Source organism: Methanobacterium sp. CWC-01, from assembly GCF_030323845.1.
GTDB lineage: Archaea > Methanobacteriota > Methanobacteria > Methanobacteriales > Methanobacteriaceae > Methanobacterium > Methanobacterium aridiramus.
This window is the reverse complement of the sequence record NZ_CP040735.1, coordinates 1,433,747-1,490,673: the sequence shown is the minus strand read 5'-3', so window position 1 is coordinate 1,490,673 and position 56,927 is coordinate 1,433,747. Positions and strand designations below refer to the sequence as shown.

Genomic DNA, 56,927 nt, shown 5'->3' with positions numbered 1-56,927 from the left:
GAAGTGGTTAGAAGCCGTGAAGTGCCCGGCGGACCAGCCCCCATCATGGTGCAGGAGTGTATCCAGAACCTTAAAAACTGGATGAAAAATAAGTAACCATATCTGAATTATTTTCTTTTTAATCTGCTTAATTGACTTTCTTTTGACTATCGGCCTCTAATGAGTTTATTTTGAAGTTTATCCATCTTCCTGGCTTGTTTGACCTGTTTTTCCAGATCACCATCTTCGATGACCACTGATCCTCGGTATCCGCATTTAGAACAGCGCCACAGCGACATCTGAGGATCGATCCACTTGATGTTCCGGGAACCGCACTGGGGGCAGGAATGCTTTTTTACCATGCTGATTCCTCGGCTTCCTTTTCAAGAAATTTTTTCCGGATCTCAACGGCCAGTTCTTCGTCCTCGATGATCACCGCCCCGTGATAGCCGCAGTCCATACAGTCCCAGATGGATCCCATCTGGGGTATCAACCATTTTATATTATTCGAACCACAGCGGGGACAGTATTTACCATGTCTTCTCAAATCTATCACTTTTTTGACTACTTTCATCCATATGGTGCAGCTATCTTCATCATATGGTGCCTTAATAAATACTCTTCAACAACCTATATAGTGCTCTTTTTACAAAAATATAGGCATGGAGAAAGAAAATATTCGTCAGATAATAGGCATCGCCGCCATTATAATCGGGATCCTCCTTTTCATATATCCCCAGCTGGTGGGTTACTTGGTGGGAGTGTTCCTCCTGGCCTATGGTATAGTGGAGCTTATTAAATAAGGCGCATGATCATATCCAGAGCCTCTCCCGGCTCCAGAACTCCGGCCCGGGTTTCCCTTTCAATACGCTGGATGGAGTAACGGCGCATGGAGGGATGTTTCTTTTGCACTTCTTTGAGTAAGGGGCAGCCATAGCCATTCTTCTTCTCCACCCCCCAACTGCGGGCTATACCTTTAACTTCGCCCTTAGTAGCGGATAAGAGGGCGGGAAGATTTATTCGGAGAATATTATCCTCCCAGATGAGGGAGTCGGCTCCGGTGGATAACAGGTCCCCGTAGAATAAAAACTGGGCTTCCATCTTTTGGGCGTAGCTTAACACCGTTTTTTCGATTAACTTGGAACACCGACCGCAGGGATGGAAGCGACCCTGCAGGGACTCCTGGATCACTTCCTCCATGGATAGTGGCAGATACTCATGTGGCACCTGGAGCTTCTGGGTTAGGTGCTCCACACTAGTTTTAAAGTACCCGGGCAGGATGATGCTCCCGGGGTCCACGGTAACCGCCCGGGGCTGAAAACCCAGGATATCAGCCATTATCAGGGAGAAGCTACTATCCACACCACCGGAGAGGGCTACCACCGACGGGGGAGAGTCTGCCTGGACTTCATGGTTTTCCAGCAGGGATGCCAGGGCGTAGGGCATTTCGATACGTTCCTCCAGCAAATGTACCAGGCTGTTGAGGGCCGGGCTGTGGAGAGTTGATCTGATTTGATTCAGCCGTTCCCGGGCCAGTTCCATGCGGTACCGGCGTACCATGAGGTCGGTGTAGGCCTCCACATGGACTCCACTGATTTTTAATTCTTCTTTAAGACGTCCAGCCACCCAGCCACCCTTCCCTATGACGGTGGATTTGCCCGGTCGGTCGCTGGTTATTATCACCAGTTCCCGGGACTTCTCATTCCACACCACATCCCTGATATCCGGTTCAACATCCTTATGGCCAATATCATATCGGATGCGGGATATGAGCTGTTTTATACGGTCCTTATCTAGGTATTGATCCATATTCATTTTCCTTAAATTTATTCTCTAACCGGTATTATATCCTGCGGTAGAGGGCCACCATCTGGAAACTGGCCACCCGCTGGTATCCGGGTAGGTCTGGTTTGGGATTGCTGAGGCTGTCCACGTAGTAATCCACGTCCTGTGACTGCAGGTAACCGGCGAAGTCCTCCGGTGTCCTGTAAAGTCGGGGAAAGGCCCCTTTAACGTCTTTTTTAAGGTACCAGGACATGGCACTGGAGTAATCCGAGGCGATAACCTTATCCCGGTACTGGGGGTCCTGTTGGGTTATCCAGTCACTGGCATCCTCCAGGTAGACCACAAACACCTTCTGGGGGGTGTGCCCGACGAAGGTTATGGTGGTGGAGCCCAGAAAGACCAGGACCAGGGCCAAATAAATCCATTTAGATTTTAAAACGGGTTTCCTGGTACTGAGGGTGGTTAGAAGTTCACTCACGCCCAGGATCAGGAAGTAGGCCAGGGCCGGGGCCATGGTAATGAAGTAGCGGTCCACCTTAATGGGCAGAATGCTGTGGAAGATGAGGTAGGACAGAAACCAGGACAGGAACAAAAAATCCAGGGCCAGATGTTCACTTTCTTCAGCCTGAAGGGATATGCAGGCCAGGTAACACAACAAGAACACCAGAACCACACTTATCAGGTAGCTGACTTGTTTGAAGCTTAATACCAGGACGACCAGGAGCAGGATAAAGCTGAGGGATCGAAGTACCAGTCCACGGGTAACTGTTAATCCGGTGACGCTGGACTTCAGTATACGGTATGAGTACAGGAAGAGGCCGGATCCTCCTAAGAGCAGGGCCAGGTAGGCCAGGGGGGAGGGGTAACCCCGGGAGGGGTTTAGTAGAGTGGAGTAGGTGCCCTGGAAGGGTGTCAGGGAGATGTAGTTAGGCACGTTCTGCAGGTAAAACCACAGGTTGGGATTGTAGGCCACATCATCTGCCGCTGCAGGGGAGGTGGTGGCGGTGGATACCAGGAGGTTCCAGATCACATCCAGACTGCCCATATGAGTGTAGAAATACCATAACAGGGGGAAGGTCAGGACCAGGGTCACCAGCAGGCCGGTGGATAGGCTCTTCAGATTTCGCCGGTGCTGGTCCTTCACCAGGAAGTAGAGAAGGAGAGGTACCACCATCAATCCCGCGGTGTAACGGGTTAAAACCGCCAGAACTAGGGTAGGGGCCACCAAGTACAGGAGCCTGGGCCGGTCCTCACTGCCCTTCACCAGGAAGTACACCGACCAGATGGAGATGGACACCGCCGGGACATCAATACCCCCGGAGGCGGTCCAGGGTAAAAGCACCGCCAGGGACAGGTACAACACGCAGCCGGCGAAGCTGACCAGTTCACTGAACCGGGTTTTGAAGAGGTAGAAGAGGCCCATTACTCCGGCTACAAATAGCACAGCGTCCAGGGCCATGATCACCGTGGAAGATAGCAGTCCCAGCCGGAAGAATAGGGAGGTTAAAAAGGGTAAGACGGGTGAGAGGGAGATGGTCCCGGCTCCGGGTCCTTCCAGGCCAGCAAAATATAAGGCGTTGTTTAGGTAGTTAAACACATCCCAGTAGGGGACCCCGATGCGTACCTGGACGCTTAAGACGTAGAGGGTAACTGCCAGGGTGAGGAGCATCAACCAGAAACTGTACTGTCCGGATAAGGCCCTTAAATTCTCCTGGTAACTGTGGTTCACAAGCCATCACACTCAAATTTGGTTATTAAAGATAAGAATTTCTATTCCCGGAAGTAGATTCCCACCAGCTGTCCCTGGTCTAAAAGGTGTCTATCCATGGCCTTAAGTAGTTCTTGATGTTTGGAACCGGCCGGCAGGTCCAGCATGGTGTCCAGGAGGTAGATTTTGAAAAAGTAGCGATGCATTCCACGAGAAGGGCAGGGACCCCGGTAACCAATGGCACCCCAACTATTAACACCCTGCAGTGCCCCGTTTTCCAGTTCTTCCCTTCCCATTATATGTTCCGGGAGGCTGGGGGTCTGGGGGGGAAGGTTGAAAATAATCCAATGGGTCCAGATACCAGTAGGGGCGTCGGGGTCATCACAGATAATGGCCCAGCTTTCTCCTTCCCGGGGAGATTTCCATTCCAGGGGGGGTGAAATATTAAGATCATCACAGGTATAACGGAGTGGTATAAGGCCCCCTTCTGAAAATGCAGAGCTTGTTATGGTTACAGCCATCTGAATCACCTTATATTCGTTTTGTTAGTAGGACTACTACATGTTATGTTGCTTTTGTTACTTATAAAGAGTTAAGAGTCAGATGCTTTCGGCATGGATTTTATAAAGTTACGTAGTCAGAGGCCATATTGGAGTGAAAAAATAAGCCCCAACCCCTATGGTGTAATGTGATTTTCAAGATGGACATGTTTGGATTAACCACGGATTAATAACCTAAAAAACAACATACTTAAATACTAGATGGTCCTAATAGAACAATGAGGTGGTTTTAATGACCGAAATACCAATTGCCCCTGTAGGAAGAATAATAAAAAATGCTGGCGCACAGAGAGTCAGTGACGAAGCCCGAGACGAATTAACCAAAGTATTGGAATCTCTTGGCGAAGATATTGCTTTTGAAGCCGTTAAACTGGCTAAACACGCAGGCAGAAAGACAGTGAAAGCATCAGACATTGAAATGGCTCTCAAAGTCTTGATGTAACTTTTTTCTTTTTTTATTTTAGTTTTTATTATTTTTTAACCGTTATTAATCCCCGGTTAGGGGGTGGATCTTATGGAGTCCAGGGATAAGCTTAAGTTGGTGGTGATAGCCGCCCTTATGGTGGCCGGAGTTGCCGTCGTGATCTACCTGGCCTACGGTCTCACCATCATCTGGCAGGGAATGGCCGCCGGAGTAACGGTGGGTTTCCTACTGGTACTCCTATTTATCGCGACCATACTGGTCATCTATTTCTGGATCAGAATCTTCCTACTCAGAAGGGAACTCCAGAAGTGCCAAACCCGGGTGGATGATTTAGAACACAGATTGAAGTCTAAAGAGACAGTTAAAAAGTCAGGAAAAGAATTTTAGGTTGATCATATACTGCGAGTTTTAGATTTTAACTCCCCAACTAATATTAGATGTAAGTTACAATCTTAATCTACATTTCCAATTACTCTAGGGGAATTAATATTCTCCTAATTCTCCTATTTAAGGGGGCCAAACACTCCCAAGAGAAGTTTAAGGTTTTGAAATTCATGACCCGCATAGCCATACTAGACCATGATCGCTGCCAGCCCAAGAAGTGCCACTATACCTGTATGGAGTACTGTCCCGGGGTGCGCATGGAAGAAGACACCATCACCATTGACCAGAAGACCAAAAAACCATTAATATCCGAGGAACTCTGTTCGGGTTGTGGTATCTGCACCAACCGCTGCCCCTTCGGCGCGGTGAGTATCATCAACCTTCCGGAGGCCCTGGATGAGCCTATCCACCGTTACGGGGCCAACCAATTCGAACTTTTCGGCCTGCCCCAGGTGAAGGAGGGATCGGTGGTGGGTATGCTGGGCCCCAATGGTATCGGTAAGTCCACCATACTACGCATCCTCTCCGGGGAGCTGAAGCCCAACCTGGGCAACTACCAGGAGGAAAGTTCCTGGGATGATATTATAAAGTTCTTCAAGGGCAGTCAGATGCAGAACTACTTCCAGAAACTGTCCCAGAATAAGATCGATGTGGTGCACAAGCCCCAGATGGTGGACATGCTCCCCCGCTTCGTGGAGGGACTGGTGCATGAACTCCTGGAGAGTGTGAACCAGCGACGTCGCCTGGAGGAGGTAGTGGAGGCCCTGCAACTGGACACGGTGATGAACCGGGAGATAGCCAACCTCAGTGGGGGAGAACTGCAACGGGTGGCCATCGCCGCGGCGGTGCTAAGGGATGCTGATTTTTACTACTTCGACGAACCCACCAGCTGGCTGGACGTTCGGCAACGTCTCAACGCGGTGCAGGTGGTGCGGCAGCTGGCCGAGGATGGTAAGTCGGTGCTGGTCATCGAACACGACCTGGCTGCCCTGGACGCCCTGTCCGACTACGTGCATCTGCTCTATGGTCAGCCTGGAGCCTACGGGGTGGTCTCCCATCTGCGGGGTGTGCGGGTGGGTATCAACGCCTACATCAATGGATTCCTCAAGGAGGAGAATGTGCGCTTCCGTAAGCAGCCCCTGGAATTCCAGGTACGGCCCCCCAGTGTGGGGGTTCAGGCCGAGGTCCTGGCCTCCTACACCAGTCTGAAAAAGTCCTATAAAGGGTTCTCCCTGGAGGTGGAGGAGGGAGAGGTGCAGCACGATGAGATCATCACCGCCTTCGGGCCCAACGGTATCGGGAAGACCACCTTCGCCAAGATGCTGGCCGGGGTGGTGAAGCCCGATACGGGTAAGATTAGAAAGAACGTGAAGATATCCTACAAGCCCCAGTACCTGGTCTCCGACTACAGTGGTACGGTTAAGGAGTTTCTCTACACCACGGTACCCAGCTTCGGCAGCAACATCTTCCGCACCGAGATCATGAAGCCCTTCCTCCTGGAGGATCTTCTGGAGAAGAAGATGGATGAACTGAGTGGAGGTGAGCTGCAGCGACTGTCCCTGGCCATTTCCCTATCCCAGGAGGCAGATGTGTACCTCTTCGACGAGCCCACAGCCCACCTGGATGTGGAGCAGCGTATCCGGGCCGCCAAGGCCATCCGCCGGGTTACGGAGAGTAAGAATGCCGCGGCCATCATCGTGGACCACGATATCGTGTTCATCGACTACATCAGCCAGCGGGCCATGGTCTTCTCCGGGGAGCCCGGAGTAGAGGGTTATGCCTCCACCCCCATGGACCTGCGCTCGGCCATGAACCGCTTCCTCTCCGAGGTGGGAATTACCTTCCGCCGGGATAAGGAGACCAAACGTCCCAGGGTGAACAAGCAGGATAGCTACCTGGACCGGGAGCAGAAGGAGAAGGGAGAGTACTACTATCTGAAGAGTTGATGGAAAAACCATACCTAAACTATTCCAAATACATCGGTGCACCACCCCGGGAGTTTAAATGTAACTTCCTTGAAATTAATGAGATGTTGATGGGATGGGTAGAAAGGTTGAAATGTTAAGTAAAGGCATCATAATCAGGCCCTTTGGTTTAGAAGATGTGAATTTCATAATAGCTGGTCAACTTGAATTATATGAAAGGGGTATGGCTTTACCTCCCACATCTGGAAAGAGTATTTAAAGGGTGGAGTACAGGATCTTGTAAATCAATTTGATGAGGAAAAAGATGGTATCTATATTCTTGAATATGATGGAGTTCCATCAGGATGTGCTGCTGTTAAGCACGTAGATGAAGTGACAGCTAAATTCAGATTCTTTTTTTTGAACTCGGAACTGAGAGGAGTAGGTGCCGGGCATAAACTTCTTGATATGGCCATTGATTTTTGTAAAGAAAAAGGGTATAAGCGGATATTTTTGTGGACGTTTAGTACCCTGGAAGCTGCAAGACATTTGTATAAAAGTAAAGGGTTTAAGATTACAGAGACTCAAGAAAATAATGAGTGGGGAACAACCATTTTAGAGGAACGATGGGAGATAAATTTATAAATAAGGCCCATTCATGTAAAAGGTAATTTTATAACAATCTATTAGTCTAAAGCCCATAGTAACTGTGAATACCTAGTTCTCTTAAAACACCAGCTGCGGAATCACCTAATTTATCAAACTCATTTTCTTCGTATATTTTTATAAGTAATTTTATGGCCTGGGAGTCACCTATCTTTCCCAGTGCACTGACCGCTGTTTCACGTAGGAGGTATTGTTCGTTTTTGTCTAATGCTACTGCTCCTAATGGTCCGTTTGCCCCTGGATCTCCAATATTTCCCAGGGCATAGGCGGCAAATTCACGTGTATCATCTCGGTAATTGCCCTGTAATATCTTCATCAGGGGGTCTGTGGCCTGGGGATCACCAATTTCTCCTAGATTAAGAATAGTAAGAATATCTTCAGGATCCCTTTCTAATGCTTTAATTAATTGCTCCAGTTTCTGTTCAGAACGACTTTTCACTTGGTTATGCCCCCTAAACATGGCAAAAGTTGATGATAATCCACATTTACATCTTAGTATTTAATATTTTTCCGGCCATGAGCGAAAACAGGGTTTTTTTCATTGTAGGGAGTCCAGTAACTGAACCATGAGGTGATCATCTTCTACATTGCCATACATATCATAGTAATTCCCATTTTTATAGAAGAGGTAAGTATAGAGAGTTATATTTCCATTGGTATGGATGTATTGATAATAGGACACCCCTCCCGAATTTTCTAACTCATATTCTAGTTGCCATTTGGACTCAGCTTCATCTTTAGCTTTGATATATTCGGATTTATCCATAACCTGGATGAAAATACCATAATTCTGTGGATCCACTGGATTAGCAGTGTTTATTTGTACACTATATGAATTATCGAGCTCGGTAACAGTTAAGTTGGGCGGGTACTGGAATGATAGGTGGGAATTGTTGAAGGTTTTATATCCTGCCGTGTCCTGACATACCGATGACGATGTTGTGTCTTCCTGGGATAGAATAAGTCCGATTCCAAAAAGAACAGCCATTAAGAGACCGAAGCCCAGAAGAATAGCTAAAAAATTAAATTTCATCACTTGAACCCGCTACTACCTTTACATACTGAATAGTTCAGAATCCCCAAAAAAATAGTGGGAAATTTATTCATTCCCGGTTAACTCATCCATCCCTTCCAGGAAGCAGTCCGCGAAGTATTCCACCTCGTGTTTGGGTATGGAAAAGCTCACCCGTAGGTAACGGTGTCCAAAGAGTTTACTGGTGTAGGAACCTTCCCTGGCGAATATTTTCTTTTCTAAGAGGTAATCCACCAGATCATGGGGTTTAACCCCGGCTTCATACATGTCGATGACCAGCATATTCCCATCGGAGGGGTAGACTGGTATGAAACAACCATCCACCAGGTCCACCGCTTCTTTAATGATGTCCTGGTTGGAGCGGGTGGTGTCCTTAATCCGGTCCAGCCATTCATATTTAGAGTTAACCGCAGCTATGGCGCCCTTCTGGGCCACCACGTTGGTACCCAGATCGTTGATGACGATGGTGCGCAGGGAGTCGATCATCTCTGGGGTGCCAAGGACTGCACCCACCCGCAGACCAGCCATGCCGTAGATCTTGGAAAAGCTGTACACGGTGATGGTATGTTCCGGGGCGTAGTTGGCCATGAGATGATGATTCCTTGCAAAATCACGATAGGTGATGTCATGTAACAGGTAGATATCATGATCCTCGGCCAGATCCGCGAAGTCCTTTAACTCCTCCTTGGTGTAGGATGATCCTAAGGGATTCAAAGGATCCACCAGGGATACCAACTTGGTATCTTGGTCCATGTTCTCCCTTACCAGCTGGGGAGTGAGCTTGTAGTGGCACTCCGGGTTGTAGATGGGGATGGACTTCACATGGTCCCCGAAGCGACTGGCGAAGTTATCGATGATAAGATATCCCGGGTCACAGGTGATGGTGTTGTTCTCGGGTTCCAGGATGTTGTTGGTGCATAGGTACAGGGATTCAGTCCCCCCGGCAGTGATGAGTATGTCAAAGCCATGGGTAAGTCCCAGATCCTCTTGTACCAGGTCCTTCAATTCCGGGAATCCCTCTGGTGGGGGATATTTACAGTAATCCTTCTTCTTGATACTTCCCAACATGGCCTCCATGATGCCATCTTCCTCATGGAGATGGTTGGTGTTCTGACCCATCCAGATCATGTCCTGGTCATTGTAAACGTAATTGAAAAACTCGTTGGCAGAATGAAATCCCTTTGGCAGTGCCTTGGCAGATTTAGCATATTTTTTTGGTGAAATCATGATCTCACATACATTAGATTTTGATCCGGGAAAAAATAGAGTTATCCCTCATTAAACCTCCCTTAGTGAGGTTAGTTAGAATTTTATCTTATTTCTAGTGGACAATCATTTAAAATTATCTATTGTAACCCGGAGTCCACGATCCGGAAACGGGTCTGCAGGCCCTCCGGCCGACTGCGGTGCCTTTTTAAAACAGCAAAACGTTCCCCGTTAAGGTCTCCCCGGGCCAATTCTACCATGATCTTGCTGCGATACTTGAGAATGGTACCTCCCACTGGTTCCACCATTCCATCCCCATCGAAGCGAGAGTAGACATGGTTGGTGATGACCACCGCCACATTAAAGCGCCGGGCGATCCTCAAAAGCAGGCCCATCTGCTTACCCAGTTCCTGGTTAAGACTGAAGGAATCCCCCTCCTTAACCCGGTACAGGGCCACCGCCGAATCCAGGACTAACAAGTCAGCCTTCTCACCGGACTGGAACATTTCCTCGATCCTTTTCAGGACCTGGTCCTGCTCGGAGAAGGTAGAAGGTTCGAAGACCAGGATCCGGCTGGCCACCTCCTGGAAGTCCGGGCCGGAGATCTGCTTCACCCGTTCAATGGACAGTCCCCCCTCGGTGTCCACGAAGATGCTTCTTTTACCATTCCGGGCACATTGTACGGCTAGATTAAGGACTATATTTGTTTTTCCTGAGCCGGGGGGTCCGTAGAACTGGGTGATGCAACCCTTCTCCACCCCACCCCCTAGTAGTCTGTCCAGGGGGGATGCGGTGGAGATCTTGTCGTTGGCAGAGATGTGGGATAGGTCCTTCAATATGATACCTCAGTATTATATGGTACGGGATTATTTATTATTTAACCCTAATCTATGGAACTATGGCCACGGCATCTATTTCAACCAACCAATCAGGATGGCCCAGTCCCGCTACAAATAAAACAGTTATGGTGGGATAGACTTGATTATCTCCCCATATTTGCTGGAAAACCTCGAATCCATCCTGGGGGTTTTGTCCCTGAACCAGGTAAATGTTGAATTTAACCACATTCTCCAGTTTGGCATCCGATTTTTCTAAAACTTTCAGGATGTTGGTTAAAACCTGCTTTGTCTGTTTTTTAAGACTATCCTTGCCTATTAGGTTTCCTTTTTCATCAATTGCGTTTTGTCCACCGATATAGATGGTGCGGTGACTTCCAGTGACGGATATGGCATGGGAATACCCGCGGGGTCGGGCCATGTTATGGGGGTTGATGTAATCTATTTTCACCATGTTAAAATCTCCTTTTCATTCCCAACTCTGGTACTTCTAGAGATTGAAGATCCTCTACTCCTGCGCCGGCACGGAGTATCTCCAGGGGCCAGGAGCTTAGATCGATAACTGTGGAGGGGGACCGGTTACCATCCCCCCCGTCCAGGTAGAGGTCCACCTCCTCCTGGAAGAGTTCTACTAGTTGATCCACCCGGATGGGGGGCTCCTCACCGGAGAGGTTGGCGCTGGTGGTGGTGATGGGAAACTCTAGGGCTAACTCCCGGCAGACCGGGCTGTCCGGGATGCGGACTCCGATCTTATCCGACCCCGCACTTAGTGAGTCCGGGATATGATCTTTCTTTTTCAGGATAAGGGTGTAGGGGCCGGGGAGGAGATTTTTGGCTAACTTAAGAGCATCACCTTCCAAGTAGGCCACCCTTTCTAGGTCCTCCACCCGGCCCAGGCAGATGGACAGGGGTTTATCCTGGGACCTTCTTTTGATCCTGTACACCCGTTTCACCGCTTCTTCCCGGAAGATATTGGCCCCCAGGCCGTACAGGGTGTCGGTGGGGTAGACCACCACCCCTCCCCTCCGGAGGATGTTCCGGGCCATTTGTATCTTCTCCGCTTCCGGGTGGGTGGGGTTTATTTTAATGCATTTCATAGTTTTCCCATTATTTTGAAAAATCAAATAGAATATTTATGGTTAACGATATATTAAGTCCAGGGATATACTTTCCAAATCCATACCCGGGGGTTTTGCCATTTTACGCGCCATAGAGATGCTCATTCCTGCAGGAAAGACTGAAGAGGCGGTTAAGATTTTGGAGGATCTGAAGGTGGTGGATTACGATTACTCCACCCTACCCCGAGAAAAAGTTCGTTTTAAAATCGTTATCCGGAAGGAGCGAAGCGACCAGATCCTAGAATCCCTGCACCAGAACTTCTCATCCCAGGATGGTTTCCGGATTATCATGACCTCCATAGAGGCCTATCTGCCCTATCCCGAGGAAGATGACAAGAAGAAGAGTTTTGATCTGAAACAGGAGATGATCACCCGGGAGGAGATTTACGTACAAGTGGAGGATATGGCCAGTCTCAACACCATCTACCTTTTGATGGTGGTACTCTCCAGTTTAATAGCCACAGTGGGGGTTATCAACAACAACGTGGCGGTGATCATCGCCGCCATGATCATCGCCCCCCTGATGGGGCCGGGGATCGGCCTGTCCTTCGGACTGACCATGGGGGATAAAAGATTAGTTTTCATGGCCCTGAAGACTAGTGCGGTGGGGATAGTGATCTCCTTCCTCATCTCGGTGATTATGGGCATATTTATGGAGGTAGATCCCACTGTACCGGCCATAATAACCCGCACCAACGTAGGGCAGGGAGGTTTCATCCTGGCCCTGGCCTCGGGCTTTGCCGGAGCCCTGGCCCTGACCACCCAGCTGTCCAGCACCCTGGTGGGGGTGATGATCGGAATTTCGTTGATGCCACCCCTGGTCACCTTCGGCTTACTTTTAGCCACCGGTGAGTACCTCCTGGCCTGGGGCGCCCTCCTGATCTTCCTGGTGAACCTGGTATCCATCTACCTGGCCGCTCTTTTAACCTTCTACGCCGAGAAGATCCAGCCCCTGGAGGAGGAAAAGGTTAAATCAGCCAGAAAAATGGCCAAAATCGGGATAATAATCTTCTTTGTCATCCTAATTCTCCTGTTTGTCGCCGATATCTTCCAGAGCATCCTGTGGTCCTTCTACATGATGCAATTTCCTGGCCTAATCCCCTGAGGTGAGAAAGATATGTTGGATGATGTCCTGGTCTGGCTTGGCCCCCTGATTGCAGTTACCCTCATCACTGGCGGAGTGATACTGGTGATTGTGATCCTCATATCCTGGGTGGATGCCTCCATTATCGAGAAGACTATGGACCTGGTTATTAGTTTTGTGGACAGTTTAATGGGTTTGAGCCCTAACCAAGTATGATAAAAACTGGTTTGATCTATCCCTATGCACCCAAACCAAGTTTGGGCTCTAGTCTTGTAGATAAAAACACTTTCAAGATTTTTTTATAGACTAAAAGAAGTTTATGCCGTGACTAGTTCAGTTTCAATACTGGGTATGCCAATATCGTTGGAAGTGAAGGTGTCCATCGATTGAACCTGTTTCTTATTATGAATAAGCACGTTAATGGCTAATTTGAGGTTTATCGATAATATTACCATATATAATATTACTTATTCAAATTTTAGTATTTCAGAGCTTCCAGCTTTCTTTCTAAAAGTTTTTTATCCCGTATAAGTTCCTTTATGCTTTTCTGAAGTTTTTCAAAGTCCTTAGCAGTTATTACCTTAACTTCCTGGTCCCTCTGGAAAGGATGGCCCTCGGGGAATCCGTCACTGACCCGGGCAGTTAAGACCATCATGTTAGAGTCCCAGGAGACACTGGGGAGTCTCCTTCTTTCTTATCTCGGGGAAGCTCTCAATCTCGGTCTGCACCTGGTACCGGTTCAGGCCGTCTAGTAGTTCCTCCATCCGCTCCAAGTAGTTCTGGGCGTATACGATGCCATCCTCCGGGGTGTAGCCTCGCTGTCCACTCTGCCCATACTCCAAGACGTTACTCACCAGCTGGCGCAGGTGTTTCAGGTCCTGGTAAAAGGCCTCGAACTCCCAGAAGGGAAACACCACCAGATCCTCATGCCTACGAAAGACACCAGTACGGTAGTACTGGGTCCGGTCCTCCTTGTTTATTATCACACTCATTCTCATCACGTTCACCAACCTTCTTGGAGTTGATCCTATAGGGGTGCACCCATTCACCCCTTGTGGTAGAGCGTGTGAGAAGTAAAAAATTATTACCAGATGAAGGTGGAGTATGAGAAAATGAGTAATCCAAAAAGAAGTCTTGGTTATAAAAGAGAGTAGGAAAGAGATTTTATTTTGAAAAAGGAGCTAAGACAGTACAAAAATAACAATGAGTGTGTCTTTGTTGGCTGTGGTGGTTTTAATTAGAAATGCTTGGTGTTAATTTTTTCCAATTGGTAAACCAGTACCAACAAGACACATTAATAGGAATGTCTTTATTAGTAATAAAGTATTCGTTTTTATCCTGAAGGATCATACTTTTATAATAGATCAATATTGGATCAGTATTGAGTAAACTGAGAAAAAGGGTTCAAAAATGACCAAAATAAATTGTTATCCTGGAACGTCAACAGCTTAACTAAGAGGGAGAAGAACGGGCAGTTAGACTGGTTTTATAATGAAAACTTTGATATTCTCTGCCTCCAGGAAACCAAATTAACGCCCCATAAGCGTCCCCCATCATCACAAGATCTTAATGGTTACTATCAATATCATTCGTTTTCTGAAAAAAGTCCAGGATACGCTGGAGTGGGAATATTCACCAGATTTATGCCTTTAAATATTGAAAATAGTTTTAATGGCAACTATGATAGATTTGGCAGGATCATGAAGGCCGATTATGAAGGTTTTACCCTGTTAAATGTGTATTTCCCCCATGAAGGAGCTCCTGATTGTAATCATTACCAGTTTTACCGTGATTTTTTGGATTATGTTAAGGATCTCAAACAAGAGGTCTTAATTTGTGGAGATTTAAACATAGCACACCACGAGAAGGATTTAGAAAATCCCCAGAAAGGTGAAATGGGCTTTAAAAGAGAACAAAGGGATTTTATCGACGAATTGGTAAGCTATGGATATCGGGATACCTTCAGAATCAACAATCTGGAGTCTGGACAATACTCCTGGTGGGGAAATGGTTTTAAATCCAGAGAAGGAAGAAGAGGATGGAGAATTGACTACTTCTTCGCCAGTGAAGGTTTAAAAGTTGCTGATGCATATATCCGAGACGATATTAAGGGTTCTTTAGAATGTGCTGGCTCGGATCACTGCCCCATAGGTGTGGAAATAGAACTCTAAAAGGACAAGATCATGAAATCAATAGCAGAAACCTTCGCCAACCGTTTTGCCCACTGGAACATCACCATACCCGAAGAAAACCTAAAAACCAGAGAAATCGGCTACATCCAGGAAGCAGGCTGGCTCATCCAGTACTGCTTTGGGAAAGATGAGCAGGGTGAATATCTAGATTATTATGCTGCCCACCGGATGACTGATGATTCCCATGTGCATATATACCAGGATGGCCAGGTTGAGCACCTCCCCGCTCTAGATAGTGTTCGTAAAGTCAGCAAGGACCCGGAAGAAGACCAGCGGCTGGAAGAGGAGTACTACAAGCACAATCAGCAGGTGGCCAGGGAGCTGGCCAAGAAGGGTTTCAACAAGTTCACCATTAATATGTTTCTTCATGCAGGGTTGGATAAAAAATGAGGTTTAATGGGATGAATTGATGATTTGAGGAAATTCAAGATATTCTGGAATTAACTTAAAAATAGTAATTTATAAAAAATCTGATGATTTCCTTTCGAATAATTCGCATCCCTGGATACTTCATCTTATATTCTTCTTCTTTCAGTTTTTGTGCTGCAATAAAACCCCAGATGGGTTGTTGCAAAGTTGTCTGGTGCTCGATAATACCTGATCAATCCCCGTAGAATAGAAGAAGTTAATAAATTATTGGAAGAACTGTCCCCTTAAAAAATATTCCTTCTGTAATTTTAACACTATTGACTAACAATACCCTATTCTGCACCAATTCAAACCAACCCTTTAATATACATCAAATTTTAATCACTAACCATAAACTCAAGGTTACCCATCATGCTCAACAAACTACGCCCCCATCTGAAGCGCTACATCGACCCGGTGGCCAAGAAGATAGCCATCAACCCTAACATCATCACCATCATCGGACTGTTGGTGAGTTTAATAGCGGCCTACCAGTTCTCCCAGCAGGATCTGCTGGGCGGAGCTCTCCTCATACTTTTAAGTGGATTTTTTGACGTGGCTGATGGGGCGGTGGCCCGAAATCATGGCCGGAGGACCAAGTTCGGAGGGATCCTGGACTCCACCGCGGACCGCTTTTCCGATGCCTTCATCATCATCGGAATCATACTAGGAGGATACGTGGACTTGATCTGGGGAGTTCTAGCTCTCCTGGCCTCTTTTAGTGTCAGCTACGTACGGGCCCGGGCCGAGGTGGATGGGGTTCCCTGTGATGTGGGAATAGCTGAAAGAGCCGAACGCCTGGTGATCCTGGTGTTGGGGGCCTTACTGGCCTACTTCCTCCAGACAGACTTCATCATGACCCTGGCTGTCTACGTGGTGCTGGTTCTGGGATACTTCACCGTGGCCCAGAGGTTGTATCACTCTTATAAGCAGCTTAACCCCTGATTTTCAATACCTCTTATTTTAAGAAGAAGCTTGGTGATGTGATTATGGATGCCCTGGAACGGATAGATAAGGACCTTAAACTTTTTGAAAAAAATATAAAAGAATTAGAGTCCATAAAGATGGGTGTAAAGGATGAAAAGATTGTGGACATGGCCCGGAGCTATGCCCAGGACACCACCTACTACTTGGAAAAAGAGGATTATTTAACTGCCTTCGGATGCATCACCTACGCCCACGGGCTCCTGGATGCAGTCCGATTGATTAAAGATCTCATCTAAAAGTTAATAGTCCCAGGGAGGATTATTTATGACGTTGTTTGGCCGTGAATCCCGGGTGGAGAAGCACTTCAGAGAACACGCCCAGCTGGTCTACGAATGTGTGCTGAAGCTTCAGGAGCTTATGCCTCTTTTTTATCAGGGTGACTTCGACTCTTTAGAGAAAAAAGTTGAAGAAATGTCCCGCTTAGAACGAGAAGCCGACGAGATCCGTCGGATAATGGAGATCGAATTTTTCAAGGGGGCCTTCCTGCCCTTCGACCGGGAGGACCGGATCATCCTGGCCGAACTGGTGGACTCCGTGGCGGATATCACCCAGGAGGCGGCCTACGGAATCTGCCTCAGCCGGGTGCAGTTTCCCAGCCAGTTCGAGGACGACTTCCGGGAACTGGTGGACTCCGTGTGCGAAACCGCCCGGGTCCTAAAGGAGAGTGTGGAGATGCTGGATGAGGACCTGGCCCAGGCCATAGCCAAGGCCCATGAGGTGGAATCCAAGGAGGAGGTCATGGACCGGGTGGAAAGGCGGATTATAAAGAAACTCTACAATGCCTACCGTAACGGGGACTTCGGCATCCTGAAACTCATCGAACTTAAAAACACCGCCATCCGCCTGGGTAATATTGGGGACCGGGCTGAGGACGCCTCGGACCGGGTGCTGATCATCGTGGCCAAGAGGAGGGGCTAGGTATCAGCCCTCTGAATGATGCGGAGATAGATTTAAGACACCTTCTCAACCGGGGCTACCCCCAGAAGGGTGCCCTTAACTTCGTAGCCGGACACTACCTTTTAGACCAGGACCAGAGAAACTACCTGGCCCGTAAGGTTTCCTCCGACCAGAAGGCCCTGGAAAGAAAGGTCAAAATTGTTGATTTTACTGATCTAAAAGACCAGACCCTCCTCATAGATGGTTACAACGTGCTCATCACCCTGGAGAATGTCCTTCACCACCCGGACACCATCTTGGAAAGTGATGACGGAGTATTAAGGGACACCAAGGCGGTTTTTGGCAAGTACCGACCCCACCCGGATACAGCGAGTACTTTAAACACCCTAATCAGCTTTTTAAGAGAGGCCCAGGTAAGGAGGGTGGACTTCTTCTACGACCGCCCGGTGAGTAAAAGCGGAGAGCTGGCAAAATTGACCAGGGAGATGATGGAAAGGAACCAGTTCCCGGGTAGTGCAACCACCAGTCCCTGTGTAGACCGGGAACTAGCCAAAAACAGTGCAGATACCGTGGTGGCCACCAGCGACGGCCCCCTCATGGATAAGGTGGAGAAAGTGGTGGATCTGCCGGGTTTAATCCGGAATGAACTAAAATAAGTATTTAATTATTTTTCTAAAAAATAAAAAGGAAGTAAAGGTATGGATTTTACTCCATATCTTCCATACGGTCTTCTAATTTTTCTAAGACACCAGGTAGGGTGGTGTACTCCATTTCATCGGCTGGTAGTCGGTGTGGCTCGAAGGGTCCGTGTCGGCGCATGTACTCGGCGATCTCAGAGGCCAGCACCCGGGACCGGTCATAGGCGGGGTCGTCGAACATGTCAGCTGGGCCCACCAATTTGCAGTCGGAGATCTGGAATCCCAGGGCCATGACCCGTGGTGGTCCGTCGAATCGTACTGGATAAGCGTTTTTCTGGGCTACGGGCATCAGTGGTCCGTTATGGGAGCCCCTCATCCAGCCACCCACCAGGTGGGGGAAGGCGAATGGTTCCACCACTTCACCGGCGGCGGGGAAGCCAGACTGGGATCTTACAATGGCCACTGGGTCGTCCTTACCCACGTACTTACCGGCCATGAGGTTCAGTCGTTCGGTACTCACCGAGGCGGCTATTTCGTTGTCACTTCTTCTCCGGATCCGTTTTATGACGTAGCGGCTGATGGTGCCCAGGAGGGCCACCAGGTCGTACATCTCGTCGGGGCAGGTCATTTTAACCTTCTTGTGCTCCATGACGTCGAATACTTCGAATTCAAATCCTCCGTGCAGGGAGGGGTCGATGACCAGGCCGGCGGTGGTGAAGGGGTCAGCGAACATTTTAAACAACGGCATGTTAAATGCGCCGGGTTCGGTCTTGTCACAGCAGAAGACCACTACCGGGTCGCTGGGCCGTTCTTTGAATTCCATCTCGGCACAGCCAGGTCCCATTCCCTTGATATTACCGGAGAATGTATCAGAAAGCAGGTCCTGTCCCGCACCATAGAGTTTAAGTTCCTTGGCCACGGCAGTGGCTTCGATAAAGGCATTCCAGGCCAGTTCGTGGACTTCCTCATTTTCTTCACCGTTACGGTGGGTCATGATGAGTTCGGTGTCGTCACCACAGTTGGTGACATAATAGTCTTCCAGGAGTCCTTCTTCCTTGGCTTTGCCCAGGATATCTTCACATTTTTTCAGTAAGGCGGGATGGGCCAGCCCGTGCCCGGCGATACTTCCAACATCTGCTTTTATTACACTAACGGTGGTTTTCATAGCACAATACCTCCAAATAAATTTGTAACATTTCTAAAACAGCATTAAAAAGCTGAAGGGTGGTCACCTTAGATTTATAATCTGTGAATTGGTTTTTTTAGTTTTTTTAAAGTAGGGGTGATTTTTAATTCATTAAATGACCCAAAGGCAGCTTTTAGCTGTGCTTTTTAACCCTTTAGTATGGTGAACTATATTGTGAGGTGCATATAAAATTTACTACTCACCAAATCCTCTGGTCAAACAGAGTCCAACTTACCCCGTACCTCCCGGGCCATCTCCAGGGTGGATGAACTTCCCCCCAGGTCCGGAGTGAGAACCCGTCCTTCCTCTAAGACCATTAGAAGGGCTTTTTCAAGTTTGGTGGCGGCATCTTCTTCTTTCAGGTGGCGCAGCATCATCACCACCGAGAGCAGCATGGCGGTGGGGTTGGCTACATTATGACCAGCGATGTCCGGAGCCGAACCATGCACCGGCTCAAACAGGCTATTCTTATCGCCAATATTAGCTGAGGGCACCATACCCAGCCCCCCCACCAGGCCCGCTCCCTCATCGGAGAGTATATCCCCGAAGAGGTTGGTGGTGACCAGTACCTGGAAGCGCTGGGGATTTTTAACCAGGAACATGGCCGCGGCGTCCACGTAGAGTTCCTCGGCCTCCACCTCCGGGTGATTCTCTGCCGCTTGGTAGAAGGCCTCCCGGAATATTCCATCGGTTTTCTTTAAAACGTTGGCTTTGTGTACCGCGGTGACCAGTTCAAACCCATTCTCTTGGGCCTGTCTGAAGGCAAATTCACATATGCGCCGGGAGGCTTTTCTGGTTACCACCCGCAGGGCCTGAGCCCCCTCCGGGGTGTATTGTTCCCGGCCGGCGTAGAGTCCCTCGGTGTTCTCCCTTACAATCAGAAAGTCCAGATCCGGATAGAGGGAGTCTATGCCGGGATAGGATTTAACCGGCCTTAGATTAGCGTACAGATCCAGCTCCTTTCTCAGGGTGAGGATGGCACTCTTCTGGCCAGGCACAGTAGTTACCGCCCCGAATAGGGTGGCGTCACTTTGCAGGGCCAGGTCGATGGTCTGGGAGGGTATGGTGGTTCCCAGTTTCTGGAAACAGGCGTTACCGGCCATGGCCGAAAAAAATTCCATATCCGGGCCCATTGCCTCTAAAACGAGTAAGGCCGCCTCCATCACCTCCGGCCCGACGCCGTCCCCGGGTATCACGCATATTCTATACATGGTAAACTTACTCCTCCTTGATTAAATTTTTTCCTCGCACAAACTATATTTTACAGAAAATACATAATAAAAGTTCCAACAGCCTAGTTATAAGATCAGAATTTATTTTTTAAACTGGATATTTGTTTAAATTTAGCCAAGGGGAGGCATGATCATGGAAGTGCAGAAGAATGTAGAGAGACTCATTCAGACCTTGAAAGACGAGGATGAACTGGTGCAGTTACAGTCCCTTTCACTTTTAGAAGAAATAGGTGGACCAGCGGTGGATCAACTTATTCAGGCCCTGGATGATGACAATAAAAACATACGGAAAGGAGCCGCCCGTGTGCTGGGAGAGATTGGTGATAACAGCGCCATAGAACCTTTGATCCATGCCCTCAGTGATGAGAACAAGTGGGTGAGGAGGGAGGCCTCCACCGCCCTGAGTAAGATGGGTGACCAAGCAGTGGATCCCCTGATCAGGATTTTAGAGGATGATGACTGGAGGATTAGAGGAGCAGCGGCTTGGGCCCTGGGAAACATTAGAAACCAGGCAGCCCTGCAGCCACTGATCAAGGCCATGCAGGATGACAGTGGCTTTGTGCGGGGGGGAGCGGCCTGGGCCCTGGGACAGTTAGGGGGAGAAGAGGCCGAAGCAGCCCTGGAAGCAGCCCTGGATGATAAAAGCGGCTACGTGCGTAAAGTAGCCCAGAACTACTTAAGTCGGGGATAAATTTGAAAGTCACAGTAATGGGTGGGTCTGGCCGGGTGGGTAAGGCAGCGGCCTTCTGTCTGGCCGAGGAGGACCTGGTGGATGAGATGGTTCTCATCTCCCGGGAGAATAGCCTGGACAAGATCAAGGGGGAGTCCCTGGATATGAACGACGCCCTGGCGGCCAAGGATATTCAGGTGAATATCATGGCCTCCTGTGATATGGAAGACATGCATGACTCCCGGGTGGTGGTGCTGGCCGCTGGAGTCCCCCGCCAGAATGGGATGTCACGCCAGGACCTGGCCGGGACCAACGCTCAAATCGTGGCCCATTACGCCCGGCAGATTGCCAAATACGCCCCTGACTCCATTATACTGGTGGTCACCAATCCGGTGGATGTCATGACCTACATCGCCCTTAAAGAGTCCGGATTTTCCAGGAATAAGGTCATGGGCCTGGGGAACCACCTGGACTCTCTGCGGCTTAAAAACCTCATGTCCAAACATTTCGACATACACGTCAGCGAGATACACACCCGTGTGATCGGGGAACATGGGGATAACATGGTGCCCCTCCTGACCTCCACCACCATCGGCGGTATCCCGGTGGAACGCTTCCGCAACTACGACAGTTTCGACATCAACCAGATTGTGGAGAAGGTTAAAAGTGCCGGGGAGTACGTCATCAGCATGAAGGGCTCCACCGAGTACGGCCCGGCCTTCGCCATTTCCAACATCGTCAACGTCATCTTGAAGGATGAGAAGAAGATCTTAACCGTCACCAGTTACCTGGATGGTGAGATTGAAGATGTACACGACGTGTGCCTGGGGGTGCCGGTTAAACTGGGAATCGAGGGTGTGGAGAAGATAGTTCCCATTAAAATGAGTCAGGACGAGAAAGAATCCTTTTTAGAGGCAGTGAAGGTTGTTAAAGCCACCACTCTGGAAGTTTTAACCAAATTTCAGGAAGAGGAATAGGCAGCGAGTCGTTGCGAAGAATAAATAATAAATATGTGGGTTTTGAAAAACCCTCTGAATCTTTTTTTAGGTTATGCCCAGGCTTTTTTTGTAATAGTTCACCCTGGCACGGTCCGTGTTGTTACTATCGTTACTGGTTGGTTTGGTCACGCTGCGGGTGTTGTTTACCCGGGTGGTGATGTTGGTGGAGTGATTACCACTGAAGTAGCTGGTGCTGAGGTTGGTGGTGTTCATGGTGATCTCACCGGAATTCATGGTGGCCACCAGGTAGCTGATGAATCCCACCATAAGGATGATCATAAAAATGAGTCCCAGGGTCAGCTTCTCCATATTAAATCACACATCAAGTTGAGATTCGTTGTTGTTAGTGTCATTTCCGTCTATTATTGGTTTGGTTTGATTGTCAGTGGGGGTTGTGGTGGGGGTGCTCTGAGTGGGGCTGGTAATAGTGCGGGTGGTGTTTATTTTGGTTACGGTGGTGTTATCTGTGGTGTTGTTAGTCAAGTTGAGGCCGAAATCACTGATATCCATGGTAATGGCCAGATAACTTAAGAAACCTCCCAGCAGTATGATCATGACGATGAGGCCCATGGTAAGCTTTTCCATTAATCAATCTCCTAGATTTTATCTTTTGTATTGGGTTGTACCAATTACTAAATAAAGATTGTGCCCTACAGAAAGATTTATATAAATGTTCAATTATATCATTCTTTATCCTTTGTATATTAAACATTGTATAAAAATTCTCTTTATGATGAATTATATTTCAGGGGCAGCCCTGGTCGGAAATTATTTTCCGGTAACTATATATGATACATTTTTCCAAATATATCCAGCCAACGCTCCTTAAGTTTTACATTAAAAGAAGGTATGGACATGATCAGGATAGGGATTCTAGACTTGCAGGGAGATGTTTCCGAACATCTGGAAATGACTACCCGGACCCTGGAGAAAATGGGGATAGAAGCAGAAGCCGTGAAGATAAAGTCCCCCTCCGAGGTGGCCGATTGTCAGGGGATCATCATCTCCGGTGGAGAGAGCACCATCATCGGCAAGCTCCTACAGGAAGAGGGAATTGACCAGGTCATCCGGGATAGGAAGATCCCGGTGATGGGAACCTGTGCCGGTATGGTGCTTTTGGCCAGTGCAACAGACTACCAGCAACCCCTGCTTAACCTGATTCCCATGAAAGTAAAAAGAAATGGCTTCGGACGCCAGAAGCTTTCATTCCAACAGGAGATAGAAATATTTGACCAGAAATATCCGGGAATATTCATCAGAGCCCCCTACGCCTATGAAGTTCCCCCTGAGGTGGAAGTCCTCTCTCAAATTCAAGATAAAGTGGTGGCAGTGAGGTACCAGAACAACCTGGCATTATCATTCCACCCGGAACTATCAGATGATACCAGGATGCATGAATACTTTATAAAGGAGGTAGCAAAGTGTGTGGAATAGCCGGAGTAGTATATAAAGATAAAAAACTTCACCCTGTAGGCAAAGTACTGACCAAGATGCTGGACGCCCTGCAGCACCGGGGCCCTGACTCAGCAGGGTTCGCTTTATACGGAGGTCTGGGACTGGAAGAGAATGAGTACCTCTTAAACATCGAGGTTAAAGAAAAACCCGGACTCCTGGAAAAGGTAAAAGATACGGTGAGCCTGGCCACCCCTATAAAAACCGAGGAAATCATTCCTTCCGTGGAGAACTACAACATCTACCGGTGCAAGATCTCTTTAAACTCTTTTTCGGAGTTAAAGCCCATGATCATGGATATCGATGCCATTGATGATGTGATAGTCCTCAACGGGGCTCATTCATTCGAGATGATCAAAGATGTGGGATTGGTGAAGGACATCGCCCAGCGATATGACACCTACTCCAAAATGGGAACCCATGCCATCGGCCACACCCGGTTCTCCACCGAGAGTATCGTGGACCGCTACCACGCCCACCCCTTCCAGAGCTACATCATTCCCGACATCACCGTAGTCCATAACGGCCAGATAACCAACTACTGGAAGATCAGAGACCCCCTGGAACGTAAGGGACATATATTTGAGACCACCAACGACACCGAGTGCATCGTGCACTACATCGCTGACAAACTATCCCAGGACTACCGCCTGGAGGAGGCCCTGGAACAGTCCGTGAAGGACATGGACGGACCCTTCTCCTACATCGTGGGAACCCCCAATGGAGTGGGAATCGCCAAGGACCAGCTGGGATTAAGACCAGGGGTTATGGCTGAAAACGATGAAGTGTTCGCCATCGCCTCGGAAGAGGTGTCCCTGAGGGAAGTAATGGACACCCGGGAGATAGACCAGATCGCCCCGGGAGAAGTGAGGGCCTACACCATTTGAGGTGACTATCATGCAGGAATTCACAATAGATGCCGGGGGAAAGCCACCCCGGGAAGTTAACCGTACACTTAAAGAGAAAGCCGCCGAATATAAACGGATCGTTATTGAAAACCCCAACGCCGCCCATTACCTGGTGGCGGGACTCACCGAAGCTGTGGAGGTGGAGATAGCTGGCTCGGCCGGTTACTTCGTAGCCACCATGATCCACGGAGCCCGGGTGCACATCCAGGGCAACGCCGGCTGGTTCCCCGCCGACAACATGACCGAGGGGGAAGTGGTAATCGAAGGATCCGCCGGTGATGGCGTGGGCCAGGGAATATACGGCGGCACGGTGGTGGTGAAAAGGGATGTTGGATCCCGTACCGGAGAGATAATGAAAAACGGGACCATCATCGTCGGTGGTAACTCGGGGTTCATGAGTGGACTGTTCATGATGGGAGGACGCATCATCGTCCTGGGGGATATAGCCCGGGATGCCGGTGAATCCATCATCCGGGGAGCCATCTACGTGGGTGGTGAAATAGAGAGCCTGGGCAAAAACGCCAAGGTGGAGGAACTGGAAGAGGAGGAACGGGAGGAACTAAAGAAACTCCTACCCACCTACGGATTCCGCTTAGAAGAGTCCCAGTACCAGAAATTCCGGAAGATTGTACCCCGGAGTAAAAGACCCTTCTACGGAAAGGAAACAGAGGAGGGATGAAGTATGAACCATCAGGATAACAAAGTGGCCATGGTAGGTACTCCCTGCCAGATCATAGCCGCCGGAAAGATGAACCACTTCCAGGATGTCCTGGGCGAGTCCCCGGTGGACATTAAGGTGGGACTGTTCTGTATGGAGAACTTCTCCTACCACTATCTGAACCAGCTCCTGGAGGAGCATGACATACAGCTGAAGGATGTCGCTGAATGTCGGGTGGAGAAGGGACACATGTGGTTCTACCTCACCGACGGCCAGGTCCTGAAGATCCCCCTGAAGGAGGCCAAGACCTGCATGCGTAAAAACTGTGAGGTGTGCATGGATTACACCTCCGAGTTATCGGACCTATCGGTGGGTTCGGTGGGATCCCCGGCGGGATGGTCCACGGTAATCGCCCGGACCGTGAAGGGAATGGAGTTACTCAAAAAAGCCGAGGAAGATAACTACATCGAAACCAGGCCCCTGACTGACTCCGGCCTGGAACTTATCAAAAAATTAGCCACACAGAAGAAAGAGGAGAACCAGAAGGAGATTAAAAAACGGGAAGCTGTGGCCCGGCCAGTTCTATACCGCCGGTTCATCACTGATAAACAGTTCCGGGAAGAAGTGGCCCAGTGCCAGTTCGAGGACCTCAAGGCCGACGTCATTGACGTGGGGACCTGTGTGCTCTGCGGGGCCTGTGAATACACCTGCCCCGAGAACATCGTGAAGATCGAGGATCGTAAACCCCGTATCAGGGGCCAGTGCCCACCGGATTGTAACCTGTGCTACGTGGCTTGCCCCCGGACTTATCTGCCGGTGGAGGTGGCCAGCCAGGACTTGGACCACAAGCCCCTGGGAGACTACCTGAAGATCGTCTCGGCCAAGGCCTCCCTGGTGAAGGGACAGGATGGAGGAGTGGCTACGGCCCTATTGAACTACGCCCTCAGCAAGGAACTGGTGGACCAGGTGCTGGTGGTGGATAAGAGCAGCGCCGAACCCTGGAAGCCAGAAGTTAAACTTACCCGGGATACCGATGATGTGATCAAGGCTTCCGGTACCAAATACGCGGCCTGTCCGGTGTTTAAAGGACTAAAAACCATGAAGGAGGAGTTATAGTTGCCATTTAAAGTTGAGAGAAACCACGAACTTTGCCGGAGGAACTTCGACCGGCCTGGTTGCTGCTGGTACATGTGCGATGACCGGGATGAGAACCTGTGTCGTAACTGCTACTCCTGTTACAATAACTGCCCCCACGATGTTTACGAGATCATCGATGACGAGCCCTACCCCATACACCATGAAAAGTGTGTTGGTTGCCGTATCTGTGAGGAAATGTGTCCCAACAATGCCATAGAGGTTAACTCCGTGCCGGAGGACCGTAGGAATGTGTGGTCCCTCACCGACCTCACCGAAATAAACCGCAAGGCCACCGAGGGGTCCTACAAGGTCCGGGGCTGTGGTGCCACCCGGGTGATACCCACCTTCGATGACCTGGTCATCGTACCGGCCCAGGTGTCCCGGCCACCCATCGACAAGTACCGGGAACCCTGCAACACCCGGGTAGTTCTGGGCAGCCGTTACGCGGAGAACCCTCTGGTACTGGACACCCCCATCATGATCGGTGCCATGTCCTTCGGTGCCCTTTCCAAGGAGGCTAAGATCGCCCTGGCCATAGGATCCACCCTGGCTGGCACTGCCACCAACACCGGAGAGGGAGGAATGCTACCTGAGGAGCGTAAATACGCCTCAAAACTCATTGCCCAGTACGCCTCAGGACGGTTCGGGGTCTCGGCCCAGTACCTCAACAACTCCGAGGCCATCGAGATCAAGATCGGTCAGGGAGCTAAGTCCGGGATGGGAGGCCACCTCCTGGGAGAAAAGGTCACCGCCGAGGTCTCTAAGATCAGGATGATCCCCGAGGGGACCGATGCCCTGAGCCCCGCCCGGCACATGGACATCGTGGGACCCGAGGACCTGAACATGAAGATCTCCCAGTTACGGGAGATATCCGACTGGAAGGTGCCCATCATGGTAAAATTCACCAGTGGCCGGGTCAGTGATGATGTGAAGATCGCAGCCAAGGCCGGAGCCGATATCATCGTGGTGGATGGTATGCAGGGAGGAACCGGAGCCGGACCCGACATAGTCACCGAACACTCCGGAGTCCCCACCATCGCCGCCATCGTGGAGGCCGATGAGGCCCTGAAACACATCAACCTCCGGGACCAGGTCAGCCTGGTGGCTGCCGGTGGTGTCCGGAATGGGGCTGATGTGGCCAAGGCCATTGCCCTGGGTGCTGATGCCTGTTATATTGCCACCAGCGCCCTGGTCAGTATTGGCTGCCGGGTGTGTCAGATGTGCTACGCTGGCACCTGCCGTAAGGGTATCGCCACCCAGAACCCCAACCTGCGCCGCAGACTGGACTACATGGAGGGTGGTAAACGGGTGGCCCGCTACATAGAGGCCATGACCGAAGAAGCAGTAATGTTAACCCAGCAGGCCGGTAACACTGATCTGTTGAAGCTGGAAAAGGACGACCTCCGGGCCCTCACCGTGGAGTCCTCCCTCCTGACCGGGGTTAAGATGGCCGGACTGGAAGCACCCCTCAGGGGTTAAATCCCCTGAAAATCTTTTTTTATTTTAAATTATTAATTTTATTTTAGCTTACTTTAACTGGGAAATGTTTTACCAAAAATATATATGCCAGGTAACCCCAACCGGAAATATGTTTCCTATATCCTACAACCGTGGGATGGAGGAGATTCTTTGTTAAGAATTTTATAGTGTATTGGAGGAAATTTACTATGGATCCCATTTTTAGTTCAGGTGATACGGCCTGGATGCTTATATCAACAGCTCTGGTTATTTTAATGACCATACCCGGTGTGGCCCTCTTCTACGGAGGGCTTATCAGACGAGAAAACGTGTTAAACACCATGTTCCTGTCATTTGTTACCTTCGCCATCGTCAGTGTACTGTGGTTTGTCTACGGCTACGACCTGGCCTTTGGTAATAGTATCGGAGGAATTATTGGACAGCTAACCAACCCCTTCTTTGCCGGGGTGGTGGAATCCAACTCCCTGTCCACCCTGGCACCCACCATACCCACGGGGCTCTTTGCCATCTTCCAGATGACCTTCGCCGCCATCACCGTGGCCCTCATCAGCGGGGCCATTGTGGAGCGGGCCAAGTTCGCAGCCTGGCTGGCCTTCATACCCCTGTGGTTAACCCTGGTCTACCTTCCGGTGGCCCACTGGATGTGGGGTGGAGGCTGGTTATACCAGCTGGGTGCCCTGGACTTCGCCGGAGGAATAGTGGTGCACCTGACCTCAGGTATAGCGGCCCTGGTCCTGGTAATACTTATCGGCGTTCGTAAAAACTCCAAGCTACTCCCCCACCACCTGGGATATTCAGTGATTGGTACTGGTCTATTATGGTTTGGATGGTTTGGATTCAACGCTGGTTCCGCCCTGGGAGCCAGTAACCTGGCAGTATCGGCCATGATCGTCACCAACACCTCGGCGGCCATGGGTATGCTGGGCTGGATACTGATGGACAAACTCAAAACCGGGAAACCCACCCTCCTGGGAGCTTTATCCGGTGCAATAGCCGGTTTAGCCGCCATCACCCCCGCCGCCGGTTACGTGAACGTTACCGCCGCCATGATCATCGGTTTCGTGGCCTCCATCATCAGCTACTACGCCGTTTCCCATCTCAAACCTTTACTGGGGTACGACGATGCCCTGGACGTGTTCGGTATCCATGGAGTGTGCGGTATTGTGGGCAGCCTGGCGGTGGGTATCTTCGCCACCCCCCTCATCAACAGCCTCATCACCGGGGGACTGGTGGCCGGAAACCCGGCCCAGATAGGAATCCAGGCCCTGGCCATTGGAGTGGTGGCTCTGTACACCGTGGTGGTCACCTTCCTTATCGGCAAGCTCATTGACCGCTTCATTGGCCTGAGAGTGGAGGATAGCCACGAAGTACAGGGACTGGACCTTAACCTCCACGAGGAATCTGGTTACAGGCTATCCTAAAACACTTAAGGGATGATCTTTATACCAAGATAGAAGAGAAGCTAGGTGGGATATAATCTATGAAAAGGATAATCGCTATCATCCGGCCCGACCGGCTGGAAAACATGAAGCAAGCCCTGGAAGAGGTGGGGATTCATGGGATGACCATCTCCGAGGTGAAGGGACGAGGCCGGCAGCTGGGGATCACCGAAAGTTATCGGGGACAGGACTACAAGGTGGACCTCTTGCCCAAGACCCGCATCGAGATCGTGACCCCCCAGGACCAGGTGGAAACCGTCATCAACACCATAGTGCAGAGTGCCCAGACCGGTTGTATCGGGGATGGGAAGATCTTCGTATCCCCGGTGGAGGAAGTGATCCGCATCCGAACCGGAGAACGTGGGGAGAAGGCTATTTAGCCTTTTTATTTATTTTTTTTAGGGAAATAGTTTATTTTTAGAAATTTTTTTCAAGTTCAAAGTTCTTAAAACAATTTATTAAATATATTTTTGGATAATGGTCCTAGGATCTGGTACTATTGATGTACATTGAACCAGCTAATCCGGACAGTTGATGATCAGTTGCAGGGTAATTGATGCTGATCCTGGATGGTTAAGGGAAAGCTTTATATGAGAAGGTGATCAAGAGAATGTTGTCGGAAGTATGTTTCCGATATCCGGCTGGTGAACCTGGTTCATGAGTCTGGAATTTCACTAGCATAGTTTGTATTGATAGAAAAAGTTCGTAAAATGAAATAAATTTTGAATTAGGAGGAAATATCAATGGATCCTGTATTAAACAGTGGGGACACTGCCTGGATGCTGATATCCACGGCACTAGTGGTGCTTATGACCGTGCCAGGGGTGGCATTATTCTACGGTGGTCTCACCAAAAGAACTAACGTGTTAAACACCATGTTCATGTCCCTGGTGGCCTTCGCCATTACCAGCATTATCTGGGTGCTTTACGGTTACCCCTTAGCCTTCGGCTCCGAGAGTTTACTGGGATTTATCGGAAGCCCCGCCAACATATTTACGGCAGTGGGTGTGGATCAGCTGGCCACCCTGGCCCCCACCATACCTGAATTCGTGTACATCGCCTTCCAGATGACCTTCGCCGCCATCACCATTGCCCTGATCTCAGGTGCCCTGGTGGAGCGGATGAAATTCTCCAGCTGGATGGTCTTCATACCCCTGTGGTTAACCCTGGTGTACATACCCATCGCCCACTGGGTGTGGGGTGGAGGCTGGTTGTTCCAGCTGGGTGCCCTGGACTTTGCCGGTGGTACCGTGGTGCACATCAACTCCGGTGTAGCCGCCCTGGCCCTGGCCCTGTTACTGGGTAAAAGGAAAGACACCAAACTGTTACCCCACAACCTGGGCTACTCGGTTATTGGTGCTGCTCTCTTGTGGTTTGGCTGGTTCGGATTCAACGCTGGTTCCGCATTAACCGCCAGTGGACTGGCTGGTTCAGCCTTCCTGGTGACCAACACCGCCGCAGCCGCAGCCATGATCTCCTGGATCGCCATCGACTACTTTAAAACCGGTAAACCCACCCTACTGGGTGGAATATCCGGTGCAGTGGCTGGTTTAGTGGCCATCACCCCGGCGGCGGGTTTTGTAACGGTTCAGGCCGCCATCATTATTGGACTGGTGACCAGTGTGGTCTCCTACTTCGCCATCAGCTTCCTGAAATCCAAACTGGGATACGACGATGCCCTGGACGTTTTTGGTATTCACGGTATGTCTGGCATGTGGGGGGCCCTGGCCACGGGACTGTTCGCCGCGCCCTTCATAAACGCCCTGGGAACCGGATCCTTTTACGGTAACCCCGGACAGATAGTTACCCAGCTAATTGCAGTTGTAGCAGTGGCTGGTTACAGCTTCGCGGCCACCCTCATACTGGGTAAAATAATAGACAAGACCATTGGTCTGCGTGTGGATGATAGAGAAGAAATAGAGGGACTGGACACCCACCTCCACGAGGAGTCCGGTTACCGTATTTAAATGAGGTGATATTAATGAAGGAAATTCTGGCCATAATCCGGCCCAACAAACTGGATGAGGTAAAAAATGCCCTGGAAGAGATGGGATGCCATGGAATGACCATCACCGATGTTAAGGGACGGGGACGGCAGCTGGGTATCACGGAAAGCTACCGGGGCAGTGACTACCGTATCGACCTGTTACCCAAGATCAAACTGGAGATAATCGTCCAGGATGACCAAACCAGCAAGGTGGTGGACACCATCGTCCGCACCGCCCAGACCGGTGATATCGGGGATGGGAAGATATTCATATCCCCGGTGGAAGAGGTGGTACGGATCCGTACCGGTGAAAGTGGGGAGAAGGCGGTTTAACCCACCCTTCTTCTTTTATTATTTTTTTAATTTAGTTCCTGAGGGACTTCTATTTTTTATAAGAAACATTTATTTTTACCATAGCCCTACCCAGTAGTGTGTGAAAATTACTTGGAGGTACCTATGCCCGAGCTACCCAGTGTAGAAATATTTAAGCGTTATTTTGACCAGCACGCCCTTAACCAGGTGATAAAAAAGGTGGAGGTGTGCAGTCCGGAGCTGGTGGTGGATGTGAACCCCCGGAAGTTGGAAATCTCCCTGGAGGGCCAGGAGTTTGTTTCCAGCCGCAGGTATGGTAAATATCTGTTCTCCCGGCTGGATAATGACTTCTACCTCATCATGCACTTTGGGATGACCGGTTACCTTTACTACTTCCAGGAGAAGAGTTCCAAATATGTGCGCCTGCTGGTCAGCTTCCAGAATGGCTCCCACCTGGCCTTTGATGATGCCCGGAAGTTTGGTAAGCTGGGCTTAACCTCTGATCCGGAGGAGTTCATCGCCCGGAAGGGTCTGGGTGAGGATGCCCTGGAGATCGAATTTAAAACCTTCCAGGAACTTTTCAAAAACCGCCGGGGCATGATTAAGCCATTACTTTTAAATCAGAACTTCATCGCCGGGATCGGCAACCTTTACGCCGATGAAATCCTGTATCAGTGCGGTCTGCACCCCGAGACCCACGCTGACCAGCTGGGTAAGACTGATCTGCACACCCTCTATTACCAGATGCGGAGGGTGCTGGAGAAAGCCATCCAGTACCAGGACAGTCCCCGGGACTTCCCGGACTCCTACCTCCTATCCCACCGTTACCCGGGAGGGGAATGCCCGGAGGGTGGTGCCCTGGAGGTGAAGAAGGTCGGGGGACGCACCACCTACTACTGCCCGGAGAGGCAGACTTTAAGGTAAAGTCCTTTAAAAATTGAATTTACTTCTTAGGCCGGAATGGTCTTTTTTTAAAAAAATAGAGATTAAAAATAGAGATTATAATCCGGGAGTTCTAGAAAATTATTAATAGGACGAGTGTTAAGGACAAGAGTGATAATCTAAATAAAAGAATCACCAGGGTGATAAAATGATAAAACAGACCATGATCAGTGTGATGGTTTTACTCCTGGCGGTGGTGGGAGTTTCCGGGTGTCTGGATTCAGGAAGTAACAACAACACCCCGAATAACAGCTCCAACCTGAGTCAGAACGTGAACAACGTTACCAACACCACCAACATCACCGCCACCCAGGCCCAGCAACTGGCCAACCAGTACATTGAACAGGCCGGGGCCACTGCCGGAACACCCCAGCTCACCAATGTGAATGGGAAACAGGTTTACATAGTTCCTATCGTTCTGAATGGGAAGACAGTTGGCGAGATAGAAATAGATGCCACCACCGGCCAGAATCTGGGCGGAGCAGGCGGGGCGCCCTAGGGTGCCCATCTAACTTTTTTTATTTAATAAGAGTTTTAAAAGTCAGGATATTCTAATTTAAATTCTAAAAAATATTTTTTTTAAAAAAAAGTAGATAGGAGGGATGGTATTTACCATCCCCGGTCCTGCAGGCGTTCTTCGGCAGGGATGCTGCTCATCTCCAATCCGGGCATGGCCTTGCCCAGTCCCCGGGAGACGTTGGCCAGGACCTCCGCATCATCGTAGTGGGCGGTGGCTTCCACAATGGCCTTGGCCACCAGTTCCGGGTTTTCGGATTTGAAGATACCGCTTCCCACGAACACTCCATCCGCACCCAACTGCATCATCAGGGCGGCGTCGGCTGGGGTGGCTACTCCTCCAGCGGCGAAGTTCACCACGGGTAGTCGGCCCTGTTTCTGAGTTTCCTTAACCAGTTCCAGGGGGGCCTCGATTTCCCGGGCCACGCCCCACAGTTCCTCCTCGGTCTTGTCCTTCAGGTCCCGGATGGTGCCCTGGATCATGCGCATGTGTCGGACGGCTTCCACCACGTTACCGGTACCAGCTTCGCCCTTGGTCCGAATCATGGCTGCTCCTTCATCCATTCTCCTTAAAGCTTCGCCCAGGTTCCGGGCCCCGCAGACGAAGGGTATGGTGAACTTCTTCTTATCCACGTGGTACTTCTCATCCGCCGGAGTCAGGACCTCGCTTTCGTCGATCATGTCCACTCCCAGGGCCTCCAGGACCTGGGCCTCCACGAAGTGGCCGATCCGGACCTTGGCCATCACCGGGATGGACACGGCCTCCATGATCTCCTCCACCTTCAGGGGGTCGGCCATCCGGGCCACGCCTCCGGTGGCTCGTATATCGGCTGGCACCCGTTCCAGGGCCATAACCGATACGGCCCCGGCTTCCTCGGCGATAACCGCCTGATCAGCGTTGACCACATCCATAACCACTCCACCCTTGGTCATCTTGGCGAAGCCTTCCTTTAAGATTTTAGTTCCGTGTAGCATTAGATTTTCCTCCTTTAATCATCCTAAAAATCAGTCCTAAACTCTAATTCATTTTAGAATATTTCGCATAGATTTGATCAGACTAAGTTTTGTGGCTAACTCTTAGTATATTTTTTTTTATTTCTAGTTGGAACCATGCCTATTCGGGAGATAATTCTAAAAGTCCCACCTGGAGCATAATTGCAGGGGGCCAACTCTTTGGATCTACCCTGATTAATGTTGTTTTCGTGGATGAAAATTGCTGTTAGTATTACTTTATTAATTATTAATACTAAATAATGGCAAGTAATACTAAGCTGCGTGATACTATGAAGATGATGAACAGAGTTTAGTTTTAGTGGGAGTTTTGGTAATCATAGCATTGTTTATGGGCCCTGTTTCGGCAGAGAGTCTGAACATTACCGAGGTAGGATTAGCAGCACAGGGAGTTAAAAATTATACCGAAGCTTATGGCAACGTACCCGGCTACGTAGTCGTATCCGAGAAAAACAGCACCACACCATCCTTTCTAAACACCCTCACCAAAACCACGGTACAGTTAAATTCCGGCTCCACGGCACCGGTAACCATAGCCAGCGTAAACAATCCCACCGGACCCTCCGGATCAGCATCTGGTACGCTGCAGAAATCAGCCTACGTTACCATGGCCAGTAACGTCCAGTCCTTTATAAGTAGCAATGGCCGGGCCCCCAACTACGCATCCAGCAGCCTGGGAAACATACGCTACGAATCCTTAGTCTACCTGTACTCCAAGATAATAAATTATTACCACCTTAACGGCCAGCTGCCCAGCTCGGTAACCGTGAGTAATATTGTAGGGGTGGATTCTACCGGTGTGGTAATAGACAACCTCCCGCCCAGTGTAAGCAATAATCTGGCCCCGGGTTCCTATAACACCCCTCAAAGTGTAACCTTAACCGCCAGTGATAACCGTGATGCCAATCCCCGGGTTTACTACAGTCTCAATAACGGTACCACCTGGAGTGATCAGATAAAAACGGTCACCCTGAACCTTAACCAGGGAGTTACCAGTTTGAAGTATTATGCACGTGATGCATCCGGCAACACCGGCCCGACCCAAAGTGCCACCTACACCATCGACACCACCCTACCTCAAATCGATTTAGAGGAGTTGGAATATGCAGCCGGTTCATTACAATCCTACCTGGAAAATGAACACCAGCTGCCCGGTAACCTGACCCTCTCCGGATCCACGGTTTCCATGGCCCAATTCCTGAAACTGGTAACCACAGCCATAATCAACCTTAACAACAATATGAACACCGCCATTCCCCTGGAAAGTTATGAGGCTGCACTTAATCCTTCTGAAACCATAACTACCAGTGGCAATCTTACTAAAACTGATTATATAAGTCTAGCTAATAGTATTAAATCCTACATGGATACTAATGGTCGAGCACCCAACTACCAGACCATCAGCCTTGGAAACATGCGCCACGAATCCTTAGTCTACACCTTCGCCCAGATCCTGAAGTCCTATCAGGTGGCACAGGTCCTGCCTAACTTCATCACCGTCCGACCCTGGACTCTGGTGACTAACAACAGCACCACCTTCATCACCATGGATCAGGTGAACAATGCCGCAGATACGGTGCAATCCTACGTGGAGACCAACCACCAGTTACCCGGTCACGTGACTATTTCCGGATCCACAGTGACCATGCCTCAATTCTTAAAACTGGAAACCATCTACCTGATAAATGCTAAGGAAAACCTGTACCAGTCCATTCCCCTGGGAAGTTGCGGAACAGCCCCCAACCCCTCCGAAAGCATTACCGGTGGAAATCTCAACCAAGCCGATTATCTAGCTACAGCGGGCGAAATTGTCTCCTTTATGGACGCCAATGGAAGAGCACCTAACTACAAACCAACGGTACGGGGGTACATACGCTACGAATCCTTAGTCTACATTTACTCGGAGATAATCAATTCGGCCAGCAAAAACAAGCGCCTCCCTGATTACATCACCCTCACCCCCTGGACCACGGTAACCAGCACCAACACCGTATTTTTAACCATGGACCAGATAAACACGGCAGTGTGGACTGTGAAATCCCATGTGGAGACCAACCACAGCCTCCCTAACAGTATCACCATCGCAGGGACGACAGTATCTATGCCCCAATTCTTAAAACTGGAAGTAACATCACTTAAAAACATTTACGCCGGATTGTACCAATCCATCATCCTAAAAAATTACTCTAATCCATCTAGCCCCTCCGAGACCCTGACCACTGGTAAGATTAACAGCGAAAACTATCTCAACGCCGCCAGCAACATCCAGTCCTACATGGATACCAATGGACAGGCCCCTAATTATTCCTGGACCTCGCAGGGGAACATGCGCTACGAAGATTTAGTCTACATGTACAGTCAGATCCTGAACCACTACAACGTTAAAAACGTCCTACCCCAGTACGTCACCGTCAACCCCTGGTCGGTGGTTTCCAACCCCAGCACGGTGACCTTCAATGTGGGCCAGATAATCAGCGGAGCAGAAACCGTGAAATCCTATGTGGACACCAACCACGCCCTACCCAGTAACGTTAACATCTCCGGGACGACGGTATCCATGCCCCAGTTTTTAAAATTATTAACCACCACCCTACACAACATAAACGGCACCTACGTTGGCCAGATTGTTCTCTCAAGCTACGGACCACCCACCGACACCCCGGAAACCATCCCTGGGGGAAGTCTTAACCAGACCCAGTACCTGGATCTGGCCCGGGATACCGAATTTTTCATGTACGGTGACTTAAGAGCCCCCAACTACCGAACCACCAGTCTAGGGAACATATGCTACCAGTCCCTGATCTACATGTACAGCCAGATTTTAAGCTCCTACAAATCAAACAGTTACACATTACCTGATTTTATCACAGTAAGGCCCTGGTCAGTGGTCTCCAACCCCAGCACCAAATTTTTCACCGTCGAAGAGATAACCAACACATCAAAAACGGTTAAATCATACCTAGAGACCAACCACGCCCTGCCCAGCAGCGTCACCATCGCAGGGACGACAGTATCTATGCCCCAGTTTTTAAAACTGTTAACCACCACGGTGACTAATCTCAATGGAAAGCTTAACGTGACCATGGCCCTGCAAAGCTATAGTACCGCCACCAGTCCCTCGGAAACCATGACCGGGGGCAGTCTTAACCAGACCCAGTATCTTGATCTGGCCAACAGTGTAATCTCTTATATGGATTCCCATGGACGTGCACCGGACAGCTGCTCCACCAGTCTGGGAAACGTGCGTTACGAATCCTTAGTCTACGTGTACTCCTTAATCCTGGACTGTTATGGTAACAAGACCCAGTTACCACCGAGCATCACCCTAACACCCTGGTCGGTGGTTTCCAGTAGTAGCAGTAAATTCTTCACCACCGAAGAGATAGAAGATGCCGCCAAGACGGTGCAATCCCACGTGGAGGCTAACCACGCCCTCCCCAGCGAGGTGAACATCTCCGGAACGGCGGTTAGTATGCCCCAGTTCCTGCAACTGGCAAGTGCCGCATTATTAAAAGTGGATGGCTCTTTATACACTTCCCTGGTGCTCAGAAGTTACAACTCGGCTTCCAGCCCCTCGGAGACCATAACTCAAGCCGGTAATCTCACCAGCACTGATTATGTGAAGTTATCCAATGATATTTTCTCCTACATGTATGCTAATGGTCGAGCACCCGACTACCGGACCATCAACCTGGGAAACATTCGTTATGAATCACTGGTGTACCTGTACAGTCAAATCCTGAGCTGCCACAATGCCACCGGTGCCCTGCCCGAGTCCGTCACCGTGCATCCCTGGATGGTGGTCTCCAATACCAGTACGGTGTTTGTTACCACCGCTGAAATAAAAAGTGCAGCAGAAACCGTGAAATCCTATGTGGACACCAACCACACTCTCCCCATCAACATCACCATCTCCGGGAGGCAGATCACCCTGCCCCAGTTCCTGAAACTGGCAGTTAAGTCCGTGCTTAACGTGGAAAACTACCTGAACATTGCAGTAATCCTGGATACCGTGGGTGACCCCACCACTTCCACCGAAAACATGACCAGCGGCACCCTACTCAGCGATGAATTCGTGGCCCAGGGCAAAGACATACTGTCCTACATGGACTCCCATGGCACCGCCCCCAACAACATCACCGAGACCAGTCTGGGCGGAGCCATGGGATACGAATCACTGGTCTACATGTACGCCCAGATCATGACCACCTACAACGCCACCGAACCAGCCCCGGACCAGGTTTCCATGATTCCCTGGCTGGCCCGAACCCACCCCAACGGCACCTTCAACTTCCGGACCCAGGAGATCTTCAGCAGCATACAGGAGGCCATCGATGATACCGATACGGTGAGTGGTGATACCATATGGCTCAGGAAGGCCACCTACACCGAAAACGTCATCATCAACAAAAAAATAACTGTAAGGCCAATTTCTGGCGTGGAGGTGACAGTACAGGCCCTGGATCCGTATTTACCCATCTTCACCGTGAACACCGCTGGAAACGGAACCATTATACGGGACCTTATCCTGGAGGGAGCTACGGGCAGTGCCGCCATCTACATCAACAGCTCCATGGGTAACTACCTCCTGGGAAACAACCTAACCAGTAACAGTAACGGAGTATATCTCTACAACTCCACCGAGAATCTGATATCTGGAAACAACGCCTACAACAACACCCTGAATGGGTTGTTCATTGAAGCTGGCGCGGATAACGAGATCACGAGCAACACCATCAAGGATAATGGTGCCGCAGGGATCCGGATCCTGGATTCTAGTGAAAACCGGGTCTACAGCAACCTCCTCAGCAGCAACCAGGACGGTATATACCTGTATAACTCCCCCACCACAGTCCACTTTAACTCCATTACTGGAAACAGTCGTTATGGCCTCTGCAATGAAGGTAACGGCACGGTGAACGCCACCAATAACTGGTGGGGCTCCAACGATCCATTCCTATCCCCAACCAGTCCCAGTGACATTTACCTGGCCGGGGGAAGTGTAACCTACGATCCCTGGCTGGTACTATCCCTGGATAGTTCTGCGGATCGGTCCAACCGCACCGGTCCCTGCTACGATTACCTGATAACCGCTGATCTAACCCACAACAATCAGGGGAACGATACATCGTCAGATGGTAATGTACCTGATGAAATACCCCTCTACTACAACACCACTCTGGGAACCATTAACAGCTCGGGATCCACCCGTAAAGGCCGATCCGAGCTTAAACTTAACAGTACCACCGCCGGGGCCGCTAACGTCTCCGTGACCCTGGACAACCAGACCGTCACTAAAACAGTTAACATCACCACTGTAGCGGTGCTGGGGGTGTACAACACCCGGACCCAGGAAAGCTTCGCCTCTATACAGGAGGCAGTGGATGATCCGGATACCCTTAACGGGGACACCCTCACCCTGGCCCATGGTACCTACACCGAAAACGTGGCCCTAAACAAGAAACTCACCATAAAACCAGTTACCGGGGGCAAGGTAACGGTTAAAGCCAAAGATGATGATAAGAGTGTTATTTTGTTAGTTAATGCAGGTAGTGGAACTACCATACAAGGACTTAACATTATTGGTGCAAGTATTTCATATGGCATATCCTTAAGCCATGCTTACAACTGCATCATAAGCAATAACGTTTTAAGCAACAGTAGCAGGGATATCTATTTGTACTCCTCTGGAAACAATGAAATTACAGGAAACACCATAAAAAAGAGTATCAACGGAATTTCCCTTTATAATTCAATTAGTAACAACATATCTCAAAACATTATTACAAAAAATGAAAATGGGATTTATGCAGTAATATCTAATTACAATTCGATAACCGGAAATACATTGAATAGCAACTACTATGGAAGTTATTTGTATCATTCCAACAACTTCGATGTAATTGGAAACAATATTACAGGTAATTGGGTGGGAGTTTACCTCTACGACACCAACAACAACCAAATTACTGGGAATAATCTTACAGATAATGGTGCGGGAATAACCTACCACAACTCCCTAGGCGTTAACCTATCTGGAAATAATTACACCGACAACTGGCTAACCGATACTTCAGTAATAGATTCTGGAGAGGTAATAATGGCCACCACTATCTACAGCTGTGGACCCGCAGCCCTGGCCACTATACTCAAAAACATGGGGATCTACACTACTGAATCTGAATTAGCTCAAATTGCAAAAACGGATGAAACCGGAACCAGCCTACAGGGTTTAAAAGATGCAGCCAATGCTAAAGGAATAAACGCATTCGGATATGAACTAAGTTTAGCACAACTCAAACCCGACTACATTGTGGTTTTAAAAATCAATGGCTACAACCACTTCGAAGTCATACAAAACATCACCAACACCACCATAACCCTATTCGACCCCAACCTAGGCATTATACAAATGAATCTAACCACATTCAACGACCTATACACCGGATACGCCTTCGTCTTAAACGAAACCATACCCGGCGCAGCACAACTGACAGATGATCAAATGAGAAACATCAAAGGACTATGGCACACCGTAAGAACAATAAAATGGCGCTGGCATCCCGGAGAGTGGAAAACCTATATTAGAGTAATAGATAGATCCATTCCTTATCCAACTTTAATATGGTCATACCATCGTGGATGGACAATGTGGACACCCTGGGGCCCAAGAGAAATCGGAGGATACTGGTACCCCTCCGGCATCAAAATAAAATACCACCACATCCACTACAAAATCCGAATACGCTACTACGTACCCGGATACCCCGAAAAATACGCAGCATACGTGAGAGAACCAGACACCTGGGACATAGACTATTACAAGTACGGTTCCACACTTATAACTACGACAGGAGCTGGACTAACAATTGGTGCTGCATCTAAAGCTATAACACTTATTCGAGGTGGTGCCAGTTTATCCACAATCGTATCAACTGAGGGCGCATTTAATGCAGGAAGCGCAATATATTCAATATATGGTGCTTTGAGCTATACTAATCCAGATCCCAACCCATCAGGAAAAGGAGAGGGAATAATAAATATGATAGACCCAAGTTGGGAGCCATTCCTCAGCAATTGATATAACTATATGGTGAATTTGCTTTTCTTCACCCTTAGAATGAGAGTATTATATGGGATATGCTTGTAAGTAAATAAAGTGTCAATAAAACACTTTATTTAATTATATTTTGTTGGATTTAGGATTTTGAAAAGGTGGCAGTAAAATGGATAAGAGATATTTTATTATTTCTGAGTTATGCTTTTTTGGTGCTTTATTTCTAAGGTACCTATCTTCCGGTAATCCCGGATATTTATTATTTTGTTTGGGCATTATTGGAGTATTGATCTCTACATCAGAGCTCTTTAACTTCAATCGTATAATTTATTATACTGCATTAATATGTATAATAGTCCTTCAAAGTGTAATTTTAATTAACACTTACCTACTTCAAACGATATATCTACAGAACAATGAACAATACATAGTTGGTGCTTTTGGAGTTCTAGCATATGTTGTTATCATTGCATTGCTTTTAAACCCCAACATCTTTAAGAAAAGTCCTAAAACGTAAATATAAATCATTATTCATGATCAGATAATAGTTAGTATAGATGATGGGGAGATGGTGATTGCCACCACCATCTACAGCTGCGACCCGCCGCCCTGGCCACCATCCTCAAAGGCCTGGGAATCTACACCACCGAAGCCGAACTCGCACAACTAGCCGGCACCGACGAAACCGGAACCAGCCTGTATGGTTTAAAGCAGGCAACCTTAAATAAAGGACTAACTGCAACTGGAGTCAGATTAACCGTAGACCAGCTACAACCCAACTACCTGGTAGTCCTGGACATAAACGGAACCAAACACTTCGAGATCATACGTAACATCACCAGCACCACCGTTTACTTATTTGACCCCAACCTGGGCGACCTGGAAATAAGCAGAGACAAATTCAATGAATTATACACTGGAGTAGCACTGATAATCAATGGCACAGCCCCAGCAAATGCCACCCTACTCACTGATGACGAAATGCGGAATATTAAAGCCCTGTACCATTACGAATGGGTTAAACATACCTACTGGGAACCTGGCTATGTATATTATACCTATCGTTGGGTAGGTTTCACAGTATCAATACCTTACCTCTATTTGCAATGGGTTCCAGGCCATTATCTCTGGGGAGGATGGTTACCCCTTCCTGGACACTTCGAACTCCGCCGAGGTGTATACACTAAAACCATTGGACGCTGGATTCGCATCCCACACTACGTACCGCCCAGGAAAAAAACTTATTACACCTACGAAAAAGTCTACGAATTAAATAAGGAAATTATAGGGAGGCGTGCCTTGGATGTAGTCGTAATGGGTGGTGGAAGTTTTCTAGTAGGAATTAGCGTTATTGGTGATGCTGCTACTGGAGGGATAGGTACAGTGCCAGCATACTTTGTCGCTTACAGTGGTATCGGCATTATAACAGCAGGTGCTGCCGATCTCATGATGAATTGGAATGAACCATTGTGGATATAATCCACAATCATTATCCCCTGATAAACCAATGAGGCAAATACCATGAAAAATTTATTGTTGATAACTTCAGGTATTCTAGTTTTTACTATGGCACTAATAACTTTATTTAATCAATTTATGTCCTTTTTTACAACAGGCCTTGCTGTCAGTATCATTCTTTTTATAACTGCCATTTTCATTAATAGAAAGTATCAAAACCAGACCCTTTATTTTTCACTCATAATCCTGATTTTAGTATTAACGTTGATCTTTACTTACTTACAAGTTTCAACCCCTATTTACAAAGGAAATAAAATATTAGACTACAGCATAGCTGTAATATTTGTATTAATGACTCTTCTATTAGTATACGATTTAAAAAATAAAATGGACAAATATCAAGAAGCAGTAGCTATCTACGACGACTCCCTGAAAACAAACCCCCAAGACACGATTGCCTGGAACAACAAAGGAACAACTCTAATATCAATAAATGAATATCAAGAAGCAATAAAATGCTTTGACAAAGCCCTAAAAATCGATCCTAAAGATGCTGCAGCATGGCACAACAAAGGTGTCGGTCTAGAAAAACTGGGAAAACAACAAGAAGCCATAAAATACTATGATCAAGCATTAGAACTCGATCCAAAATTTGAACAAGCCAAAAAAGACGGGAAAATTATCCTAGAAAATTAAAAAAAATAACAAAAAAACCTATTGTGAAAAAATGAAACGGATTCATCCAATAATTGCCATATTATTAGGATATTTCATAGCTGGTACTTTGGCATATTTTTTACCAGATATTCCTTTATCAGATATTTTATCTATATTGGTACTTATTTTGGGCGGATTCATTGCCACATACATATCCAGAACTAACAAGGCCATACTTGGATTGTATGAAGGTTTGGTATATACTATAATCATTTTGTCAATTATATTTCTCTTTAATACTGAATTAACAGCATATTTAGTAGTATATCTGGCATTACCCCCGATATTAGGACTCCTTGGAGGGTTCCTAGCAAAAAAGTTAAGATTACGCTTAGAAACAATATAAATGATTAATTAACCAACTACCTGGTAGTCCTGGATATAGAATGGAACTAAACACTTCGAGATCATACGTAACATCACCAACACCACCGTTTACTTATTTGACCCCAACCTGGGCGACCTGGAAATAAGCAGAGACAAATTCAATGAATTATACACCGGAGTAGCACTGATAATCAACGGCACAGCCCCAGCAAATGCCACCCTACTCACCGACGATGAGATGCGCAACATCAAAGCCCTGTGGCACGTCGCCAAAGTAGAACACAACTACTGGGTAGGAGGCTACTGGGTTAACGTCTACCTTAAAATGAAAGTAACCGTGAAAATACGCTACCCCTACCTACAATGGGTACCAGGCTACCTCTGGAGAGGATGGCTACCCATACCTGGACACCTCGAATTCCGAGTAGGATGGCACACCAAAACCGTGGGAATGACCATCCGCGTATCACGCTACATACCACGACGAAAAATAACCTACTACACCTACAAACTAGTACGCGACGAAAACGACATACCCGTTTATTTCGCTTATAACCTTGATATGAATCGTGCACAAACCCGAATCAATTACAGCAGAAACATGTTTTTTGGTTCAAGCCTACTGTTAGGTGGACTATATCGTGCACAACAAGATTTAATCACTGAAGGAATTAGTAAAATATACGAAGGAGGAGAGGAATATTCGCAACATTTGAATGAAACAGGGAGAGGAGATGACTACCTTTTTGGAGATCCTCTTTTTTACATACCCATCTTTAAGATTTAATCATAAATTTTTTATGAAATGGAGGGATTCTAAATGGAAATAAGAAAAAACTTCGGCAGATACTGGATTGCAGGCTTCATATTCAACTTAATTTTCTTGGCTATACAAATTATAGGAAATCCGATATCTGACATCGTGCTCTTAAACGAAAACACGATAATTAACAGCCCTACATTACTTTTAACATTTATGATCGGTTCATTACTAACATTTATTTTCGGATTCTGGATTTATGGCCGTATAATTGAATTACTTTATAAAAAAATCATTCGAAAAGAATAGACTTGGCATTCGACACTTCGAGTACAACTTAAAGATCCACACCAACAAGCTAGTTTAATGTTAGTCGGTGGCGCTGCCATATGCGCCACAGGTAATCCTGTTGGAATTCAAATCGGAATGAGATGTATTAAAGAAAGTATTTTCATGTTTTTCGATTTCGATAATCCTGAAGAACAAATCATGAAAGAATTTGGTAACTGAACAAACCATTATCCTCATTAAACCAGTAGAATGGAACTGTGCAAAAGATATTGAACATTAGGAAGGAGTTAACACTATGAAAAACAACAATAATCTGAAGCTAGGAATCATATTAACCCTCATTCTAATTGTTTCAGCCTCTGGTTGCACCAACCCTCCTACAAACCAAACTAAAACATATTCCGATGGAATAATGAGCTTCAATTATCCAAGCGATTTTAATAACGTAACTTACTCTGGAAATAATACAAGTAATTCATCTATGCAAGCAATAGGTAAACTAAAAAATACTGTTCCCTTAAGGGTACATAGTATAACTGTGGCTAAAAATAAAAGCGCAATTTCTCCTACTGAATTAAGAAATATACTGGTTTCAAATGTTAAAAATATGTCTGCTGGCGAAATAGTATCCATAACTACGGAAACTAATCTTAATGGGGTTGTTGTCGAAAAGGTTATCTATACCGATGAATATGCATTCGGAATGAGAGCAATGCATTTTAACATGCTTTTTAAAATCAATGATGATGTATATGCAGTTTCAGTCTATGGTCCTGATTCAAACATTCAACAAATCACTAGTACAGCTAACATCATCTTCCAATCCATAAAATAACCTTAACCTCCCTAAACTCATAAAAAAAACACCCTTAACCGGTAACTGGGTGGGAGTTTACCTCTACGATACCAACAACAACCAGATTACCGGGAACACCCTAACCGATAATGGTGCCGGAATAACCTACCACAACTCCCTCGGCGTTAACCTATCTGGAAATAATTACACCGACAACTGGCTAACCGACACCTCCACCATAGATGATGGCGAAATGGTGATAGCCACCACTATCTACAGCTGCGGCCCGGCCGCCCTGGCCACCATCCTCAAAAACCTGGGAATATACTCCACTGAAGGGGAACTATCAAAAATAGCTGGCACCGATGAAACCGGGACTAGCTTGTATGGTTTAAAGCAGGCAACCTTAAATAAAGGACTAACTGCAACTGGAGTCAGATTAACCGTAGACCAGCTACAACCCAACTACCTCGTAGTCCTGGACATAGATGGGACTAAACACTTCGAGATCATACGTAACCTCACCAACACCACCGTTTACTTATTCGACCCCAACCTCGGCGACCTGGAAATAAGCAGAGACAAATTCAATGAATTATACACCGGATGTGCGCTCATAATCAACGGACAGGCCCCCGCCAACACCACCCTACTCACCGACGATGAGATGCGGAATATCAAAGCCCTGTGGCACGTCGCCAAAATAGAACACAGCTACTGGGTAGGAGGCTACTGGGTTAACGTCTACCTTAAAGTGAAAGTAACCGTGAAAATACGCTACCCCTACCTACAATGGGTACCAGGCTACCTATATCAAGGATGGCTACCCATACCCGGACACCTCGAATGGAGAGTAGGATGGTGCACCAAAACCATAGGAATGACCATCCGCGTATCACGCTACATACCACGACGAAAAATAACCTACTACACCTACAAAATAGAACCCGACACCCCCACAGGAAAATACTACAACCTTATTGGAGGAGTCAAGGTTTTAAAGGGCCTTTCCACCGCTTATACCGGTACCAGAATGGCAACGAGTTCTGTTGCATTGGGAGTTTTTCAACCTGAGACAGAACCATTGGCTTATGCTATGTTTGGATTTGGCTGTGCTGGGATGATATATGGTACATATGAAGTATGGGATGGTGCTGATGACCCAATATTTACAGATAAAAGCTATGAGGATCAGATTTACGAAAACTGGTGGCAATTCGTCCCTTAAGTAATAAAATTACTAAATATAAGATGAACTCTGAACCAATGAAAATTGAAACAAACTCGAAAGTAGTAGAATATTAAAAATTTAATAGACTCACTAAATGGATTGAATGAGGGGAGCATATTTGAAAAAAGAGGAAAACATATCATTTAAACAGATCTTTCCATTAATTGTACTGTTATTCATTCTCTTAATCTTTATAGACCCTTTCTCGCTCTTTATGATTGCATTAATACTTCTTGTAATATTAGAATATTCATTTAAGATAAAAAATTTTAATTATTTAATGTATAACATTCTTCTTGTGTCCATTTTTGCACTTCAAGGACTAACCTTATTTTACACTTTCCTATTTAGATCCACTTATCTAAAAGAACTAATATCCATTCTTGTATTTTCATTTTTTATCTTGATTTTTACAGCGCTGATAGCTGTTTATGCTCGTCATTATCGTCACAGAAAGGAGTACACACAAATCCCATGATATTAATCACAACTGGGAAATATTAAGAACTGAAACGAATTCAACACACTCTACACTGGAGTAGCACTCATAATCAATGGCACAGCCCCAGTCAACGCCACCCTACTCACCGATGACATCCTACAGTACTGGCTGGACCGGGAAAGTAAACTAACATAAATGGAACTCTCCTCTATGCCAATGGACCTATGAAAACCACCTACTGAACCTTACTCACATCTTTAATCATGATTGGTGTTATGATATGGTAGCAGATCAGACCTTAAACTAATATAATATCATATGGACCGCACCATACCCCCCACAGGGCAGTTTGTGGGATATAGTTTAGCAAAAAATAATATCAATCCTTCTTCCATAAATAATCCTAAGAGAAAAAAATATATGGGTGTTATTATGAGGATTTTGGACTTGATCAAGGATCATGAACAGGAAATAAAAGACAGATATAGTGTTAGTAAAATAGGGGTTTTTGGTTCATACGCTAGAGGTGAGGAGAAAGAATCAAGTGATGTTGATGTTCTGGTGGAATTTGAAGAGCCTACCTACAATAATTTTATTGAACTGATATTTTTCCTGGAGGAATTACTGGATAGAAAGGTTGATCTGGTAACCACTGGAGGTTTAAGTCCTTATATGAAACCTACTGTTGAAAAAGAGGTGTTGTGGTGTGAATAGGGATGAAGTATTCCTGCAACATATCCGGGATGAAATACAATTTTTAGAAAACCAGACCCGATCATTAAAATTTGAGGAGCTTCAGTCTGATCCAGTGTTACAGAGGGCAGTTTTAAGGAGTTTGGAGATTATAGGCGAGGCCTCGAAAAATATATCCACTGAATTTAAAAATACCAACCCTCAAATTGAGTGGAAAAAGGCTGCTGGTTTACGAGATAAGCTTATTCACCACTATTTTGGTGTTGAATGGAGTATAGTATGGAATGTTATTTGCAATGAACTCCCAGGGATGGGAAGAAAAATTGAAGCAATTTTAAATCATTAATTATAAAAATAACGCTTTAAAGTACTTAATCAGACAGAGAAACATTGACCAGTATTACACCATCACTAGGCACCAAAAGGCACTGCTCATACATAATCAGAAACCATAATTTACTGATCTTCATTTCGGCACCACCATACCCGAGTAACCTCGGCGACTTGGAAATGGCCAGAGACAAATTCAATGAATTATACACTGGAGTAGCGCTCATAATCAACGGACAGGCCCCAGTTAACGCCACCCTACTCACCGACGATGAGATGCGCAACATCAAAACCCTCTGTTTGAATAAATTTTTCAAATAAAATAATAACTTATGCAAATTTAATCGTAAGTTATTTATATCAGGAATTATTCTAAGTAATTTAAGGGAATCTTTTCGAATTCTTTTTATAGATCATGAGAATAAAGATGTTTACCATACAGGGAGGTAAGTTATGAAGAAAAGAGATTGGGCCATATTATTAGCAATGTTTATAGTGTTAGTTCTAGGTGTTAACAGTGTTTCGGCAGTGAATGTTACACCCGACCAGGTAGTCAATGCTTCCGAAAATGTGAATTCTTATATAAACACCAATCACACCCTCCCCAGTAACACCCAAGTGGGAGGGAATCAGGTGGACATGCCCCAATATTTGGAGCTTTCCACCGCCGCGGTGCTGAACATTAATGCCGGTTCTCAGGCTACCATTCCCATCCAGAGTTATAACCCTGCCCCATCACCTTCAGAAACCATTATCAGCCGGGATTTTAGTAAAACCGAATATTTAGACCTGGCAAATCGTGTTAAAATTTACATGGATACCAATGGGCGGGCGCCCAACTATGCATCTACCAGTACCGGAAATATTGGTTACCAATCCTTAGTCTACATGTACTCCGGAATACTAAACTCCTACCAGACAAATGGGGTCTTGCCCGATTATATTCGGGTGGATCCCTGGAGTACGGTGTTAAATTCGGATGTCATCGGCAGCACCAGTTATGGTTACGTGGAAAAGAAGGTTTACGGGAACCAGAGTTCTCCTCAGACCATTGCCCTCATAATTGGGGTGCATCCCCAGGAAAATGGGATACACAGTGCTATTTTTAATGCCCTGACCAGTAAGTCCCTGGATCTGACTAAAAGATATGTTCTTTATCAAGTTACGGTGACCCAGGATACCGATGATTACAGTAAAGGCCGGATGAATGGGCAACTCTTAGCCCAGGCATTCATAGTCCCGGATATCTCCAGCGAAAACCCCATCCTGGTCCTGGATAATCATGAAAACCATGGTGCGGACAGTGGATACAGTTACTACCGGTTCTTATATTTAATTTCCAATAACGATGACACCGCAAACTACGCCAACCAGATAATCAGCCAGATACCATCTTTAGCCCTGTACACTCCTCCCAACCCGACCAGTACCCAGTACGTCACCGTGCCCATTGCCAATCAGGGGTTAAACACCATACTCTATGAGACCTACTTCTATGACTCGGTAGCCCAGAAAACGTCCGATGCCAATGCTCTTATAAACGCCTTGGATGGCCTTATTGGCCCCAATATCACTCCCATAAATATCAGTATAACTGGCGATCCCTCCTCTGGCTGGTACCTTACTTTAACCAACAACGACCCCGGTACTTTCACCGTTTATTACACCACCGATGGTTCCGATCCTGAAACCAGCAGCACCCGAACGGAATATACCATTCCCCTAGCAATCAACCTTAACACCCTGCTTAAAATCTCCATGGTTGATATCTACGGTAACTGGTATCCAATTCTCAATGAAACCTTCACCTTTGACGATAACGCCCCGGTAGTAACGGCCAGTCTGGCAGGGGGAACCTATTATGCCCCTCAGAATGTGGTTTTACAAGCATTAGATGACCAGGATGGAAATCCCACCATTTACTACACCACCGATGGGTCGGATCCCCGAACCAGCAGCACCCGCAAACAGTACACCACACCCCTCAATGTAAGCTCCTCTTTGACTATGAACTACTATGCCCTGGATGGAGCCGGGCAGGAATCTGCAGTTTATACGGAAGTTTACAGTATTTACAAGACGGTTACATACAGTTACACTGTGGACGTGCCCTACAAGAAGGGATGGTACAAGTACTGGTACAAGGTATCCTACAAGAAATGGTACAAATCCTGGTACAAGTACCGGGGTAAGTGGAGATACAAATGGAAATACAAATGGGCCCAAAAATCCAAATACAAATGGAAATATGGCTGGATTTACCGAAAAGAAACACGTTGGGGAACTAAAAACGTGTTAACCTAATTTTTTTTTAAATAATTTTTTTCTTTAAAAGATTATTCCCCACTGACCAGCCCCTCCAGCCTCTTCAAGGCCTGGTACCGGTCCTTCTTATCCAGACGGGCCTGTTCCAAGGCGTCCTGCAGGGTGGAGATGGAGTGGTCGTAGACCTCCCGGTCCACTGGGTAGGGGAAGCCGTCCTTACCGCCATGGGTGAAGCTGTACTTGACCGGATCCTCCCAGCTGGGCCGGGACCCATAGACCAGGTCGGAGATCAAGGCCAGGGCCCTTATCTTCTTGGGACCCATGCCCTCCAGGCTCAGTAGCTCTTCATAGCTGGCCGGCTGTATCTCCCAGGCCCGTTGGAGAACCTCCAGGTCCCGGTCCGTCAGATCCGTGTCCAGCACCGGATGGTGGGCGGGCATATCCAGCCCCGGGTAGAAGTCATAGAGACTGCTCTGGTGAGCCTCCAATCTGGGCTTCTTCTGGAAGTACTTTTTAAGGTGTTCCGGGTTGTCCTGGACCAGATCCACACTGATGGCCCGGGCCTCCTCACTCTCCGGGGCGGTCATGTCCAGGGTCTCCTCCTCCCGGGTATCACAGCAGATACCCTGGTGGGGACTCTCCACCAGGTCCTGAACTTCACTGGAGAGCCAGTGGTAGCGCCGGGCGTAGCGCTGGTGCTGGTTCATGCCCTGCTGCACCACCGCCCACTCCCCCTCCTCGGTTAAAAAGAACACGTGGTGGTAGAGCTGGTAGCCGTCCTGTATGCAGCTGTTATCAATCTTGGCCACCATCCGGCTGTTGTGAACCAGATCCTCTAGTTTAGGAGCGGATAAGGAGAATAAGTCACCAGCAGTTTCTATCTCCACGGGTGTCCGGCGGGAGGCCCGGCCCTTACCCCCGGCCACCAGGATCCCATGCTCCGCCGGATCCAGGGAACTTTTCAGGGCCCCGCAGGTAGTGGTGGTGGTGCCGGAGCTGTGCCAGTCAAAGCCCAGGACACAACTAAAGGCCTGGAACCAGTAGGGATCGGAAATTCGTCTTAAAAACTCTAAAGGACCGTACTCGTAGACTACCGCCTCGGTGATATCCCCTGCCAGTTTAACCATCCTCCTAAACAGCCATCTTGGTGCCCGGCCCCCGTGGAGGGGTAGGTTGGCGGTCCCTATTTTCCCTGGCATGTTAATTAGTTTAAGTTCCGGATGGTAAAGGATTTGGTGAGAGGAGATGAGAAGTAATGAAAACCAACTACTTTCTAAACTGACCGTACTTCTTTATTAACTCATCCAGTTCCCTGATTATGGCCTCGTTACGGTCGTGTTGGAAGTTGTTCTGGATATTATCCCGGTAAGTCTCCAGTCTGGTTAGGAATTTAAGGACATCCTCCTTTTCCAGGTCCTCGTGGAACTCCCCGTAGCCCAGGCGTTCCAGGTAGATGGCGTTGAGGATCTGTTCGAATTGTTTTTTGACCGGCACACTTAACACCGGCTTTTTAAGATACAGGGCCTCGCTGATGAGGGTGAATCCCCCGTTGGTAATGACCGCCCGGCAGGTGGCCAAATCCTGGAAGAACTCATCATCGTTGAAGGACTTGAAGGTCAGATTAGCGTCCTCTTCATCCTTGTTAAAACCGTAGACGATGAACTTCTCCTCCAGCTCCTTCAGGACCTCCAGTAGCTCCCAGTTGGAATCACTGGTCTGATAAACCAGGATGTGCCGACCCTCCTCGGATTTCAGGTTCATGATCTCCTCCCGGAGTACGGGTGGGAAGAGTTTGGCCTTTTTAGGGTTTTTGAGGGGAGGGTAGAAGTAGGTGTTGATGAGGTAACGGCGGGGCATCATGATGAAGGATCTTACCACGCCCTCGGCGGCTAAACGCTCGGTACGGTACCGGGAGGATACCTCGATCTCACCCTGGGTAATGATGTGCATGTTGTCCAGGCTGATGAGGGGCAGGCGCAGGATCTTGGCCAGGAGGTTGGAGTAAATCTCAAAGTCCGAGATGATGAGGTGGGGCTTCACCGACTTGGCCACACTGTACATCAAGCGTAGACTGTTTCTAAGATCACCGGGCAGGCCCTTCATACCCTTGATGAAGGTTTTGGTGTTGCGGACGGTGTTATCTTCGTACACGGTGTTGAAGCCACCAATTTCATACACGTTATCGTACCGCTGGGCCAGGTAGTGGTAGGCCCGGTCCGAAGAAAAGATATGGACTTCGTAGTGGGGGATGAGATGTTTCAGGATCACGTCGGTACGGATGGCGTGGCCCATACCCTCTCCACAGACCGAGTACAGAATCCGGGTCTTCTCATTATGCCCGAAGCTGTAGTTAAGTTTCTCGGCGGTTATCTTACGTCCGGTGAACTGGTAGAGGGTGCTCTTGGCATACTTGTAGGCCACCCTTTTCATGCCCTCCTCCTCCACCCGGCGGGTGGATACCAGAAGCCGGGGTTGTCTTAAGACCTTGAAGGAGGATATCTCCGCCATTCTTTCAATGTAGTCGGTGTCTTCTCCGAAGTCTAGGTCCTCATCAAAGCCCTCCACTTCCTGGTGAAGTTTCTTCAGGGTTAATATCCCATAACAACCGGCTCCATGGGGTTTGAATGATTCCACCTTCCGCATGAAGAAGTTGGCAAAATCATGGGCCATTTTATCCAGGCGACTGTCACTCAGGGGTGATATCTGGGTGATGGCAATTCCCAGGTCCTGCTCGGCGAATTCCTCCAGGGAGGATTTCAGGTAACCATCGGTTAAACACACATCCGCATCTAAAAATAGCAGATATTCCCCCTGGGCAGCTTCAGCGCCACGGTTACGGCCCACCGCAGGCATTCCGCCTTCAACTATCCGGCAACCCGCTTCCCGGGCAATCTCCCGGGTGCGGTCCTGGGATCCGGCATCGGCGATGATAACCTCAAAGTCGACGAATTCCTGGGCCTTGATACTCTTCAAAAGCAGGGGGAGGTACTCCTCCTCATTGTAGGTGGGGATGATGATGGACAGCTTCATTTGCTACACACATGATTATTTTTTTCTAAGTTCCGAAGTAGGATGCAAAATTCCAGGTCATGAAAAAGCCATCGGCCCTTCCACCTAGAGAGACGAATAAACTCTCCAAAAATTCCTTATCACTCTTTTCAGTCTTTATCCGGATTATAGTTTGATTTTGCCCCTCCTGGACTGATATGATATCATAACCAGAAAGTTCAAGGGGCTCCTGGGGGTTGATTATGGTTAGCTCATGGTAGGCCGGGTTACTGCCGGCCACCTCCACGGCCACCCCGGATACAATGAGGAGTATCACTACCAGGGCCGGGTACAGGAGCTGACGGGGCTGGAAGGGGCTTTTAATGGCGTACATCCCCAGAGTTCCACCCAAACCCATGACCCCTGGCTGGGAGAACAGCCCCCCATCCAGCATGGACACCAGGGTCAGGGTCATGCAGAAAGCCATTATCAGGCGGTGTACGGCCAGACGATGGTCCAGGGACAATAATCCCAGGAGGTAGGATGCGGGCAGGGTGAACAGTATGAGGAAAGCCCAGGGAGTGACCTGCTGGATGAGGGATCCTCCGGTGTGGATGTCGCCCGGAACATTAAAACCAATCCAGTTGATTAAATAACCCAGGACCGCCTTAAATACATGGCTATGGGTGGGGCTGGTGCTGGTGGGGTTGGGATTCAGGGATACGAAGATGGTGAGGATGGAAACTCCGTAGCTGGATCTTAACCATATTTCCAGGATGATACCCACGACATAGGTTAAAATGGCCAGGATTAAAAACCATTTAAGGTACTCACGGCCATCAGGACTGTAATCATAAACTTTGGAGTGGATTCTGTTCAGGAATCCTCTCCGGGATCTTAGAAGGGAATTTAAAAGGAGTAAACTTCCCATTACCACCAGTAAGAGTACCGCCTTTCCCTCGGAGGATCCGGATAGGAGGGGCCAGGTGATGGTCATCAGCAGATCATCCAGGAAGTCGGTGACAAATACCAGAACTCCCAGGATGATTAGAACGATCCCTATAAGGTCTAAACGGTCTATTTTCAACACATCACCAGTTATATTTATTAATTTAATTTGAAAGGCTTAACATACGCTCCACGGCCATTCGGGCCCGGTCCGCAATTCCCGGATCCACCTTAACCTGGTACTCTTCCTTTAGAAGTGAATTTTTCACTTTCTCCAGGGTGTGAAGTTTCATGTTCTGGCAGATGGCCTCGGATAGAAGAGGTATGATGGTTTTATCCGGATTTTCCCGCAAGAGACGGGTTACCATGTCCACCTCGGTACCGATGAGGAAGGTTTTCCCTGGCGAGGAGGCCACGTAGTGCACCATACCACCGGTGCTCAGGACCTGGTCCGCCAGCTCCTGCAGCTCCGGGTTACACTCCGGGTGGACCAGTAGCTCTGCATCAGGGTATTTCTCCCTCATGACCATGATGTCCGTGGGCTGGAACATTTTATGGACGTAACAGTACCCCTCCTGGGGTATGGGGATTATTTCTTTATCCACCTTCTGGGCCACGTAGGAGGCCAGGTTCATATCCGGGCCGAAGAGTATCTGCTCCTCAGGGAGGCTTTCCACTACTTGCTGGGCATTGGCCGAGGTGCAGAGAATATCGGCCTCGGCTTTGGCCTCGGCCATGGTGTTCACGTACAACACCACCGCTGCATCGGGATAACGTCTTTTATATTCCCGGACCTCCTCGGCAGGGAGCATGTGGGCCATGGGACACTCCGCCGAAAGGTCTGGTAGTAATATTTTCTTATCCGGATTTAGTATAAAAGCGGTTTCGGCCATGAAATCCACCCCACAAAAGACCACCAGATCCGCATCTTCTATCTGGCTGGCCTTAAGACAGAGCTCCAGAGAGTCTCCCAGAAAATCAGCGATTTCCTGTATTTCTGCGGTTTGATAATTATGAGCCAGTATTATGGCATTCTTCTCTTTTTTAAGTTCTAGGATTTCTTTTTGTAACTGGTTCAACCTAAACCTCTCCTAAGTAAGATAAGTAGTAATCTAAGAAATATTATGGGGGAAAAAATTTGTGGTACCTGGTATAATTAATTTGTCTTTTTTATGGATGGTATAAACCGAGTGTTTAGTGTAATAACCTTTTTATTCTATCTCAGCACCCTGTAATGCGTGCTCACAGTGACAATCCCTCCCAGGAGGGATGTTAAGGATGGATTCCCGGAGGAGATTGGTTAACTGTTTCTTTTTTCCATCCATGATCTGGAACACCTCATCAATGGTAACCTTATCTGGAGATATAGACGCGGCGTAGTTGGATATCATACACACCGATGCGTAGCACATGGAAAGCTCACGGGCCAGGACCACCTCTGGTAATCCAGTCATACCCACCACTGTCCCTCCCAGCTGGCGGAACATCCTTATCTCCGCAGGGGTCTCAAAACGGGGGCCCTCCACACATACGTAAACTCCTCCATCCACCACCTCTCCAGAGTCCAGGAGCACCTTTCTGAGGTGGGGGCAGTAGGGCTGGGTCACATCCACATGAACGGTCCGCTGGTCATAAAAGGTTACTGGTCGGTGGTGGGTGAAGTCCAAAAAATCGTCCGGGGCCAGAAAGGTGCCGGGTTCTAATTTCTCATCCAGTGATCCGACGGCATTGGTGGCCAGTACCCGTTTCACTCCCAGCTTTTGGAGGGCGCAGAGATTGGCCCGGTAGTTAATGCGGTGGGGGGGATTATCATGGCCCTCATGATGACGGGGCATGAAGAACAGTTCCATTCCCTCCATTTGAAAACGGGTGATCTGTGGTGAGTCACCATAGGGAGTGTTGATAACCATACTCTCCAGTTCTTCACCCTTTTCCACCAGCCGGTAGACTCCGGTGCCTCCTATTACTGCCAGCATGTTCTCAAATTCCTGTATTGATTACCCCTTAGCTACTCCCAGAGGCACCATTTTAGCCACCAGGGATGATATACCAGTATCGTGGACAGTTTTAACCACTTCATCCACGTCTTTATAGGCTCCTGGAGCCTCTTCGGCCACGATAGGCATGGAAGTTGCTTTTATATAGATCCCCCGATCTCCCAGGACCTTCTTAACCTCCTCTCCACGGTAAGTTCGCTTAGCACCGGCTCTGCTCATCTTACGTCCGGCTCCATGAGCAGTGGACCCGAAAGTCTCCTCCATGGCCGTCTCGGTACCGTGCAGTACGTAGGAGGCGGTTCCCATGGTCCCTGGTAACAACACTGGCTGACCCACATCCCGGTAGCAGGATGGGATCTCCTTCCTACCCGGTCCAAAGGCCCGGGTGGCTCCCTTACGGTGCACGTAGACTTCGGTGTCACGGCCCTTGATCTTATGCACCTCCCGTTTGGCGATGTTGTGGGCGACATCGTAGACTATGCCCATGCCCATATCTTCACTGTCACGGTGGAACACCTGTTCAAAGCTTTCCCGCACCCAGTGCAGGATCATCTGCCGATTGGTCCAGGCGTAGTTGGCAGCGGCGGCCATGGCCTGGAAGTAGTCCTGGGCCTCATCGGAATCCACCGGAGCACAGGCCAGTTGCCGGTCCGGCAGGTTGATCTGGTAGCGCTTGGCCGCCCGGTCCATGCTCCGCAGATAGTCGCTGCACACCTGATGTCCGCAGCCCCTACTTCCAGAGTGGATTAAAACGGTGACCTGGTCTTTTTCCAGTCCAAAGACATTAGCCACCTGATCATCGAATATTTCATCCACCCGCTGCACTTCCAGGAAATGATTACCCGAACCCAGAGACCCTAATTGGGGAATTCCCCTCTTTTTGGCCTTTTC

66 protein-coding genes and 2 pseudogenes (2 of these 68 running past the window's edge) are annotated in these 56,927 nt (G+C 48.2%); 43 read left to right on the top strand and 25 right to left on the bottom strand.

Going from position 1 to position 56,927, the window contains the following annotated elements; translation table 11 throughout:
• Nucleotides 1-96, top strand: the 3' portion of a protein-coding gene (argH, locus tag FGU46_RS08105) for an argininosuccinate lyase (protein ID WP_286473868.1). Its footprint begins 1,305 nt before the window's first position; the window shows 96 of its 1,401 coding nt (coding positions 1,306-1,401); its start codon lies off the left edge, out of view; the stop codon is at nt 94-96.
• A 50-nt stretch (nt 97-146) separates the two neighbouring features.
• Here argH and FGU46_RS08100 read toward each other — a convergent pair whose 3' ends face one another.
• Nucleotides 147-341 (bottom strand): hypothetical protein, encoded by a 195-nt coding sequence (locus FGU46_RS08100; protein WP_286473866.1) that lies wholly within the window; start codon nt 339-341, stop codon nt 147-149.
• The gene (locus FGU46_RS08095; protein WP_286473864.1) at nt 335-553 is read right to left on the bottom strand and encodes an eL43 family ribosomal protein; all 219 of its coding nucleotides are present in this window, start codon (nt 551-553) and stop codon (nt 335-337) included. The genes FGU46_RS08100 and FGU46_RS08095 overlap by 7 nt, the downstream gene beginning before the upstream one ends.
• A gap of 88 nt (nt 554-641) precedes the next feature.
• On the opposite strand from FGU46_RS08095, the gene FGU46_RS08090 reads away from it, so the two are divergent.
• Complete coding sequence (locus FGU46_RS08090; protein WP_286473862.1) at nt 642-782, top strand: DUF3096 domain-containing protein; 141 nt, start codon at nt 642-644, stop codon at nt 780-782.
• Here the strand turns inward: FGU46_RS08090 and FGU46_RS08085 are convergent.
• The 3 genes from FGU46_RS08085 to FGU46_RS08075 are packed head-to-tail and all read right to left on the bottom strand — an operon-like array spanning nt 775 to nt 3,993.
• Entirely contained in the window at nt 775-1,788 is a 1,014-nt protein-coding gene (locus tag FGU46_RS08085) for an ATPase (protein ID WP_286473859.1), read from the bottom strand. The genes FGU46_RS08090 and FGU46_RS08085 overlap by 8 nt on opposite strands.
• Before the next feature lie 34 nt (nt 1,789-1,822).
• A complete protein-coding gene (locus FGU46_RS08080) occupies nt 1,823-3,493 on the bottom strand; it encodes a glycosyltransferase family 39 protein (protein WP_286473856.1) in 1,671 nt (556 codons plus the stop codon).
• Between the two features lie 41 nt (nt 3,494-3,534).
• The gene (locus tag FGU46_RS08075; RefSeq protein ID WP_286473854.1) at nt 3,535-3,993 is read right to left on the bottom strand and encodes a YbhB/YbcL family Raf kinase inhibitor-like protein; all 459 of its coding nucleotides are present in this window, start codon (nt 3,991-3,993) and stop codon (nt 3,535-3,537) included.
• A 271-nt stretch (nt 3,994-4,264) separates the two neighbouring features.
• Here FGU46_RS08075 and FGU46_RS08070 point away from each other — a divergent pair, with 271 nt between their 5' ends.
• The 5 genes from FGU46_RS08070 (at nt 4,265) to FGU46_RS10895 (ending at nt 7,389) form a co-directional block, all read left to right on the top strand.
• Nucleotides 4,265-4,474, top strand: a complete 210-nt coding sequence (locus tag FGU46_RS08070; RefSeq protein ID WP_286473852.1) for a histone family protein — start codon at nt 4,265-4,267, stop codon at nt 4,472-4,474.
• A 72-nt stretch (nt 4,475-4,546) separates the two neighbouring features.
• Nucleotides 4,547-4,843 (top strand): hypothetical protein, encoded by a 297-nt coding sequence (locus FGU46_RS08065; RefSeq protein ID WP_286473848.1) that lies wholly within the window; start codon nt 4,547-4,549, stop codon nt 4,841-4,843.
• Between the two features lie 167 nt (nt 4,844-5,010).
• Nucleotides 5,011-6,786 (top strand): ribosome biogenesis/translation initiation ATPase RLI, encoded by a 1,776-nt coding sequence (locus FGU46_RS08060; RefSeq protein ID WP_286478404.1) that lies wholly within the window; start codon nt 5,011-5,013, stop codon nt 6,784-6,786.
• Nucleotides 6,787-6,880: 94 nt separating this feature from the next.
• Entirely contained in the window at nt 6,881-7,024 is a 144-nt protein-coding gene (locus FGU46_RS08055; protein WP_286473846.1) for a hypothetical protein, read from the top strand.
• Entirely contained in the window at nt 7,006-7,389 is a 384-nt protein-coding gene (locus FGU46_RS10895) for a GNAT family N-acetyltransferase (protein ID WP_353619901.1), read from the top strand. The genes FGU46_RS08055 and FGU46_RS10895 overlap by 19 nt, the downstream gene beginning before the upstream one ends.
• A gap of 46 nt (nt 7,390-7,435) precedes the next feature.
• Here the strand turns inward: FGU46_RS10895 and FGU46_RS08045 are convergent, their stop codons facing one another.
• From FGU46_RS08045 to FGU46_RS08020, 6 genes are all read right to left on the bottom strand, one after another.
• Entirely contained in the window at nt 7,436-7,849 is a 414-nt protein-coding gene (locus FGU46_RS08045) for a HEAT repeat domain-containing protein (protein ID WP_286473843.1), read from the bottom strand.
• Nucleotides 7,850-7,948: 99 nt separating this feature from the next.
• On the bottom strand, nt 7,949-8,443 hold the full coding sequence (locus tag FGU46_RS08040; RefSeq protein ID WP_286473840.1) for a hypothetical protein: 495 nt from the start codon (nt 8,441-8,443) through the stop codon (nt 7,949-7,951).
• A gap of 66 nt (nt 8,444-8,509) precedes the next feature.
• Complete coding sequence (locus tag FGU46_RS08035) at nt 8,510-9,670, bottom strand: pyridoxal phosphate-dependent aminotransferase (RefSeq protein WP_286473838.1); 1,161 nt, start codon at nt 9,668-9,670, stop codon at nt 8,510-8,512.
• Nucleotides 9,671-9,789: 119 nt separating this feature from the next.
• The gene (gene radB / locus FGU46_RS08030; protein ID WP_286473835.1) at nt 9,790-10,485 is read right to left on the bottom strand and encodes a DNA repair and recombination protein RadB; all 696 of its coding nucleotides are present in this window, start codon (nt 10,483-10,485) and stop codon (nt 9,790-9,792) included.
• Between the two features lie 52 nt (nt 10,486-10,537).
• On the bottom strand, nt 10,538-10,939 hold the full coding sequence (locus FGU46_RS08025; protein WP_286473831.1) for a RidA family protein: 402 nt from the start codon (nt 10,937-10,939) through the stop codon (nt 10,538-10,540).
• A gap of 1 nt (nt 10,940) precedes the next feature.
• On the bottom strand, nt 10,941-11,582 hold the full coding sequence (locus FGU46_RS08020; protein ID WP_286473829.1) for an L-threonylcarbamoyladenylate synthase: 642 nt from the start codon (nt 11,580-11,582) through the stop codon (nt 10,941-10,943).
• A gap of 118 nt (nt 11,583-11,700) precedes the next feature.
• Here FGU46_RS08020 and FGU46_RS08015 point away from each other — a divergent pair, with 118 nt between their 5' ends.
• Nucleotides 11,701-12,708, top strand: coding sequence for a TIGR00341 family protein (locus tag FGU46_RS08015; RefSeq protein ID WP_286473827.1), 1,008 nt, complete (start codon nt 11,701-11,703; stop codon nt 12,706-12,708).
• Nucleotides 12,709-12,720: 12 nt separating this feature from the next.
• The gene (locus FGU46_RS08010; RefSeq protein WP_286473825.1) at nt 12,721-12,903 is read left to right on the top strand and encodes a hypothetical protein; all 183 of its coding nucleotides are present in this window, start codon (nt 12,721-12,723) and stop codon (nt 12,901-12,903) included.
• A 101-nt stretch (nt 12,904-13,004) separates the two neighbouring features.
• Here the strand turns inward: FGU46_RS08010 and FGU46_RS08005 are convergent, their stop codons facing one another.
• Genes FGU46_RS08005 through FGU46_RS07995 form a run of 3 tightly spaced genes read right to left on the bottom strand, consistent with a single transcriptional unit; the run spans nt 13,005 to nt 13,685 of the window.
• A complete protein-coding gene (locus FGU46_RS08005) occupies nt 13,005-13,142 on the bottom strand; it encodes a hypothetical protein (RefSeq protein WP_286473822.1) in 138 nt (45 codons plus the stop codon).
• A gap of 23 nt (nt 13,143-13,165) precedes the next feature.
• Nucleotides 13,166-13,342 carry a hypothetical protein gene (locus FGU46_RS08000; protein ID WP_286473819.1) on the bottom strand — a complete coding sequence of 59 codons (177 nt, stop codon included), beginning with the start codon at nt 13,340-13,342 and terminating at the stop codon, nt 13,166-13,168.
• 1 nt (nt 13,343) lies between these two features.
• Nucleotides 13,344-13,685 (bottom strand): hypothetical protein, encoded by a 342-nt coding sequence (locus FGU46_RS07995; RefSeq protein ID WP_286473817.1) that lies wholly within the window; start codon nt 13,683-13,685, stop codon nt 13,344-13,346.
• 426 nt (nt 13,686-14,111) lie between these two features.
• Between FGU46_RS07995 and FGU46_RS07990 the strand changes: the two genes are divergently transcribed.
• From FGU46_RS07990 to FGU46_RS07965, 6 genes are all read left to right on the top strand, one after another.
• The gene (locus FGU46_RS07990; protein WP_286473814.1) at nt 14,112-14,858 is read left to right on the top strand and encodes an exodeoxyribonuclease III; all 747 of its coding nucleotides are present in this window, start codon (nt 14,112-14,114) and stop codon (nt 14,856-14,858) included.
• Nucleotides 14,859-14,870: 12 nt separating this feature from the next.
• Nucleotides 14,871-15,269, top strand: coding sequence for a hypothetical protein (locus FGU46_RS07985; protein WP_286473812.1), 399 nt, complete (start codon nt 14,871-14,873; stop codon nt 15,267-15,269).
• A 390-nt stretch (nt 15,270-15,659) separates the two neighbouring features.
• A complete protein-coding gene (pgsA, locus tag FGU46_RS07980; protein WP_286473809.1) occupies nt 15,660-16,232 on the top strand; it encodes an archaetidylinositol phosphate synthase in 573 nt (190 codons plus the stop codon).
• A gap of 44 nt (nt 16,233-16,276) precedes the next feature.
• Nucleotides 16,277-16,510: a DUF357 domain-containing protein gene (locus FGU46_RS07975; protein WP_286473807.1), complete on the top strand. Its 234-nt coding sequence runs from the start codon at nt 16,277-16,279 to the stop codon at nt 16,508-16,510.
• A gap of 28 nt (nt 16,511-16,538) precedes the next feature.
• Entirely contained in the window at nt 16,539-17,192 is a 654-nt protein-coding gene (locus tag FGU46_RS07970; protein WP_286473804.1) for a TIGR00153 family protein, read from the top strand.
• A gap of 2 nt (nt 17,193-17,194) precedes the next feature.
• Entirely contained in the window at nt 17,195-17,827 is a 633-nt protein-coding gene (locus tag FGU46_RS07965; RefSeq protein WP_353619900.1) for a DUF434 domain-containing protein, read from the top strand.
• A 49-nt stretch (nt 17,828-17,876) separates the two neighbouring features.
• Here the strand turns inward: FGU46_RS07965 and fbp are convergent, their stop codons facing one another.
• Together fbp and FGU46_RS07955 are read right to left on the bottom strand one after the other, a co-directional pair.
• Nucleotides 17,877-18,974 (bottom strand): fructose-1,6-bisphosphate aldolase/phosphatase, encoded by a 1,098-nt coding sequence (gene fbp, locus FGU46_RS07960; RefSeq protein WP_286473802.1) that lies wholly within the window; start codon nt 18,972-18,974, stop codon nt 17,877-17,879.
• Nucleotides 18,975-19,210: 236 nt separating this feature from the next.
• Nucleotides 19,211-20,206, bottom strand: a complete 996-nt coding sequence (locus FGU46_RS07955; protein WP_286473800.1) for an isocitrate/isopropylmalate family dehydrogenase — start codon at nt 20,204-20,206, stop codon at nt 19,211-19,213.
• A 154-nt stretch (nt 20,207-20,360) separates the two neighbouring features.
• Here FGU46_RS07955 and FGU46_RS07950 point away from each other — a divergent pair, with 154 nt between their 5' ends.
• Both FGU46_RS07950 and FGU46_RS07945 read left to right on the top strand, forming a co-directional pair.
• Complete coding sequence (locus FGU46_RS07950) at nt 20,361-20,918, top strand: HEAT repeat domain-containing protein (protein ID WP_286473798.1); 558 nt, start codon at nt 20,361-20,363, stop codon at nt 20,916-20,918.
• A 2-nt stretch (nt 20,919-20,920) separates the two neighbouring features.
• The gene (locus FGU46_RS07945) at nt 20,921-21,874 is read left to right on the top strand and encodes a malate dehydrogenase (protein ID WP_286473796.1); all 954 of its coding nucleotides are present in this window, start codon (nt 20,921-20,923) and stop codon (nt 21,872-21,874) included.
• Nucleotides 21,875-21,940: 66 nt separating this feature from the next.
• Here the strand turns inward: FGU46_RS07945 and FGU46_RS07940 are convergent, their stop codons facing one another.
• Complete coding sequence (locus FGU46_RS07940; RefSeq protein WP_286473794.1) at nt 21,941-22,204, bottom strand: hypothetical protein; 264 nt, start codon at nt 22,202-22,204, stop codon at nt 21,941-21,943.
• A gap of 6 nt (nt 22,205-22,210) precedes the next feature.
• Entirely contained in the window at nt 22,211-22,480 is a 270-nt protein-coding gene (locus FGU46_RS07935; RefSeq protein WP_286473792.1) for a hypothetical protein, read from the bottom strand.
• A gap of 270 nt (nt 22,481-22,750) precedes the next feature.
• Here FGU46_RS07935 and pdxT point away from each other — a divergent pair, with 270 nt between their 5' ends.
• The 11 genes from pdxT (at nt 22,751) to FGU46_RS07880 (ending at nt 32,708) form a co-directional block, all read left to right on the top strand.
• On the top strand, nt 22,751-23,329 hold the full coding sequence (gene pdxT / locus FGU46_RS07930) for a pyridoxal 5'-phosphate synthase glutaminase subunit PdxT (protein WP_286473790.1): 579 nt from the start codon (nt 22,751-22,753) through the stop codon (nt 23,327-23,329).
• On the top strand, nt 23,317-24,234 hold the full coding sequence (locus FGU46_RS07925; RefSeq protein WP_286473788.1) for a class II glutamine amidotransferase domain-containing protein: 918 nt from the start codon (nt 23,317-23,319) through the stop codon (nt 24,232-24,234). Before pdxT ends, FGU46_RS07925 begins: the two co-directional genes overlap by 13 nt.
• Nucleotides 24,235-24,244: 10 nt before the next feature.
• On the top strand, nt 24,245-24,934 hold the full coding sequence (locus tag FGU46_RS07920) for a GltB/FmdC/FwdC-like GXGXG domain-containing protein (RefSeq protein WP_286473786.1): 690 nt from the start codon (nt 24,245-24,247) through the stop codon (nt 24,932-24,934).
• Nucleotides 24,935-24,937: 3 nt separating this feature from the next.
• A complete protein-coding gene (locus tag FGU46_RS07915; RefSeq protein WP_286473784.1) occupies nt 24,938-26,029 on the top strand; it encodes a Coenzyme F420 hydrogenase/dehydrogenase, beta subunit C-terminal domain in 1,092 nt (363 codons plus the stop codon).
• Complete coding sequence (locus tag FGU46_RS07910; protein ID WP_286473782.1) at nt 26,030-27,529, top strand: glutamate synthase-related protein; 1,500 nt, start codon at nt 26,030-26,032, stop codon at nt 27,527-27,529.
• A gap of 188 nt (nt 27,530-27,717) precedes the next feature.
• On the top strand, nt 27,718-28,950 hold the full coding sequence (locus FGU46_RS07905; protein WP_286473780.1) for an ammonium transporter: 1,233 nt from the start codon (nt 27,718-27,720) through the stop codon (nt 28,948-28,950).
• A 59-nt stretch (nt 28,951-29,009) separates the two neighbouring features.
• Complete coding sequence (locus FGU46_RS07900; RefSeq protein ID WP_286473777.1) at nt 29,010-29,348, top strand: P-II family nitrogen regulator; 339 nt, start codon at nt 29,010-29,012, stop codon at nt 29,346-29,348.
• Nucleotides 29,349-29,711: 363 nt separating this feature from the next.
• Nucleotides 29,712-30,935, top strand: coding sequence for an ammonium transporter (locus tag FGU46_RS07895; RefSeq protein WP_286473774.1), 1,224 nt, complete (start codon nt 29,712-29,714; stop codon nt 30,933-30,935).
• 14 nt (nt 30,936-30,949) lie between these two features.
• Nucleotides 30,950-31,288, top strand: coding sequence for a P-II family nitrogen regulator (locus tag FGU46_RS07890; protein WP_286473772.1), 339 nt, complete (start codon nt 30,950-30,952; stop codon nt 31,286-31,288).
• 123 nt (nt 31,289-31,411) lie between these two features.
• Complete coding sequence (locus tag FGU46_RS07885; protein ID WP_286473770.1) at nt 31,412-32,191, top strand: Fpg/Nei family DNA glycosylase; 780 nt, start codon at nt 31,412-31,414, stop codon at nt 32,189-32,191.
• A 166-nt stretch (nt 32,192-32,357) separates the two neighbouring features.
• The gene (locus FGU46_RS07880) at nt 32,358-32,708 is read left to right on the top strand and encodes a PepSY domain-containing protein (protein WP_286473767.1); all 351 of its coding nucleotides are present in this window, start codon (nt 32,358-32,360) and stop codon (nt 32,706-32,708) included.
• A 110-nt stretch (nt 32,709-32,818) separates the two neighbouring features.
• Here FGU46_RS07880 and pdxS read toward each other — a convergent pair whose 3' ends face one another.
• Complete coding sequence (gene pdxS / locus FGU46_RS07875) at nt 32,819-33,700, bottom strand: pyridoxal 5'-phosphate synthase lyase subunit PdxS (RefSeq protein WP_286473765.1); 882 nt, start codon at nt 33,698-33,700, stop codon at nt 32,819-32,821.
• Nucleotides 33,701-34,046: 346 nt separating this feature from the next.
• Here pdxS and FGU46_RS07870 point away from each other — a divergent pair, with 346 nt between their 5' ends.
• The 15 genes and pseudogenes from FGU46_RS07870 to FGU46_RS07805 all read left to right on the top strand — a co-directional run bounded on the left by FGU46_RS07870 (nt 34,047) and on the right by FGU46_RS07805 (nt 50,142).
• Entirely contained in the window at nt 34,047-40,817 is a 6,771-nt protein-coding gene (locus tag FGU46_RS07870; protein WP_286473763.1) for a pseudomurein-binding repeat-containing protein, read from the top strand.
• Nucleotides 40,818-41,387: 570 nt separating this feature from the next.
• Nucleotides 41,388-41,672 (top strand): annotated as a pseudogene (locus FGU46_RS10890) (cysteine peptidase family C39 domain-containing protein); the annotation flags it as partial.
• A gap of 102 nt (nt 41,673-41,774) precedes the next feature.
• The gene (locus tag FGU46_RS07860; protein ID WP_286473757.1) at nt 41,775-42,272 is read left to right on the top strand and encodes a hypothetical protein; all 498 of its coding nucleotides are present in this window, start codon (nt 41,775-41,777) and stop codon (nt 42,270-42,272) included.
• Between the two features lie 42 nt (nt 42,273-42,314).
• Complete coding sequence (locus FGU46_RS07855; RefSeq protein WP_286473754.1) at nt 42,315-42,947, top strand: tetratricopeptide repeat protein; 633 nt, start codon at nt 42,315-42,317, stop codon at nt 42,945-42,947.
• 31 nt (nt 42,948-42,978) lie between these two features.
• Nucleotides 42,979-43,314 carry a hypothetical protein gene (locus tag FGU46_RS07850; RefSeq protein ID WP_286473752.1) on the top strand — a complete coding sequence of 112 codons (336 nt, stop codon included), beginning with the start codon at nt 42,979-42,981 and terminating at the stop codon, nt 43,312-43,314.
• A gap of 57 nt (nt 43,315-43,371) precedes the next feature.
• Nucleotides 43,372-43,479 (top strand): annotated as a pseudogene (locus FGU46_RS10885) (cysteine peptidase family C39 domain-containing protein); the annotation flags it as partial.
• Nucleotides 43,480-43,533: 54 nt separating this feature from the next.
• The gene (locus FGU46_RS07845) at nt 43,534-44,082 is read left to right on the top strand and encodes a hypothetical protein (RefSeq protein WP_286473749.1); all 549 of its coding nucleotides are present in this window, start codon (nt 43,534-43,536) and stop codon (nt 44,080-44,082) included.
• 33 nt (nt 44,083-44,115) lie between these two features.
• Nucleotides 44,116-44,364 (top strand): hypothetical protein, encoded by a 249-nt coding sequence (locus FGU46_RS07840; protein ID WP_286473746.1) that lies wholly within the window; start codon nt 44,116-44,118, stop codon nt 44,362-44,364.
• Between the two features lie 57 nt (nt 44,365-44,421).
• A complete protein-coding gene (locus tag FGU46_RS07835) occupies nt 44,422-44,565 on the top strand; it encodes a hypothetical protein (protein WP_286473744.1) in 144 nt (47 codons plus the stop codon).
• Nucleotides 44,566-44,641: 76 nt separating this feature from the next.
• Nucleotides 44,642-45,181, top strand: a complete 540-nt coding sequence (locus tag FGU46_RS07830) for a hypothetical protein (protein ID WP_286473741.1) — start codon at nt 44,642-44,644, stop codon at nt 45,179-45,181.
• A gap of 19 nt (nt 45,182-45,200) precedes the next feature.
• The gene (locus FGU46_RS07825) at nt 45,201-46,370 is read left to right on the top strand and encodes a cysteine peptidase family C39 domain-containing protein (protein ID WP_286478393.1); all 1,170 of its coding nucleotides are present in this window, start codon (nt 45,201-45,203) and stop codon (nt 46,368-46,370) included.
• Between the two features lie 877 nt (nt 46,371-47,247).
• On the top strand, nt 47,248-47,529 hold the full coding sequence (locus tag FGU46_RS07820; protein WP_286473739.1) for a nucleotidyltransferase family protein: 282 nt from the start codon (nt 47,248-47,250) through the stop codon (nt 47,527-47,529).
• Nucleotides 47,522-47,854, top strand: coding sequence for a HepT-like ribonuclease domain-containing protein (locus FGU46_RS07815; protein WP_286473736.1), 333 nt, complete (start codon nt 47,522-47,524; stop codon nt 47,852-47,854). Before FGU46_RS07820 ends, FGU46_RS07815 begins: the two co-directional genes overlap by 8 nt.
• 164 nt (nt 47,855-48,018) lie before the next feature.
• Nucleotides 48,019-48,159: a hypothetical protein gene (locus FGU46_RS07810; protein ID WP_286473733.1), complete on the top strand. Its 141-nt coding sequence runs from the start codon at nt 48,019-48,021 to the stop codon at nt 48,157-48,159.
• Nucleotides 48,160-48,291: 132 nt separating this feature from the next.
• The gene (locus tag FGU46_RS07805; RefSeq protein WP_286473731.1) at nt 48,292-50,142 is read left to right on the top strand and encodes a chitobiase/beta-hexosaminidase C-terminal domain-containing protein; all 1,851 of its coding nucleotides are present in this window, start codon (nt 48,292-48,294) and stop codon (nt 50,140-50,142) included.
• Between the two features lie 32 nt (nt 50,143-50,174).
• Here FGU46_RS07805 and FGU46_RS07800 read toward each other — a convergent pair whose 3' ends face one another.
• From FGU46_RS07800 to FGU46_RS07775, 6 genes are all read right to left on the bottom strand, one after another.
• Nucleotides 50,175-51,302: a DUF763 domain-containing protein gene (locus FGU46_RS07800; protein WP_286473729.1), complete on the bottom strand. Its 1,128-nt coding sequence runs from the start codon at nt 51,300-51,302 to the stop codon at nt 50,175-50,177.
• Between the two features lie 67 nt (nt 51,303-51,369).
• A complete protein-coding gene (locus FGU46_RS07795) occupies nt 51,370-53,133 on the bottom strand; it encodes an MJ1255/VC2487 family glycosyltransferase (protein WP_286473724.1) in 1,764 nt (587 codons plus the stop codon).
• A gap of 25 nt (nt 53,134-53,158) precedes the next feature.
• Nucleotides 53,159-54,178, bottom strand: coding sequence for a hypothetical protein (locus tag FGU46_RS07790; RefSeq protein WP_286473721.1), 1,020 nt, complete (start codon nt 54,176-54,178; stop codon nt 53,159-53,161).
• 25 nt (nt 54,179-54,203) lie between these two features.
• Nucleotides 54,204-55,118: a quinolinate synthase NadA gene (gene nadA / locus FGU46_RS07785; protein ID WP_286473718.1), complete on the bottom strand. Its 915-nt coding sequence runs from the start codon at nt 55,116-55,118 to the stop codon at nt 54,204-54,206.
• A 132-nt stretch (nt 55,119-55,250) separates the two neighbouring features.
• On the bottom strand, nt 55,251-56,015 hold the full coding sequence (gene mtnP / locus FGU46_RS07780; RefSeq protein ID WP_286473715.1) for an S-methyl-5'-thioadenosine phosphorylase: 765 nt from the start codon (nt 56,013-56,015) through the stop codon (nt 55,251-55,253).
• A 21-nt stretch (nt 56,016-56,036) separates the two neighbouring features.
• A protein-coding gene (locus FGU46_RS07775) for an RtcB family protein (protein WP_286473709.1) crosses the window boundary here: on the bottom strand, nt 56,037-56,927 show its 3' portion. The gene runs 558 nt beyond the window's last position; only the last 891 of its 1,449 coding nucleotides appear in the window; its start codon lies beyond the right edge, outside the window; it ends in the stop codon at nt 56,037-56,039.

Bases quoted from the DNA above. Each gene is read 5' to 3' on its own strand.
- FGU46_RS07845 (WP_286473749.1), top strand. From the start codon at position 43,534: ATGCGCAACATCAAAGCCCTGTGGCACGTCGCCAAAGTAGAACACAAC.
- FGU46_RS07955 (WP_286473800.1), bottom strand. From the start codon at position 20,206: ATGTATAGAATATGCGTGATACCCGGGGACGGCGTCGGGCCGGAGGTG.
- FGU46_RS07975 (WP_286473807.1), top strand. From the start codon at position 16,277: ATGGATGCCCTGGAACGGATAGATAAGGACCTTAAACTTTTTGAAAAA.
- FGU46_RS07885 (WP_286473770.1), top strand. From the start codon at position 31,412: ATGCCCGAGCTACCCAGTGTAGAAATATTTAAGCGTTATTTTGACCAG.
- FGU46_RS08075 (WP_286473854.1), bottom strand. From the start codon at position 3,993: ATGGCTGTAACCATAACAAGCTCTGCATTTTCAGAAGGGGGCCTTATA.
- FGU46_RS07850 (WP_286473752.1), top strand. From the start codon at position 42,979: ATGAAACGGATTCATCCAATAATTGCCATATTATTAGGATATTTCATA.
- FGU46_RS07835 (WP_286473744.1), top strand. From the start codon at position 44,422: ATGTTAGTCGGTGGCGCTGCCATATGCGCCACAGGTAATCCTGTTGGA.
- FGU46_RS08055 (WP_286473846.1), top strand. From the start codon at position 6,881: ATGGGTAGAAAGGTTGAAATGTTAAGTAAAGGCATCATAATCAGGCCC.
- FGU46_RS07800 (WP_286473729.1), bottom strand. From the start codon at position 51,302: ATGCCAGGGAAAATAGGGACCGCCAACCTACCCCTCCACGGGGGCCGG.
- FGU46_RS07900 (WP_286473777.1), top strand. From the start codon at position 29,010: ATGAAAAGGATAATCGCTATCATCCGGCCCGACCGGCTGGAAAACATG.
- FGU46_RS07985 (WP_286473812.1), top strand. From the start codon at position 14,871: ATGAAATCAATAGCAGAAACCTTCGCCAACCGTTTTGCCCACTGGAAC.
- pgsA (WP_286473809.1), top strand. From the start codon at position 15,660: ATGCTCAACAAACTACGCCCCCATCTGAAGCGCTACATCGACCCGGTG.
- FGU46_RS08065 (WP_286473848.1), top strand. From the start codon at position 4,547: ATGGAGTCCAGGGATAAGCTTAAGTTGGTGGTGATAGCCGCCCTTATG.
- FGU46_RS07840 (WP_286473746.1), top strand. From the start codon at position 44,116: ATGGAAATAAGAAAAAACTTCGGCAGATACTGGATTGCAGGCTTCATA.
- FGU46_RS07970 (WP_286473804.1), top strand. From the start codon at position 16,539: ATGACGTTGTTTGGCCGTGAATCCCGGGTGGAGAAGCACTTCAGAGAA.
- FGU46_RS08085 (WP_286473859.1), bottom strand. From the start codon at position 1,788: ATGGATCAATACCTAGATAAGGACCGTATAAAACAGCTCATATCCCGC.
- FGU46_RS07830 (WP_286473741.1), top strand. From the start codon at position 44,642: ATGAAAAACAACAATAATCTGAAGCTAGGAATCATATTAACCCTCATT.
- FGU46_RS07810 (WP_286473733.1), top strand. From the start codon at position 48,019: ATGGCCAGAGACAAATTCAATGAATTATACACTGGAGTAGCGCTCATA.
- FGU46_RS07880 (WP_286473767.1), top strand. From the start codon at position 32,358: ATGATAAAACAGACCATGATCAGTGTGATGGTTTTACTCCTGGCGGTG.
- FGU46_RS07860 (WP_286473757.1), top strand. From the start codon at position 41,775: ATGCGGAATATTAAAGCCCTGTACCATTACGAATGGGTTAAACATACC.
- FGU46_RS07915 (WP_286473784.1), top strand. From the start codon at position 24,938: ATGAACCATCAGGATAACAAAGTGGCCATGGTAGGTACTCCCTGCCAG.
- FGU46_RS07890 (WP_286473772.1), top strand. From the start codon at position 30,950: ATGAAGGAAATTCTGGCCATAATCCGGCCCAACAAACTGGATGAGGTA.
- FGU46_RS08035 (WP_286473838.1), bottom strand. From the start codon at position 9,670: ATGATTTCACCAAAAAAATATGCTAAATCTGCCAAGGCACTGCCAAAG.
- FGU46_RS07805 (WP_286473731.1), top strand. From the start codon at position 48,292: ATGAAGAAAAGAGATTGGGCCATATTATTAGCAATGTTTATAGTGTTA.
- FGU46_RS08070 (WP_286473852.1), top strand. From the start codon at position 4,265: ATGACCGAAATACCAATTGCCCCTGTAGGAAGAATAATAAAAAATGCT.
- FGU46_RS07995 (WP_286473817.1), bottom strand. From the start codon at position 13,685: ATGAGAATGAGTGTGATAATAAACAAGGAGGACCGGACCCAGTACTAC.
- FGU46_RS07950 (WP_286473798.1), top strand. From the start codon at position 20,361: ATGGAAGTGCAGAAGAATGTAGAGAGACTCATTCAGACCTTGAAAGAC.
- FGU46_RS08000 (WP_286473819.1), bottom strand. From the start codon at position 13,342: ATGATGGTCTTAACTGCCCGGGTCAGTGACGGATTCCCCGAGGGCCAT.
- FGU46_RS07940 (WP_286473794.1), bottom strand. From the start codon at position 22,204: ATGGAGAAGCTGACCCTGGGACTCATTTTTATGATCATCCTTATGGTG.
- FGU46_RS07905 (WP_286473780.1), top strand. From the start codon at position 27,718: ATGGATCCCATTTTTAGTTCAGGTGATACGGCCTGGATGCTTATATCA.
- FGU46_RS08100 (WP_286473866.1), bottom strand. From the start codon at position 341: ATGGTAAAAAAGCATTCCTGCCCCCAGTGCGGTTCCCGGAACATCAAG.
- FGU46_RS08020 (WP_286473829.1), bottom strand. From the start codon at position 11,582: ATGAAATGCATTAAAATAAACCCCACCCACCCGGAAGCGGAGAAGATA.
- pdxS (WP_286473765.1), bottom strand. From the start codon at position 33,700: ATGCTACACGGAACTAAAATCTTAAAGGAAGGCTTCGCCAAGATGACC.
- FGU46_RS07920 (WP_286473786.1), top strand. From the start codon at position 24,245: ATGCAGGAATTCACAATAGATGCCGGGGGAAAGCCACCCCGGGAAGTT.
- FGU46_RS07935 (WP_286473792.1), bottom strand. From the start codon at position 22,480: ATGGAAAAGCTTACCATGGGCCTCATCGTCATGATCATACTGCTGGGA.
- FGU46_RS08040 (WP_286473840.1), bottom strand. From the start codon at position 8,443: ATGAAATTTAATTTTTTAGCTATTCTTCTGGGCTTCGGTCTCTTAATG.
- FGU46_RS08090 (WP_286473862.1), top strand. From the start codon at position 642: ATGGAGAAAGAAAATATTCGTCAGATAATAGGCATCGCCGCCATTATA.
- FGU46_RS08095 (WP_286473864.1), bottom strand. From the start codon at position 553: ATGAAAGTAGTCAAAAAAGTGATAGATTTGAGAAGACATGGTAAATAC.
- FGU46_RS07855 (WP_286473754.1), top strand. From the start codon at position 42,315: ATGAAAAATTTATTGTTGATAACTTCAGGTATTCTAGTTTTTACTATG.
- FGU46_RS08010 (WP_286473825.1), top strand. From the start codon at position 12,721: ATGTTGGATGATGTCCTGGTCTGGCTTGGCCCCCTGATTGCAGTTACC.
- FGU46_RS08005 (WP_286473822.1), bottom strand. From the start codon at position 13,142: ATGGTAATATTATCGATAAACCTCAAATTAGCCATTAACGTGCTTATT.
- pdxT (WP_286473790.1), top strand. From the start codon at position 22,751: ATGATCAGGATAGGGATTCTAGACTTGCAGGGAGATGTTTCCGAACAT.
- fbp (WP_286473802.1), bottom strand. From the start codon at position 18,974: ATGAAAACCACCGTTAGTGTAATAAAAGCAGATGTTGGAAGTATCGCC.
- FGU46_RS08015 (WP_286473827.1), top strand. From the start codon at position 11,701: ATGCTCATTCCTGCAGGAAAGACTGAAGAGGCGGTTAAGATTTTGGAG.
- FGU46_RS08025 (WP_286473831.1), bottom strand. From the start codon at position 10,939: ATGGTGAAAATAGATTACATCAACCCCCATAACATGGCCCGACCCCGC.
- FGU46_RS07895 (WP_286473774.1), top strand. From the start codon at position 29,712: ATGGATCCTGTATTAAACAGTGGGGACACTGCCTGGATGCTGATATCC.
- FGU46_RS08060 (WP_286478404.1), top strand. From the start codon at position 5,011: ATGACCCGCATAGCCATACTAGACCATGATCGCTGCCAGCCCAAGAAG.
- FGU46_RS07820 (WP_286473739.1), top strand. From the start codon at position 47,248: ATGAGGATTTTGGACTTGATCAAGGATCATGAACAGGAAATAAAAGAC.
- mtnP (WP_286473715.1), bottom strand. From the start codon at position 56,015: ATGCTGGCAGTAATAGGAGGCACCGGAGTCTACCGGCTGGTGGAAAAG.
- FGU46_RS07795 (WP_286473724.1), bottom strand. From the start codon at position 53,133: ATGAAGCTGTCCATCATCATCCCCACCTACAATGAGGAGGAGTACCTC.